We start from the raw sequence: 52,674 nt of genomic DNA, 5'->3' as shown, positions 1-52,674 counted from the left end.
ACACTGAGACTGAACACTGAGACTGAACACTGAGACTGAACACTGAGACTGAACACTGAACACTAAACTTTGTCCCAAATGCCCCTAAAATAGTCGTAAATACCTATATCCCGAAAAAAATAAGAATAGTACATTTGTAATACATTAACTAATAACGATTTAAAAATAAACCACATGAAAACAGCAAAAATTATTTTTTGGGTTACTACTATCATTATCTTCCTTTTCGAAGGCGTTATGCCAGCTTTGACTTCACAAACCGAACTGGCCAAAGAAGGAATTAAACATTTGGGGTATCCTGAGTATTTCGGAAATGCCCTGGTGATTTTCAAAATTCTGGGTGTTCTGATCTTAATAATTCCAAAAGCTCCTAAAAATGTAAAAGAATGGGCTTATGCCGGATTTGGTTTCGATTTTATTTTCGCTTCCATAAGTCATTTTGCTGTTGACGGCGTTAATTTCCAAAGTTTCTTTCCGTTGATCTTCCTGGTGATTTTAGCTCTGTCTTATATCAATTATCATAAAATAGAACGATACAAAAATATCGCTTTGTAAACACTCCTGTTATGATAGAGGTTTTTAAAACAAATGTTCAGGAAGTCGAAGAATCCATACTGATTATTGGGAAACTTCTTGAACATTTCCCAAACAGTGCTATCAATTTCGACCTAGAAGACTGCGACAGAATTCTTCGTGTACAGGCTGCAGTAATTTCAAATCCTAAAATTATAGAAATCGTTAATCTGCACGGGTTTCAATGTGAAGAACTTTTATAATTTACTGAATTACAATTTTTTACCATAAAAAACGTATATTTGAGATACTAACTTTTAACCGTAAAAAATGAATTTACCAGCAGAACATCAGACCGTAATGCCTTATTTAATTCTGAAAGGCGCAGCACAATTCATCGATTTTACAAAAAAGGTGTTTGGAGCTTCAGAAACCCATTCCAAAGCACTTCGTGAAGACGGTACCATCATGCATGCAGAAATTACCCTGAACGGAAGCACTATCATGTTTACCGAAGAAACCTCCGACTGGCCCAAACAAACCGCCAATTTATTTGTTTATGTCCTCAACGCAGATAAAACCTATCTGAAAGCACTGGAAAACGGAGCCGAATCGTTAATGGGATTAAGCGATCAGGATTACGGCAGAACCTGCGGTGTAACAGATCCGTTTGGCAATGTCTGGTGGATTACTTCTGTAAATTAGCTATTCTAAAAAATCAATATTATGGAAACAAATGTGCAAAAAGATATTGTTGAAACCTTTGCAAAACTCCATACAACGTTTTCAAAATTCTCTGACAGCGAAATAAACTCAGTGCCTTATCATGGAAGCTGGACACCCGGACAAATCGTACAGCATATTATACTGGCCTGCTCCGGTTATCCGGAACTGTTTGCCGGAAAAACAGAGAAAACGACAAGAAAACCGGATGAGAAAATAAAGGATATTGAAACTCTTTTTCTGAATTTCAGTATAAAAATGGAAGCTCCCGTTTTTCTTATTCCTGAGAAAAGAGAATACGATAAAAATGTCCTGAATTCAAAACTGGCCAAAATAGAATCTGAATTACTGGACTGTGCTTCAAAATACGATCTCACCCTGACCTGTCTGGATTTTCAGGTACCGGGTTTTGATCCTTTTACGATGTACGAATGGATTGATTTTGCTTTAGTTCATACACAAAGGCATACCCATCAGTTAAATACGGTTTTCCAGTACATCACCAAACTCTAAACCCTAAAATACTATGAAGCCAAAATCTGAAATTGTAATTTATTCAGGTTTAGTAGCGGGAACCCTCGACATTCTTGCCGCTATACTCCTATATTCTGTAATATTAAATAAAACAACAGCCGAAAAAATCCTGCAGTCCATAGCCAGCGGCGTTTTTAAACAACAGGCTTACAGCGGCGGTTCGCAGATGGTTTTCTATGGTCTGCTTCTTCACTATTTTATTGCACTCGCTTTTGCCTATTTTTATTTTAAGATATATCCTCATGTTCCGGTCCTGAAAAAGAACATCATTTTGTCGGCAGTTCTATACGGTCTCTTTGTATGGATCGTCATGAACCTGATTGTACTGCCTATAGTATTTCCGGTACTGCCATCGAAACAATTTGATTTTCCACTGATTCTTTCCATCGTGATTTTAATAGGCTGTATCGGATTACCCATTTCATATATCACTAAAAAATACTATCGAAAACAATAAAACAGTATTCTAAAAAACTAAAATCAAAAAAGCGAAATCAGCCATAACCTGATTTCGCTTTTCTTTTCTAAAATAACGTAAAAAAAATCTAAACTCTTCTTCTTCCGCTTATTAGTGAAATAATGATTAAAAGTACAAGTATGAAGAATAGGGTTTTTGCGACACTGGCGGCTCCGGCGGCAATTCCGCCAAAACCAAAAATTGCGGCTACTATAGCCAAAACTATAAAAATGACTGTCCATCGTAACATAATATTCAATTTTTAAGTTAGAAAATAGGTCTTTTCAAGTCCTTTTAGTTTGTAGTACAAATTTCACAATTCCAAGAAAGAAGTATTAACTCAAAAAAACATGATTTTTAGCACAATAAACTACAAATCAAAATTTTATCCTTCCTCTTTTACAATTCAGCCTTTAACATTATACAATTCCCACACAAACGCTTTTGAGTTAATTTTTTGATCGATTGGATTAAGCGCCCCTTTGTTATCAAAGTAATTTTAACCAGAGATAGCAAAATAATATGGAAGCAATAACTACCCTAAACACTACAGCTGTAAAACTGGGTGTTATTTTAGAGAAAACCGAAAGGCCTTTTGAAGAATTAGGTGTGTTAAACCCTGCCATATATCAGGACGGAAATAACGTTCATATGTTTTACCGGGCGGCCAAAAAAGGAAATTTTTCGACTATTGGATACTGCCGCTTTGAAGGTCCCGTTACGCTCGCTGAACGCCGTACCGAACCCGTTTTTGTACCCGAATATATTTATGAAATCCATGGGGTCGAAGATCCCCGTATCGTTAAAATCGACGATTTGTTTTATATGACCTATGTAACGTACGACGGCATAAATGCCTGCGGGGCACTGGCGGTTTCAAAAGATTTGGTTTCCTTTAAAAAGAAAGGGATTATAACGCCTAAATTTATTTTAAACGAATTTACCAATCTGATCCGTAAACACCTGCAAAAACCGGGTATAGCCAGAATATTAGCCTTTAATACCGAAAGAAGTTATCCTTTGAGCGAAACCATAAAGGAAAACCTTTTTGTCTGGGATAAAAACGTGGTCTTTTTTCCAAAAAAAATCAATGGAAAATTTGTGGCTTTGCACCGATTATTTCCATCGATCCAAATCGTTTCCTTCGAAAACAAAAAAGAACTAACGGCAGACTTCTGGAAAGAATACCTTAAAAACCTGCCTGACCATATTATCATGGAGCCCAAATACGATCATGAAACCAGTCATATCGGCCCGGGTGCTCCGCCTGTTGAAACCAAAGACGGATGGCTGTTTATTTATCATGCCGCCGAAAAACGTGAAAAAGGGCTAGTATACCATGCCTGTGCCGCTTTACTGGATCTCAATGATCCTTCAAAAGTAATAGGGCGTTTAACCAGACCCATTATTACGCCATCTGAATATTATGAAAGACACGGTTATGTCAATTATGTTGTATTTCCAACCGGAACAGCAATTTTTGACGACCAGTTATATATTTATTACGGTGCTGCCGATGATAAGATTGCGGCGGCTTCTCTGAACCTTAACGACTTATTAACCGAATTAAAACAGAATCCCCATGAAGAAGATATCCAATAAATCGAAAATAGTTTTTCTTTCCACCTTTCCGCCAACCCAATGCGGAATCGCAACTTATACTCAGGATACCATACAAGGAATTACCGATGTTTTTGGTAAATCTATCACTTGTGAAATCTGCGAACTGGTCAGTAAACCAAAAGCCAATCCTACACAAGCTTATACTTTAAACACGCAAAACCGGGAAGAATATACTCATACTGCCGAAGAAATCAACAAAGATAAAAACGTAAAATTAGTTCACATACAACACGAATTCGGTTTATTTGGAGGTCAGTACGGGAATCATCTTCTTGATTTTTTAAATACCATAAAAAAGCCGGTAACCTTTACTTTTCACAGCGTTATTCCCAACCCGAATGATGAATTGAGAACCTTTGTAAAACTGCTGCTCAACTACAGCAAGTCGGTTTTTGTTATGACAAGTCAGTCCAAAGAAATTCTGATTCGGGATTATGACATTCCCGAAGACCACATTACAACAGTGCCGCACGGTACCCATACGGTCATTTATGAAACTCCGGAACTGGTAAAAGAAAGATTAAACATTCACAATAAAATTGTCCTGTCTACTTTTGGTCTTTTGGGAGAAGGAAAAAACATCGAAACGGGTTTACAGGCACTTGCAAAAATTGTAGAAAAAGAGCCGGATGTATTGTATTTAATTATTGGCAGTACCCATCCTAATTTAATTAAAGACGGTGTAGATGCTTATCGTGACAAACTGGAAGCTCTTGTTGATGAATTACAGTTACACAACAATGTTCGCTTTATCAATCAGTATTTAGAAACCGAAGAACTTTTAGAATATTTAAAAGCGACCGATATTTATTTGTTTACCTCAAAAGACCCGAATCAGGCGGTAAGCGGCACTTTTGCTTATGCCATGAGCTGTGCCTGTCCGATGGTAGCCTCAAAAATTCCGCACACCAAAGAAGTTTTAACTCCTGACTGCGGTATTCTGGTTGATATAGGAAATGCAGATCAGTTTGCTGAAGCTGCTTTGAAACTAATCTCGGATGAAAATCTAAGACAGGAAATGGCGATTAACGCTCTGGCTAAAATGAGAGCTTCTTCCTGGGAAAATACGGCTATTATTCAAATGAATACTTATAAAAAACTAATCGAAAACCCGTCTGATATAAAATACAGCTACCCTCCTGTTCAGTTACGACACATCAAAAAATTAACTACGGATCTGGGCATTATCCAGTTTAGCAAAATTTCAATTCCGGATCCTGAATCCGGTTATACCTTAGACGACAACGCCCGTGCGCTAATCGCCTTCTGCATGCATTACAAACTCACCAGAGACAAAGACGACCTGCCTTATATTTTAATCTATCTCGATTTTATCGAAAGATGTCAGAAACCAAAAGGAAATTTCATCAACTATGTCGATCAGGAATATCGTGTACATGTAGAACAAAATGCTGAAGTAAACCTTGAAGACTCAAATGCAAGGGCTATCTGGGCACTCGGAACCGTCATTGCCAATGCTGATATACTTCCTGAAAATATTTCGAAAAAAGCAACAAAGTGTTTTTTAAACTCTCTGAAATGGGCCGAAAATATCCAGTCGCCGCGTTCTATAGGTTTTGCCACTAAAGGTTTGTATCTATACCATTGTACCGTGCCTAATTTATACGTAGCAGCCATAATTAATAAACTTAACAGCAAACTGCTGGCTAATTATGAAGATACTGCTTCTGAAGACTGGCAGTGGTTTGAAAATTACCTGACGTATGGTAACGGAATTCTGCCGGAGTCGATGCTGTATGCTTATTTAGTAACCAACAAACCGGTTTATAAAAAAGTGGCACTGGATTCAATGGATTTCTTAATGTCTAAAATGTTTGCTGATAAAGAATTCAGGGTGATTTCAAATCAGGGCTGGTACCATCGTGGTGCTGAACCTCAGCCATACGGAGAACAGCCTATTGATGTAACGTATACCATCCAGACTTTAAATGCCTTTTATAATACCTTTAAAACCCCGGAATATAAAAAGAAAATGAAAACGGCCTTCAGCTGGTTTTTAGGAAAAAACCATTTAAACCAGGTGATGTATAATCCGGTAAGCGGAGGCGGATACGATGGACTTGAAAAAGAAAATGTCAATTTAAATCAGGGAGCAGAATCTACAATCTGCTACTTAACCGCAAGGCTGATTATGGAGAATTTCGCCCTTTCGGAGTCAAAGGTCATTCCCTTGATGAAATCCCGCACCGGAGTGGCCATCAATTTATAAAAAATCCAAATTTTAAATTCCACATCTCCAATCGGAATTTAGAAACTAAAATTTTCATTAAAGGCAATAGACTGACCAAAATTCTATTAAACCCGGAAAATCCCTTTCTTAATGAGAGGGATTTTTTGTTTGTAATAATCTTCCTGATACAGTAATAGCAAAAAATAAATCTTTTTAACTTGCCTATCTACTAATAGGTAGTATATTTGCATAAAAAATTACCGCTATGACCACAAGAGAAGTAATTATAGATAAAGCAGATGAATACATTAGAAACAAAGGCTATAATGCCTTTAGCTTTAAGGATATTTCGAATGACATAGGCATAAAAACAGCCTCTATTCATTATCATTTCCCAACTAAATCTGATCTGGGCGTTGCTGCGATCAAAGAACATATTGCCCGGTATGAAGTTTTAAAAAAACAAACAGAAAATAAGTCCCCTTTAGAAAAACTGGAAGCATTTTTAGCGATCCATGCCCAGATCAAACAGGAAAATAAGGTTTGTATAGTGGGTTCACTGGCAACAGACTTAAATACGCTGGATGATTCCCTTAAAACAGAACTGCAGTTATTTGCCAGTCTGGTTTTACAATGGCTGACCGAAGTACTGATAGAAGGAAAAGAACAAAAACTATTTGATTTTCAGATGGCACCAAGAACAAAAGCCTTAATGATTATCACCAATATTATTGCCATCGTACAGCTTTCGAGGCTTACAGATCCTAATGATTTTGAAATTGTAAAAGAAACTATATTAAACGAATTAAGAACTCATAAATAATGAAAAGAGTCGTAATAACAGGATTAGGAGCGGTAACTCCTATAGGAAACAATGTATCTGAATACTGGAATTCCCTGATTAACGGAGTAAGCGGTGCTGCTCCCATAACAAGATTTGACACCACACAATTCAAAACGAAATTTGCCTGTGAAGTTAAAAACTTTGATCCTCAGTCTATTTTCGAAAAAAATGAAATTAGAAAATACGATCTTTTTACACAATATGCCCTGCATGCGGCCGACGAAGCCGTAAAAAATGCAAATATTGATTTTGATACCTTAAATAAAAACCGAATTGGAGTTATATGGGGATGCGGCGATGGAGGTATTACTACTTTTGAAGAACAAATTGGCGAATACAAACTTGGAAATGGCACCCCAAGATTCAGTCCGTTTTTTATTCCGAAGAGAATTGTCAATATTGCTTCGGGAGTTATATCTATTAAATACGGCCTTCGCGGCATTAACTATACAACAGCAGCAGCCTGTTCTGCCAGTAACACCGCTATTATCGATGCTTTTAATTACATCCGCTGGGGTAAGGCCGATATGATGATCAGCGGCGGTTCTGAGGCCTCAGTTTCAGAATCTTCTATCGGTGGTTTTAATGCTTCAAAAGCACTATCGACATTAAATGATGATTATACCAGAGCTTCACGTCCTTTTGATGTTACAAGAGACGGATTTGTTTTAGGTGAAGGTGCCGGAGTTGTGATCTTAGAAAGCTATGAACATGCCGTAAAACGAAACGCGGTAATTCTTGCCGAAATTGTGGGCGGTGGTTTAGCTGCCGATGCCTATCACTTAACAGGAACGCATCCTGAGGGCGAAGGAGCTGTTTTGGGAATGGAACTGGCTCTTGAAGAAGCCGGGATTACTCCTGATAAAATTGATTATATCAACGCTCACGCTACCTCTACTCCAACCGGAGATTTAAGCGAACTTAAAGCTGTCGAAAAAGTATTTGGAATACAACCTAATGCCAATATAAGCGCTACAAAATCAATGACCGGGCATTTGCTTGGCGGTGCGGGAGCCATTGAGGCCATTGCCTGTATAAAAGCCGTTCAGGAAAACATTGTGCCGCCCACTATCAATACACAAAATGTGGAACAGGATTATGCCGAAAAATTTAATCTGACCCTCGGTAAAGCACAATCCCGTATCGTTAATTATGCCATGAGCAACACCTTTGGTTTTGGCGGACACGTGGCCAGTTCAATTTTTAAAAAATTTACCGAATAAACTTCAGCTAAAAACTATTTCTTTCAAAAATCCCTTTCGCATTCGAAAGGGATTTTTTGTTTTAGAACGGGTTCAACGTTAATTCCCTTTAAATATTGTAAAACCATGAAAATTATATAAGGCTCAAAAAAAGTTCTGTAAAAGATTTTAACAAGTATTGAGGTAACTTTCATCTATCATTGCAAAAGTGGAAAAAACTGTTAAATAATTGATTTTCAAAAGCACTATAACTTAAAACAAAACTATTTTGATTCCCGGTTTAAAAAATACATTCGCACAAATTGGAGATACAGCATTGTTTGCCAAAAGGTTTTTTAAGGAAGTATTTATACCTCCTTATGAGGCAAAAGAGTTTTTGAAACAATGTTATTATATTGGTTATAAATCACTGCCGCTGGTAGCGATAACCGGTTTTATTATGGGATTGGTGCTGACACTGCAGTCCCGTCCGACTCTGGTAAAATTTGGTGCCGAAAGCTGGCTTCCCGGTATGGTTGCCCTTTCGTTAATCAGGGAAATTGCCCCGGTGATTACCGCTCTGATCTGCGCCGGAAAAATTTCGTCGGGAATTGGTGCCGAATTAGGTTCCATGAAAGTAACCGAACAAATTGATGCCATGGAAGTTTCGGCTATCAATCCGTATAACTATCTGGTCGTAACCCGAATTTTAGCCTGTACTTTAATGGTTCCTATTCTCGTGTTTTTTGCAGATGCTATAGGTATTATAGGCGGTTATGTAGGAATTAATATTCATGGCGATGTTAATTTTTACCGTTACCTGACACAGATTGTTCAGTCGCTGGAATTTTTAGATGTGATTCCGGCAACAATCAAAACTTTCTTTTTTGGATATTTTATAGGGATGATAGGATGTTATAAAGGCTTTAATGCTTCAAACGGAACAGAAAGCGTAGGACGTGCCGCCAACTCGGCTGTCGTTACCGCATCCTTAAGTATATTTATTATTGACATGGTGGCTGTACAAATAACCGATTTATTTTTTTAAGATGATTAAGGAAGAAAAAAATAGTAAACCTAAAACCAGAGAAAAAGAGCAGACTCCCATCATAACAATCAAAGATCTGCACAAGACTTTTGGTCATGACAATGCGGTTTTAAAAGGTGTAAACCTTACCGTGAACAAAGGTGAAGACCTGGTGATTCTGGGCCGTTCCGGTTCCGGGAAATCGGTTACGATCAAATGTATTGTAGGGCTGATCGAACCGGATCAGGGCGAGATCAGGGTTTTTGACGAAAATGTACTGAACCTTTCTAAGGAAGAGCTTAATAAAATAAGAGTCCGAATTGGTTTCTTATTTCAAAGCGGTGCTTTATACGATTCGATGTCGGTCAGAGAAAACCTGGCTTTTACCTTAACCGCCCATAAAAGGGATCTAAGCGCAGACGAAGTAGAAAATGAAGTTATGGAAGCACTGGAAAACGTCGGATTAAGTGATGCTATTGATAAAATGCCATCGGAACTGTCGGGCGGGATGCGAAAAAGAATCGGTCTGGCCCGAACTCTAATCTTAAAACCGGAAATTATTCTGTATGATGAACCCACTACCGGGCTGGATACCATTACATCCAGGGAAATCAGTGAATTAATACTGGACATCAAGCACAAACAAAAAACGTCATCTATCATTATCACACACGATATGGCCTGTGCCAAAATGACGGCTGACCGCATTATGGTTCTCAAAGACGGCGTAATTCATGCCGAAGGAACCTATGAAGAACTGGAAAAAGACGAAGACGAATGGGTGCGCTCATTTTTTGAATAAGCAAAATAAAAAGAATAGAAATCATGGAGAAACAGTCTGGATATACCTGGAAATTAGGAATGTTTGTAACAGTAGGTCTGTTACTGTTTATAATCGCCATTTATTTTATTGGAAAACAAAAAAATTTATTTGGCTCCACATTCCATATCACCTCAAGATTTAAAACGGTAAGTGGTTTAGAAGTCGGAAACAACGTTCGTTTCTCAGGAATCAATATCGGTACCGTGGAAGAGATCAGATTAATTAATGATTCTTCGGTAGTAGTAGCGATGGTGATCAAAGATGAGGTACGTGAGTTTATCAAAACCGATGCTCGTGCCAGCATTGGATCTGATGGATTAATGGGCGATAAAGTACTTACGATTTCTCCCGGAATGAAATCTCAGAAATCTATTGAAAATAATGGTGCTATTGCTTCTATAGACGGAATTGAAATGGCCGACCTTATGAAAAGCGTTAAGAAAAGCGTAGACAATATAGGCGTTATTTCAGATGAGCTGGCGATTTTCAGTCATAGTATGAACAACGGGAACGGTGCTTTGGCCAGACTGGTGCGTGACGATAAAATGGCCAATAGTGTTTCCAATACCCTTTCTAATTTAGAAAACGGTACCAAAGGTTTCAGCGAAAATATGGAAGCGGCCAAAAGTAATTTCCTGTTCAGAGGATATTTCAAGAAAAAAGAAAAGGAAAAAGAGAAAAAGCAGGAAGAAATAAAAGAGAAAAAAGAAGAACAGGATAAAGCCGCTAAAGAAAAAGAAGCCAAAGCCAAAGAAGAAAAAGAAAAACAGGAAAAAGCTAAAGAAGAAGCCAAAAAAGAACCTGAAAAAAAATAATCAAAATTAAACGCCATGAAAGCCTCATTTAAAAATATAAGCCTTAAAATCCTAAAATGGAGCGGAATAGTAATAGCAGGTCTCCTGCTGTTACTTTTTTTGATTCCGCTGCTTTTTCCGGGAAAAGTGGCTTCAGAAGTCAAAAAAATTGCCAACGAAAGACTCGATAGCAGACTGGATTTTTCGAAATCCAGGCTTTCGTTTTTTACCCATTTTCCATCCTTAACCGTTTCACTTGATGATCTGTCTATGACCGGTTCTGCGCCTTTTCGAAATGATACGCTTTTAAAGGCAGATCAGGTGGCTTTTGGTATCAACCTGAAAAGACTGATTTTTGACAGCGAAGTTAAAATCAATAAATTATATGTTTCGAATGCCCTAATCAATGTCATGGTTAATGAAAAAGGACAGGCCAATTACAATGTGTACGTAGCTCCCGAAGACCGAAAAGACGAAAAACCAGATCCCAATGCTCCCGAAGAAGGAACCGCCATTAAACTCGAACGAATTGACCTGGAAAACTGCCATGTAAAATACAACGACCGTTCGGCTAAAATTCTCGTCGATGCCAAAGGCTTTAATTATATAGGAAAAGGAAACCTCAGCGATGATATCTTCGACCTTAATACGGATGCCAAAATTGATTCGCTGGATTTTTATTACGACCGAACAGCTTATCTGAGAAAAAAAGCGGTCCGAGCCGATTTAATCACCCGAATCAACACACATGCCCTTTCGTTTATTCTGCAGAAAAACGAACTTCAGATTAACAAACTCCCTTTAAAATTTACAGGCTTATTCACCATTTTAAGAGAAGGATATAAAATCAATATCAAAGCAGCTTCAGAAAACACGACCGTAAAAGATTTATTATCGGTGATGCCGCCGGAATATTTAACCTGGCTGGACAAAACGGAAGTTTCAGGAAAAAGCGATTTAGTACTTTCTTTTAAAGGAGATTATAACGTTTCCAAAAAACAGAAACCCAATCTGGCCTTTAATTTAAAAATTGCGAACGGGGCAGTTACATATCAAAATGCACCGGTTCCGTTAAATGATTTTCAAATGGACCTCAATGCCATCCTGCCTTCACTTGATCCGGAACAATTATTGGTAAACCTGAGAACCCTGCGGTTTAAAGTAGGGGAAAAGGACTATTTTAATGCGTATTTACATAGTAAAGGTTTAAGCGAAATGAACATCAATGCGAGTGTAAAAGGTGCTTTGGATCTCGCTGTCGTTGATGCGGCACTGGGCTTAAATACAATTGATTTAAAAGGAATTTTAAAAACCGATATACAGGCACGAGGGCTTTTCAGTACTTCCAAAAAACTATTTCCCAAAACAATCGGCGGTATTTCGCTGCGAAACGGATGGCTGAAAACAGACTCCTATCCTAACCCGATTACGGATATAACTCTGGTCGCTAATGTCCTGAACAAAGCGGGAACTTATCAGGATCTGATTGTGGCTGCAGCACCGGCTTCGTTTGTATTTGAAGGAAATCCGGTGTATGTAAATGCTGCTTTATCTGACTTTAACGATCTGGCTTACAATGCGAAAATTAAAGGCGAATTAAACGTAGGCCGTATTTATCAGGTATTTTCTCAAAAAGGCCTGGATATAACCGGTTATGCAAAAGCCGATTTATCGCTTAAAGGAAAACAAAGTTATGCCGCAGCAGGCCAATATGATAAACTTGACAATAAGGGAACTATCCTGCTTAAAAATATCAAAGCCACCTCTGAACTTTTTCCGAAATCCTTTTTTATCAAACAAGGAAATTTCCGCTTCCAAAATGAAAAAATGTGGTTTGAAAAATTCAATGCTTCCTACGGAAAATCTGATTTTGATATTAACGGTTATCTCTTAAACACCATTAATTATTTTCTGGAATCTCATGGTACTTTAAGCGGTAATTTCAACCTGAATTCCAAACTAATCAATGTAGATGAATTTATGGCTCTTGAAAAAGGGGATAACAAAGACCGGAAACTGGAAGTCGATTATGCCAAAGAAGACCATCCTAAAATGAGTGGTGTCGTTATGATTCCGCAGAACCTTGATGTATCGCTTAACGCCAATGCAGACAGGGTCGAATACAACGGACTTGTTTTAAATAAACTTTCCGGAAAAGCCGGCATAAAAAAAGAAGGATTTTACTTAAAAAACACTATATTTAATGTAATCGATTGTACAGTAGGGATTGATGCCGCGTATAAAGATGAAAATCCAACCTCAGCAAGGTTTGACGCTCATTTTACAGCGAAAGATTTTAGTGTGCAGCGTGCTTACAAAGAAATTCCAATGTTTCATGATATGGTAACAGCTGCCGAAAAAGCACAGGGAATTATTTCTGTTGACTATACAATTAAAGGGGATCTGAACGGTAATATGGGACCTATTTACGAATCGCTGGAAGGCGGCGGCACGATCAACCTTCGTGATGTCAAAATTAAAGGACTGAAATTGTTTGAAGGATTAAGTTCCAAAACCGGACAAAAGGGCTTAGACGATCCAGATATGAAAGGAATCGAGATTAAATCAAGTATTGACAATAATTTAATTCAGGTGGAGCCTTTTACATTTAGTGTCGCCAGTTTTAAACCTACCATAAAAGGAACAACCAGTTTTGACGGTCTTCTGGATATAAGAGTACGTTTAGGGCTTCCTCCTTTTGGAATTATCGGTTTTCCAATTGTGGTAACCGGAACACACGAAGATCCCAAAATCAAAATATTCAGTAAAACCGGCCAAAAAATAGTGGGTGCCATTTACGACGAAAAAAACAATAAAGTAGTTAAAAAAGAAAAGGTAAACAAAACCAAATCCTGATTAGTTGAAATAACCAGACTAAAAACGAACCCAACATCGTGTTTTCACGAAAACCAGATAAAAAATGAAATTACGTTCTACAGAAACTTTCTGGCCTTTAAAAAATGCCATGAACATTAGTTATCCATCGCTTGATTCTGATATCGATACCGAAATCTTAATCATTGGCGGAGGTATAACAGGAGCCCTGATGGCTTATAAATTAATCACTCAGGGGAAAAAAATAGTGTTAGTTGACCGCAGGGATATCTGTAACGGAAGTACCGCTGCCAGCACTGCACTGCTTCAATATGAAATTGATGTTCCGCTGCACGAACTAATAAAACTCAGAGGTGAAAAATGCGCTCTGGACAGCTATCGAAATGGCAAAAAAGCCATTTTCGATCTTCGAAACATTATTGACACTGTGGAAAGCGACTGTGGATTTGAATTTAAAAAAAGCATTTACTTCACGTCCTACAAAAAAGATGTGCCTTTTTTAAAAAACGAATTTAAAACCCGTAAACAGTTTGGTTTTGACGTAAGCTGGCTTAACAAATATGATCTTGAAAAAATGGGATTAAACGCCATTGCCGCTATCGAATCTAAAACCGCCGCCGTTATGGACCCGTTTAAACTTGCCAGTGATCTGCTGTATTATTGTTACCAGAACGGTATGCAGATTTTTGACAGAACGAATATTACGTCCATTCAGAGCCAGAAAGGAAAATGTACTGCCTTTACTGAAAACAAATCAACTATAACAGCCCAGCACGTTATTCACTGCAGTGGTTATGAAAGCACCGAAACAGTCGGGGAAAAAATTGTGGACCTGAAAAGCACCTATGCCGTTGCTTCTGAAGCGATGATGGAAATACCTTCTGTTTTAAAAAATGCTGTGATTTGGGATACCTCTTCGCCTTATCATTATTATCGTGCCACTCCTGATAATCGCATTATTATGGGCGGCGGCGATGAAGAATTCAGGGATGCCAAAAAAAGAGACAAATTACTGCCTAAAAAGGAAGCTTCGTTACTACGCCAGTTTAGAAGAAGGTTTCCTAAAACTACCTTTAAACTCGATTATTCCTGGGCGGGAACTTTTGGAGAAACCAAAGACGGACTTCCCTATTTTGGAAAACCGGATCCTAAAAAAAATGAACACTACGTTTTAGGTTTCGGAGGAAACGGAATAACGTTCAGCGTCATTGGAATGAACTCGATTGTAGATTCTTTAAGTAATAAAAAAAATCCGGATTTAGAATATTACCGCTTTGGAAGATAATTTAAGAGACTAAGATTCTGAGAGACCAAGACATAAAAGACTTAGAATCTCAGAATCTTAGCGTCTTTTAAAGAACCAATTCCATCTGAATGTTACAGCGTTTATAAGGCGTTTCCAAACCAAATACTTTTTCGAAGCCCAGTTTGTAATATAAATTCACTGCCGGTTTTAAAAGGGTATTGCTTTCCAGATATAGCTTTTTAGCTCCCAGTTCTCTTGCCTTATTTACGACAGCCTGCCCCAGTAACCAGCCTATGTTTTTTCCCTGGGCTTTAGGCGAAACAGCCATTTTGGCCATCTCAAAATCATATCCCGGAACGTTGCTTTTAATAAGGGCACAGACTCCCACAGGCTCATTTTGGTGCAAAGCCACCAGAATTTTTCCGCCTTTATCTAAAATATAAGCTTCGGGATTGTCAAGGGCTTTATAATCGGCTTCTTCCATTTCAAAATAAGTCGAAATCCATTCTACGTTCAGCCCCCTGAAAGCTTCATGATATTCCGGTGTATAATCTACAATCTGTACATCTTTACTTTCACGGATTTTTTTCTGATCGCTTACTCTTTTAAACATCGATTTCTGCTCCAGTAAAAATTCCCATTCTTCCAGTGCCGCCCATAAATTATGTTTCGCTTCTAAAATTAGTCCGTCAATAGCCACGTCAATATCCTGAAGCTGCTGTTTGATTCTCTGCGAAAGTAAATGTCCTTTTGCTGTCAGAACAACATTGTTCTTTCGTTTATCCTCGGTTTTTAAACTCTCCTCTACTATCCCGGCAATTATCATTTCCTGGATAATTTTACTAACCGACGGCTGCGAGTGCCCAATTTCATTTGCAATTTCTGTAATCGTCAATTCCCTGTCTTCGGTAAGTGTATAAAAAACCGGAAACCATTTGGGCACAAAATCTACTCCGTACAATTCATAAATTTTAGAAGCATCGTCTGTAATTACAGCTGTCATTAAACGAAGACGGCTTCCTAATGCCGCCTTACCTACTTTATCAAAAAATTCCATATTATAATTAATTATATAACCAGTTATGTAAATATATAAAAAAATCTTTTCTGCAAAGTTTTTTTTAAGGGCAAACGGACACAGGACAGAGTTTTTTTATTTTTCTACAAAAAAATAAGATTCTAAAATCTACAGTTTTTAAGCTTAACTTAAAATTTGAGAGACATTAGAATCTTATTATTAGAATATATCTTGCTTAATAGCTAACGACATTACTTTTTACAAAGACAACAGTAAAAAACGCTGCCTCTCTGTACTTTTGAACCTTCTTAAGCGGTAATCGCTAAGGGATTTAAATTGAATTTATACTCTTTTGGACTGCAGTTGAATTTTTGCTTAAAGATTTTAGAGAAATAACTTCTGCTGGTAAACCCAATGCAGTACACTATTTCGGAAATGTTTAAATCAGAAGTTCTGATCAGGATTTCGGCTTTCAGGACGCGCATGTGCGTTATATAGTCGTTTACGGTTCTGTTATGGATCATTTTAAATCCTTCCTGGAGTTTGTTTGGAGAAAGACCTGATTTTTTGCTCAGCGATTTTATGGTAAAAGCTTCCTCCGGATTTGCTTTGATAATTTCTGAAAGCTCTTTTATTTCTTCCATTTCTCTTAATGTCAGGCAGTTTGCTTCTTTTGAAAAAGCATTTAAATCATCGGTATGCTGCTGGATTTCCATAGCCAGAATAATTCTTAAAATACCTTCTTTCAACAGGTTTCTGACTACTCCGGTTTGGGTTACGGCATTTAACTGCTCAATTTTTTCTCCAATTTTTAAATTATAAGAACCGGCATAGAAAAATTCTTCTTCGTGGTTTTCCTGAAAAAAAGTTTCTCTTACCATTTGGTTCAGAGAATGTGCCTGCCCGGTTTCTGACTGGGTTCCCACCACTATTAAAGTAAATTTTGTTTTCCTGTCTTTTTCAAAATACAAAACATTATCCTGATTCGATTTTGAAGTAACTATCGCTGTCTGAAAAGTTTTGAGTTTTTTCTCTTCTCCGTTCCATCCAAAACTATGGGAAAAATTTCCTTTAGAACAATATGCAAAATAAATTGGAGAAGAATCCCCATTGATTACATTCAGTTTTAAATCGGCCGAAAAAGTCATATCAAACTGGACGTAGGAAATATGATCATTAAAAGAAGCTCCCATAATGGTCCCTTTTGCCAGACTATTATTTACTTCCAGTGTATATTCATCGACATCAAAAGTTACTTTGCCGCCAAAATCTGCATGCAGTTCCTCAAATATATTTTGAATTTTCTCTGTATGTATAGTAACTATTTTCATCTTGTTTCGATTTAAATTCCGTAATTTTAAATGAGATTCTTAAACCAATACTATTGTATGTAAGAAGCAGATTCAAAGTTCGTTCAATCGCAGACCAAAAATGTTATATAATTTCCTGCAATTGTTTTATAATTACTTCTCAGTAAAAAATTAACTCAAATAAAATATTTCTTAATTCAATAGATGAAAAGCTACTCTTTTGCACCTGTAAGCTCTCCTAATGCCCAAATTCTTATTTTAGGCACTATGCCCGGAACCCGGTCTTTAGAACTAAACCAATACTACGGACACCATCAGAATAATTTCTGGAAATTTATGTTTGCTATTTTTAAAGAAGAATTTTCAAGTGATTATGAAGCCAAGAAAGCACTTTTACTTCAAAACAAAATCGCCCTCTGGGATGTTTTACACTATTGTGAAAGAGCTGGCAGTTTAGACAGTGCCATAAAAAATGAAACCGCAAATGATTTTGAAACTTTTCTGAAGGATCATCCTGAAATCCATACTATTTTATTTAACGGACAAAAGGCTGCGGCGTTTTTTAAAAAATATGTGCATTTGCCAAAATCTTATCATTTGATTACGCTTCCGTCTACAAGCCCCGCCAACGCAGGAAAAACTTTCCAGTCCAAATTAGACGAATGGAAGATTATTAATTCATTGTAAGTAATTAAAATAATCCCACTTTGGGCATTACAAACAGACAAAGCTGCTTACGAAGTAAATTAAAAATTCGGGATTCCGACAGTTGTCGGCGGCAGATAAAATTTAAAATGTTGAAATAATATAACTTTTGAACTTTAAAATATAACACGAAATTTCTCAACCCTCTGTAATTTTACAATCAGGAAATCAAAGCCAGAGTTTAAAAGGATTGATGATGATGATGGAAGGCTTTTTTTTAAGATACAGACAATACTACGACAAACTTGCTGCAAGTTTAGACTATAAAGAGAACATTGGTTATGTTAGTTTATTTTTGAGAAAAAAGCTATTCTAAAATTTTTAGGGTAGCTTTCTTTTTTGGGTTCAACACAAACCTATTTAATTATGAAAATCCAGACTTATTACAATCACATACGATTTTATACACCACACCATTTTATTTATTATCCGTTTTTAACGGTGTTTTTGGTCTTCAGCGTTTATTTTGCTTTTACTACAGAAAATGCTCTTATATGGACATTTATAAGTCTTGTTTTTGTGTTTTTATTTTTCCTTGCTTTTATGCTGCGTCAGCACTATGCCTTAACTTTACAAAACCGCATTGTACGTCTCGAACTCCGTTACCGGTATTTTACATTAACCGGAAAAAGACTTGAGGAATTTGAACACAAACTTACAGACGACCAGATATTCGCTCTCCGATTTGCTCCCGACGATGAAATTCTGCCTTTAGTTGAAGATACTTTAAAGAACAACCTCAGCGGAGATGCCATTAAAAAAGCGATCGTACACTGGCGGGCCGATTATAACAGAGTATAAGTTTTTTTAATTCTAAATCTTAAAATTCCAGGTTCCGGACTCTTTGTTTTTAAATATGAATTTGATATTATGTATTTGATTTTGTTTTTCTGGAATTGAAAAAGGCATAGAACAACAGTAAAACGAACCAGACAGCTGTTACTACTGCAAAAAATATCGGCATTATAGAAGGATGCAGGTAGTTGGGGTTGTAGAAATAGCGGTCTAAAGTCCTGATTTTCTCATTCAGGGCTCTATGGTCAAAATTGTTATCCAGTGCTACTGCGTTTCTCTCCGGATTTTTTACATAATAAAAAACTTCATCTGTTAAATCTTTAGGACGTATGCCGGCTTCTATATTGTATTTTTTAAATATAGTATCCAGTTTTTGAAATTGGTATACAAGTGAATCCTGTGCGTATTTATACAATAAATGATACCGTTTTACGGCTGCATTGTACTGCTGTTTCCTGATCGAATCACCATGAACAGGGCTGTATAGCGTTTTATTTTGCAGAAAAATACAAATTCCGTCATCGTATTCAGGACTTACTTCCTGTCCTTTAAAAATAATTTGGGTACTGTCCTTCATCACCGTTTTTTTGATGATCCGGTCTTTCAGTATATTTTTATCAAGTCCGGCGAAATCCAGCACAGCACCTGCTTTCTCAGAAGCTTTATTTAGTGTTTCCGTTAAAACTGTCACGGTATCAATACTGTAATAAGTAGTTTCGGTATTAAACTGGTCATGATAGATTAAAACCTGTTTGTCTTCCTTAACAACCGGATAAGGTTTGGGATAAAGTATATTTTCGTAATTAAACAGTTTCTCCGAATAGTAAGAGGTCGAACCATACAAAAACGGGTTCAGGACATTCAGCAGGGTCTTATCCTTATTATATTCCTTTTCAGACAATTCACTTCTTAATTTGGCATTCTGTCCAAAACTGAAACTTACAAAAAACGTAAACGTTAAAAACGAAATCAACAGCAGGAATACGCCCGCCTGAATCATTTTTGCAAATGAGTACTGCTGCCGGGCATGATTTTTTAACAAAAAAATCAAAAAGAAAAGCAGAAATAAGCCGCTTATAAAAAAATGTGAAATAGAAACATCATCATAAAATTTAAACCTGTAAAATTCTGAGTAAATATCTATTTTCTTAATTCCTTCAAAGGTAAAGTAACCATACAGAAAATAGGCCAGGTGTATGAAAAACAAAAAAATAAAAGACTTTATAAAATAGTGTTTAAGAGGCTTGTTCATATGCAAAGGGTTATAGATTCAAATATAAAGAAATGATTACAAATTTCAACACTGTTAAACGGCTCAATTTAAAACAAATTTGAAGTATTCACCGATTTCCAACATACCACAAAACACACAAACAACTGTAAATCAAAATAATAAACCTATTAAAAGACAAATTGAACGTTATTTTTTCCTACCTTTAATTGTTAAAATTTCATTAATAAACCTAAAACATCAACCTCATGAAAAAATTAGTTTATTTTTTGATAATTCCTCTTTCCTGGTTTTCAGTTAATGCACAGACTACTGCTGAAGCTCTGCCGGAAAACAATGCAGCCGAAATACAGAACGACTACAGAAAAATGCAGGATTACAGTGCCGAAGACCTTCCGTGGCATGGCAGACGCTTTAAAGTAATGGCAGGTGCTTTTTTTCCTGTAAACAATACGCAGGTCGAAGTAGGCGGCGTTAATGGGAATATAGGTACCGAAATTGATTTTGAAAGGGATTTAGGTTTTCAAAACAATACCACTTCTTTTTTTGGTGCTTTTGAATGGCGTGCTTCACGAAGATCCCGTTTTAATGTGGAATATTTTTATTTAAAAAGAACTTCTGAAAAAACACTTCAAAAAGAAATTGAGTTTAAAGATCATACTTATCCGGTAGACGCTAGGGTTTCTGCTTTTATGAACAATGAAATGATCCGTTTTGCCTATGGGTATGCCATCGTTTCTAAACCTAAATACGAACTGGGTCTGTTAATTGGAGCGCACGTTTTACTGGGCGACGTCGGACTGAAACTGGAGGCTAACACACAGGCGCTGGAATACGGCGATAACTTTGATTTTACAGCACCGCTGCCGGACATTGGAATCTGGGGAGAATTTGTTCTGGGAAGAAAAGTGGGGCTTTATGCCAATATTAATTATTTTGCCATTAAAATCGATAACATCGACGGACGCCTGGTAAGCTATAACCTGTCTGTCTTATATAATGTTTACAAAAATTTCAGCCTGACAGCCGGTTATACCGGTTTAAATTTCAGAGTAGATGTTGACCGTCCAAGAGCCAGCGGTTTCTTTAAATGGGGTTACAACGGACCTACCATAGCCGCTACTTACAGTTTTGGAAATCATGTGAAATTTTATAAACATTAAACAGTATTACGAACAGCTTATTTCAGGATAAACTCAGAAAAGCTTTTCCTAAATTTTCGATACAGTCTGAAGCAATAAACGATTCATAACCTGTATGAGGCACAGCAATATCGGCAGTCAGCCCATGCAGGTAAACACCCAGTTTTGCCGCATATTTGGGTTCATAGCCCTGAGCCAGAAGACTTGCCAGGATTCCGGTTAAAGTGTCTCCGCTTCCTGCTGTTGCCAGCGCAGCATTTCCGGTTGTGTTTTTGTAAACTGAATTTCTGTTAATGATAAATGTTGGCGCCCCTTTCATGACCACAATAACTTTATATTTCTCTGAGAAAGCAATGGTTTTCTGGAATTTTTCGGATTCTGAATTCCATCTGCCTATTAAACGTTCTAATTCTTTTGGATGAGGTGTCAGGATGGTGTCTTCGGGAACTAATTCTAACCATGATAAATTCTGGGAAATAATGTTCAACGCATCGGCATCCAGAACTAAAGGTGCTTTATTTACTCTTAAAAATTCAAATAATGCCTTTTGTGTTCCGAGTTCCTGTCCGATTCCCGGACCAATTCCAATGGCTTGCGGAATTAAAGCTAAATGAATGTTGGTAATGAAATTGGTGTTTTCGTCTGTAACTGTCATGACTTCCGGAATCGAAATCTGAAGAATCTGATAACCGCATTTGGGAATAAAAGCCGTTACGAGTCCGCATCCTGATTTTAGACAGGATTTTGAAGCTAAAACGGCCGCTCCTACTTTTCCGTAACTCCCGGCAATAATCACGGCGTGGCCTTGCGTCCCCTTATGTGCATGCGGATTTACGGGTTTGTAGATTTTTAAAATTTCTTCTTTTGTGATTAAATACGGAGACTTCATTTAGCTTCTTTTAATTATTGTGGTTAATTTTTAAACACATAGTCCCGATCCCGAAGTGTCGGGACGGGATAGTTTTATTCTGCGTATAAAGGCGTTTCAATCGCTTCAATAAACATAGCTGCATATTTTATACTAAAATTACATAAAAAATTGAAATCGTCGATATCTCTCTTTTTAACGGTCACTCCTAGCCCTGATAGTAGCGGCATCCTTTTTGTTTTTTCTTTAAAAACAAAAAGATATAGCGGATAGCAGGAAATAGCTCCTAAATATTGCGAAATTTATAATTTAAGGTATTCGAAATCGATATTTTTTGAATAGATTTGCAAAACAATTTTATAAAACAACACAATGAAAAATACTGCGCTTACGCACATACATGAAGGTTTAGGAGCAAAAATCCTTCCTTTTGCGGGTTATAACATGCCTATTACTTATGAAGGAGTTAATGCTGAACATGAAACGGTTCGTAATGGTGTGGGCGTTTTTGACGTTTCGCACATGGGAGAATTTTTACTGACGGGTCCAAATGCTTTGGCTTTGATTCAAAAAGTGACTTCGAATGATGCTTCGACCTTGACGATTGGAAGAGCGCAATATTCTTGTCTTCCTAATAATGAAGGCGGAATTGTGGATGATTTGATTATTTATAAAATGAAAGAAGAGCAGTATTTACTGGTTGTAAATGCTTCGAATATTGAAAAAGACTGGAACTGGATTTCTTCTCACAATGATTTGGGTGTTGAAATGAAAAACCTTTCTGATGATTATTCTCTTTTGGCAATTCAGGGACCAAAAGCGGTTGAAGCTATGCAGTCTTTGACTTCTGTGGATTTATCTTCAATTGCTTATTACCATTTTGAAGTAGGCAATTTTGCCGGAATTGAGCATGTGATTATTTCGGCTACCGGTTATACGGGTTCCGGAGGATTTGAAATTTACTGTAAAAATGAGGAAGTAGAACAGGTTTGGAACAAAGTTTTTGAGGCCGGAGCTTCTTTTGGAATTAAGCCAATTGGTCTTGCTGCCCGTGATACTCTGCGTCTGGAAATGGGATTCTGTTTATACGGAAACGATATTAACGATACTACTTCTCCACTTGAAGCCGGTTTAGGATGGATCACAAAATTCACTAAAGATTTTACGAATTCTGAAGCGCTTAAAAAACAAAAAGAAGCAGGAGTTACCAGAAAACTGATTGCTTTTGAAATGCAGGAACGTGCGGTGCCAAGACACGATTACGAAATTGTGGATGGTGAAGGAAATGTTATTGGTATTGTGACTTCCGGAACTATGTCGCCTTCTATGAACAAAGGTATTGGTTTAGGATATGTAACTGTAGCAAACAGTGGTGTTGACAGCGATATTTTTATCAGAATCAGAAAAAATGATGTTCCTGCAAAAGTGGTAAAACTGCCTTTTTACAAGAAATAATTTTTTAATTACTATACCTTATTTAAAAATGCACCGCTTTTTGTGGTGCATTTTTTTTTTAGTATACAGAACTATTGCCTTAACATTTAAATTCTTACGATTTAACAGACATATTAATTCAGCCCTATGTAAGATTTTTTAGAAATAATATAAATCCATATCAAAAAATTACTGTAATTTTAAGGTAGAATGCTGATCCTTATTTTTATGAGAAAAATCTTTCCGCTGTTTTTACTGTTTGCCCCTTACCTATTTAGTCAAAATAGCGCTGAGACATGCGATATCCTGAACAAAATAAACAACGTGATTCAAACAGAACATTTACGTCCAAAACCCGTAAATGACAGCTTATCTGTTTTTGTTTTTGATAATTTAATGAACGAATTAGATCCCTCAAGAAATATATTTTTTAAAACCGAGTATGACGAAATGGTTTCAAAATACCGTCTTAGAATTGATGATCTTATTCTTGAAAATGACTGCAGTTTTCTGACCGATATTACCACAAAATATACCAATGCCTTAATCCGTACCAAAACACTTCTTGAAAAAATACAGGCTTCTGCTTTTGATTACACGATAAAAGATACGATACGTTTCTATAAAAAGTCGTTTCCTTTTTACCTTAAAAAAGAAGATCTGGAAAAAGTATGGCGAAAAAAACTGCGTTATCAGATTCTGGACGATATAGCCGAAACAAGTGATAATCTCGATTCTATAAAAGCAAACTTTAATTCGATTGAAGCCAAATCGAAAAACCTCATTTTATCCAATGAAATCTGTCGTTTTGCAACATTGCTCGAAACCAAAACCAGGCAGGACGAAAACCTTTACAATTTCTTTTGCACTTATTTTGATCCGCATACGGCTTATTTCAGCAACGATTCCAAATCCAGTTTCGTAGCTTCCTTATCAAAGGAACATTTGTCACTGGGAATGACCGTTAACCTTAACGAAAAAAATGAAATCATTGTTCATGAAATAGATCCCAACGGCCCGGCTTATCAAACAGGGCAAATCAAGAAAGGCGATCAGATCATTTCGGTTTCTAACCATAAAGAAACACTGCAGGTTTCCTGTGCCTCTTTAGAGTCCATTTCTTCCATGATCTTGTCTGAAGCCAATAAGAGCCTCACACTGACCTTAAAAAGAAATTCAGGAAAAAACTTTGATGTTTATATCGAAAAACAAGTGATGAAAGATGAGGAAAATTCTGTTTTCAGTTTCATTATCGGTAAGGAAAGTAAAATTGGTTATATCAAAATTCCCAGTTTTTATGCAGACCTGGACGGAAACAGCCGAAAAGGCTGTGCGGATGATGTAGCAAGGGAAGTGATTAAACTGGAAAGAGACAGCATAAAAGGTTTAGTAATTGATTTAATAGACAATGGCGGCGGCTCTATGGAAGAAGCCATAAAACTGGCCGGAATGTTTGTCGATTATGGCCCGCTCTCTATTGTTGTTGACCATACTCTGGAAAAATCGGTTATAAATGATCCCTACAAAGGTATGATTTACAAAGGCCCCATCGTTATTCTGGTAAACAGCAATACGGCTTCGGCCAGTGAATTTTTCTCTTCGATCATGCAGGACTATAACCGTGCGCTTCTGCTGGGCAGCAATACATTGGGAAAAGCGACCATGCAGACCATCCTTTCGCTGGACGAAAATAAAAATACCGATTTTTTAAAAATCACCATCAATAAATTTTACAGGGTTACCGGAAAAAGCCATCAGTATATAGGGGTTACGCCTGATGTAGTACTCCCGGAATTTTATGAAGATGTATATCAAAAAGAAAGTGATTTTCCAACTGCCATAAAAAATGACAGTCTTAATACGGCATTAAAATTCAGACCTTATGTCAAACGAAGTTTAATCGACAAACTGGCCAAAAGCAGTACGATCAGACTGGCAGACAATTATTATTTTAATGACATCAGAAGAATCAATCAAAAAATAGATCAGCTGGTAAATACCCCGAAAGCAGAAATTCCGATGACTTTAGATGCTGTTTTTAAACAGAAAAAAATAGTCAATTCGCTCTGGATGGAAATCAACACTTTTAACGATGAAAATAATCCGCTGGATGTTTACAATTCTACCATAAACCAGTTTTTGCTGGGCGTTTATCCTAATGACAAAACGATCAACCAGTACCAGATTGATAATTTAAAAACCAATCCGTACCTGAATGAAGCGGTTACTATCATCGGCGAGTTTAATGCTTCAAAATAAAGTCTGTTGTATTCTAAGTTTGGTTATATCGGGCCCTATTGCAGCTAAACCTGAAAACAAAGCCGAAACAAATCAAAAAAACTTAAATTTTGATTTTGGATAAATAAGGAATTACTTTTATTTTTGCATCACAAAACTAAAAATTAGAAATGGGAAGAGCGTTCGAATTTAGAAAAGGAAGAAAAATGAAACGTTGGTCTGCAATGGCCAAAACATTTACCCGAATTGGTAAAGACATCGTTATGGCTGTTAAAGAAGGCGGACCTAACCCTGATGCCAATTCTAGATTAAGAGCGGTTATACAAAACGCAAAAGCAGCCAACATGCCAAAAGACAATGTTGAGCGTGCCATTAAAAATGCGAGCAATAAAGATACTGCCAACTATAAAGAAATTTTGTTTGAAGGATATGCTCCTCACGGAATTGCTATTTTGATCGAAACGGCATCTGATAATAACAACAGAACGGTTGCCAACATTAGAAGTTACTTTAACAAATGCAACGGAACTATGGGAACTCAGGGTTCTGTTGAATTTATGTTTGACCATACCTGTAATTTCAGAATTGCTAATAATGGTCTTGATGCTGAAGAATTAGAACTGGAATTAATTGATTTTGGTGCCGAAGAAGTTTTTGAAGACGAAGACGGAATCTTAATCTACGCTCCTTTTGGAAGTTTTGGTGCTTTACAGAAAGAGTTAGAAAACAGAGGTCTGGAAATCTTATCTTCAGGCTTTGAGAGAATTCCTCAAATCACAAAAGAGCTAACAGAAGCGCAAATCGCCGATGTTGAAAAACTAATCGAAAAAATTGAAGAAGATGATGACGTTATGAACGTGTATCATACGATGAAAGAAGAATAATTTCTTTCGTTTCATACTATTAAGGAAGCTCCGATTTTTCGGGGCTTTTTTATTTTTGCCCTGTTTTAATTCTTCTAAAAAAAAAGCTCCCTATACTAAAAAGTCTAAATACATTTAATAAGTTTACATTTCTGATCAAAAAATTACAACCCGGCCAATGAGAAGTAATATCGACTATAACATTATACTTGTTTTATTTCCTTTCTCCTTTTCATTCCGGGATTGTTACCTTTTACAGCGGAAAGAACAGTCCATATAAAGATAGGATGTACGACTGCACCAGCTGTAAACGAAATACAGGATCAGCCTTATACTGTTAAAAACAAAACTCAAAAAATAAAAATACTACATACAAAATGAGTCCTCTTAATGCAGAAGATGCCCGTACTGCCAAATTATTATATGAAATGCCCTATACTGTTTTATATGATGAGACAGATCATTTCCTGAAAAAAATACAGGCAGAAAACCCTCTTTTTAAAGTTCCTGAAAACACCATCTTAATTGGTGTAACAGGTTGTTATCAGGACATTCCCTTACCACATACTTATAATTTTATTTTTAGTTCTGATAATATTGAAGATCATACAGATACTGTGGCCATAATTAAAAAAGTATATGCTTTGGGAATTAAAGAAATGGATGGAATACCTTCAAAATGGAGTGTTACAGCTCTGATTGAATTTCCTGAGGGTATTCCTTCTGTTTTGAGTACTAAAAAGGCAAAAAGCGCCCTGTATTTATGTTCGAGGATTTTTTGGGAAGAACTTGTAAAAATAACCATTTAAACGGAAACAGAATTACATTTAAAGATTATAGTAAACAACTAATTAAGTATAAAAAAAAGCAGTTATAAATGAAAGCAATAGAACAGTTTTACTGTATTCAAACCGAAATATCAGGCAGTGGATCTGAAACTATAAAAGCAGAAGGAATTGTTTCTGCCGGACAGGAATTCATGCGGCCGCATATAGAATTTCTAAATGAAGACGGAGAACGCACAGCTTCTGTCAAAAAAGTAAGTTACAGAAAACGTCTCATTGCCAATCCATATACAGGAACTAATGAATATTTTACGAAAGACGAATTGTTTTTTCTGTCTGAAACCTACACATTTGACCTAATAGAAGATCCGCAGTATAAAGGATACTTCAGCAGCGTTTTAAAGAAACACCCGCTTTATAAAAGCGCCGGAGATATTATTTTAATCGAAACAGAAAAAGAACAGTATCTTATCATTGAATTTTATCGCTGGCAATATGAATTTCAACCCCGAGGAGCCGGAGAAGACAGTTTAGGAGAAGATATTACTTATATTCACGGAATATGGCAGTCGCCTTTACTGACAGATGAAATACGGGCAAAAATAAAAGGCAGTATCTAACAGAACTATAAATCTGAATAGCAAAAACAAAAAATGATTAAATACAAGTTTTACAAAAATGAAATTGGAACACCTCAATTTTCTGTAAAAGAACCTTTAGAAGGATTAAACGAACTGGGATCATGTAGTTTTGAATATTTAGAAGAAATTGTGAAAGCAATTGAAAAGGTTATGCCGGGCATTTTACAGGAATACGAATTTGGATACGAAGTCTACTCGATTGAATGTAAAAAAGAAATATCGCGGATTACAGATACTTACAATAACAATAAATGTATTGCCGAAATCCCTACCCTGGAAGTATATTATCTAATGAAAGACTGGAGAAATTATCTCAGCAGCAGTCCAGTGCCAACAGATGACAGTGCCTTTATAAATGAGACCATTCCATTTGACTATATTTTCTTTGACGGCTTACAAACCCATCAGGTGGTTAAGCCTTACGACAACTGGTTAAGTTCTTCAGATTATGCAGTCTGGAGTAATTCTTATGTAGAGATACGCAGCAAAAGAATTCATCTTATAAAGGAAAATGTAAAAACACTATCCACTTTTAAGGACTTTGAAAAAACTGAACTGGAAGTAATTGCTTCAAAGCATGATTTAAAGATAAAAGAAGAAAATAATATATATTATGCCTGTACCGATCATCATAATTACGGGCAGTTTTACATTTCCGAAAACGACCAAATCATTGTGATTTACAGTATTGAAGGAGGACGGATGCCGGAAAGTATTTTTATTTACGACGTTTTAGAAAAAGAGGTAAAAATTTAATTTTATCAAGTTTAAAATCATGAAACTCTATGCACCAAATAAATTAAGAGGAATCTGGAATTTTGAAAATCCTAAATATGGTTATGATTATGAGGCAGCTCCATACCCGGAGATTCTATCCGATTTAAAAAAACTGCTGACCCTTCTTTTAGAATCCAAAATACTGATTCCAAAATATCTGGAAGGCAAAAATGAAATTTTAGAATATACGACTGTTGATGAACTGACTGCCTTAATTGAAAAAGATAATTATTTACACCACTGTTTCGAATTTGGAATCAGCGGAGATACCATTATCTATACAGAACAGGGAGAAGAAATTCACTCTGGGATATTCTCGTTCTCTTTTAGGACCTTCCAGCAGCATCTCACACTCTCAACAAGCTCGGATGTCTGGCTTCCTATGGCTTTTGATGAAAACAGTTACTCTTTTATCTGGAATTTAGAACGGCATAATTTAAACTATCACAGATTACCTGCTGTCTTACAAAAGATACATCAAGTTTCTGATTGGGAGAATGAAAATCTGCTGACAAAAGAAGTTCATGAAAGAGGAAGTCTTCAGATTGATTTCGATATTTTTCTTTCTCCTGAAATCATCACAAGAGAATATCAGGAAGATCCAAACCCTAATTTTGATCTTACAGAGTATCTTGCTAAAATGGAATGAAACACACTCTGCCGTTTTTAAAGTAAACCGCTGAAATTTCACAACTCATCAATATTAAAAAAAGGATGAAATTAAAATGCAATTGACGAAAACTACACCAAATACAACACTATGCACGAAATAACTGCGCAAAAAATGCACAACTTTTTGTATAATAAAGAAAATGGCTTTTTAATACAATATCATTTCAATAAAGGTATTGACCCCATTTTATTAGATGAATTCTATGAAATTCTGGAAACATTAAAAAAAGACTGGATGACTAAAGATAATATACCTAAAGATCTTGTCTTTTATTTAGTATCGATAGTACCTCTTTTATACAGGGATTTAGAAATTTACAGAAACGACGAATTAAGGTTTTATCAATATGATGAATTGATTTATGCTATAGACGCGGCACTGGCAATGTGTTTTAATCCCGATATTGATGACCCGTATTTTAATACTCCTCTTAAAGAATTGGGACTTTAAAAATTTAGTAAAAAAAAACAAAATTGCTGTACAGTTATAGTTATATATAAAAATAAGAGGGTATTGGTCTTTTGAACTTAAAATAAAAATCAGGATAAGAATATGCTTTTGTCAAAAAAAATACCAGCGATATGTTTCGGGAAAAGCTTTTGATTTTTAAATACATTGTAAACGAACCGATGCCCGATAAAAAATTACAATCTAATAAATGGGAAGATTATTTTAAGGAACTCCCCCAAAACATCAAAAAAGATGAAGTTTAATACTAACTCAAAAAATTGCATTTTCTCTTTTCGGGATGCTGAATTGTTATTCTTAATTCATAATAAACAAAAACTGCATATAAATGATTATGCTCATGTATTGTATTCAAATATTATTGAGTCGTTATTAATGATCAATGAACGTAAAACAATTGAGTTTGTTGAACGATTAAGTAACGAAGATGACTTTGAACTTATATCAAATCATTTTGGCAGTTTGAGCGGTGTTTTTCAAAGCAGTGATTTTATAAACAGAATTGAAAATGCCGCTGAAAAATATACAAACAGCAACTATTATAAGTGGATACTGGACAACATAACTGAAGCAAAAAATGCTCTTGACAATAACGAAAGCCCCACTGCATGAGACCTGAGTTGTTAATTATTGAATAATAAATCTGTTGATTGAAGTTTTAAACCTGAAATCATTTATAGGGTATAATTTGCATTGATTGTTTTTTTTTATATTTTTAAAAAATATCCGAATTGAATTAAACTAATATATTAAACTTTAACAAATGCAGACCTCAAAAATCACCCGATACGCCATAATACTATTGGTAGTTTTATTTATCGTAATCAGCGTAATCAGCTAAAAATCAAAAGCCTTCTGAGATCCAGAGGGCTTTACTCTTTTGTTTCTATTTCCTTATTTAATTGAACTTTAATGAAAAAACGCCTGCAGCCCGAAGATTTACCCGAAGTTCTGGATGAAGAAACCATACAAACTTTAGTTGAAATGTATGAAGAATTTCCTAAAAAGGATTTTAGCTGGGCTATAATTTCTGAGGTGCTATTAGAAAGAGAACAGCTGACTATTATACTGGATATTGCTGAAGGAAATCAGACCAAACAAGCAGAATATTTAAAAAGCCTGTTAACTGACGAAGAAAAGCTTATCAATGAGCAAAAAAAGCAGGCTTTTCTTAAAAAGCAGGAAGAAGATCCTCATCTTTTCTGCGGCAACATGGGAGAGCCGGATACGCCCGAAGAATTCAAATCAAGATTTGGAGTCTGGCCGGACGGAACTAATGGAAAAGAATTCAGACCCAAAAAATAAAATATGACAACTTTAAAGTACAAAATCAAACCTGTTATTTATTTTGAAAATAAAGAACTCTGGATTTTTAACAATGAGATTTTAGACATGCCGCTTTCAATGATCGAAGATGGCATTATAAGCTGTAAACAAGTAATGAACGGAGAATATGCGGAGCTTTCGTGGGGACTGGAGGTATCTGAATTATTCCTTAATAAAGAAATCAGTACTTTAGAATATCACGGAAAGTTTGTGACTGAGATTCCAACAGCAGAAATCTGTGAAATGCTTGAAAAATACCGGGCTAAATTAAAAGAGTACAATACTGAAGAAAGCTTCCCACAGAATACATAAGATGGTAACGGTCTGTATTCCAAAAACAAAATTCATGATTAAAAACTGGAAAATAGGTAATGAAACCGGAATTAGCTTACCGATTGAGATACTACAGCCCCATCTTCTTTATTTTGATAAAACAGGTAAAAAGATCTGAGAAGATTTTTTACAAGGACAAATTCGAATGTTAATATAAAATTTAATTTTGATGGAAATAGTCAAAGACCAACATCAATTGATATTTAGAACCTGAATTATTAACAAGATATAAAAACCCATAAAATATTGAGGCGTGGTAACAAATTATATTGAAATAATAGAAAATTTAAAAGGTAAAAATTGGCAGAAAATTAATATCATCTTTAATATTGATAAAGGGTCTATCAGATATGGTAAAATTGAATACATTGATGAGAATGATTTAACAAATTCTTTTTGGATATCATTTGATGAAATTGATGATTTGATTAATTCAATATTTAATAGATATGACAGTAACATAGATAACCTTAACACTAGATTTAATAAATATCAGATTGAAATTTATGCTGATGGTGAGGTTACAGAGAAAGAATGGTGGGATTCTGAAAAAGAAAAAAAAGATTTATTAGATAGTGCAGATGTTTTTTATCAATGGGTAAATGAACGTATGATGTCTATGATATTCGAATATGAAAAAGATAATAATCTTGTTCCTATTCAATATGATTCAGACGGTGATCTGGAATATTTAAGTTCGTGGGACAGTGGTGTATTTACTTTTCATATTGATAAAATTAATACTTTAGAGTATAAGGTAGTTCTCATAAAAGATGGTAAAGAAAGAACGCTTGATCTTCCTTTGAGAGATTATTTTGTAGAAGAAATATTAGATCACTATAAAGTAACTAATAATGACCTTTCTGATGAATGGAAACCTTGGAATACAATGATATTAAAATCTCTTCACTATGATATTCCTTATGATATGAGAGATGAGTTTGTTAGTTACATTCTTGAATAGTTCTTTTAGTCCCAGTATTTTATGCAAACCTCAAAAATCACAAGATACGCCATAATAGCACTAGTAGTTCTATTCATAGTAATAAACGCATTAAACTAAAAACAAAGCCTTCTGAGATCCAGAGGACTTTACTCTTTTGTTTATATTTCCTTATTTAATTGAACTTTAATGAAAAAACGTCTAAAGCCTGAAAATTTACCCGAAGTTCTGGATGAAGAAACCATACAGATTTTAGTTGAAATGTATGAAGAATTTCCTAAAGAGGATTTTAGCTGGGCTATAATTTATGATGTGTTATTAGAAAGAGGTCAGCTTCGTATTATATTTGATATTGCCGAAAGAAACCAAACCAAACAAGCAGCGTATTTAAAAAGTCTGTTAACTGACGAAGAAAAACTTGTTAATGAACAAAAAAAACAGGCTTTTCTTAAAAAACTGGAAGAAGATCCTCATCTTTTCTATGGTAATATGGGACAGCCGGATACGCCCGAAGAATTCAAATCAAGATTTGGAGTCTGGCCGGACGGAACTAATGGAAAAGAATTCAGACCCAAAAAATAAATTAAGAGTCCGTGCACCCCCTCTACTCCAAAAACAAAATTCATGATTAAAAACTGGAAAATAGGTAATGAAACCGGAATTAGCTTACCGGTTGAAATACTGCAGCCCCATCTTTTTTATTTTGATAAAATAGATAAAAAGATCAGGGAAGATTTTTTAAAAGGACAAAAACAAAATATTTCCTGGGAATACAACAATAAAAAGATAACTATTTCTGATGATAACGGAAGTGTCGAAGGTTTTCCGCTTTCCAGTCTGCAATATGTGATTGCCATTTTTAAAGACAGTACAGCATATCCTTATCCCAATAATGCCGTAATTTTTAATCTGGACGGCACTTTAGAAAAAATTCTAAAATTACCCGCTTTTAGATCGGACCAGATAACAGAATTATTAAGAGAAGAAAAAGAGTCCAATCCGCCAGCTGTCAGTTCTTCTGAAAGTAAAAGAATAGGTTTTAACCGTTATTCCAGATATAACCCGAAAAACCATATCGAATTAGATATTATCGACCTTGATTATGGTTTACATCATACTGAATCGCAGATATTAGATCCGGATACGCTGGAATTCACCGACTTTTTAAAATCCCGTTTCGAAAGAGAATATTACTGGAACCCAAAATATAAACCTCAGTGATACATCGTCCAAAAAGAGTTTTACTATACCATCAATATTCGGCGCAGACCAGCCTGAAACAGTAAAATAGCATTTCTGATAAGGCATTACCATAACATCATTTTTATGACAGACAACGCAGAAGAATTAAAAACCGCACTCATACAAGCCGGATGGTACGAAGGAAGAACTATTAAAAGTGAAATAGAAAACAGTCTTCTTTATCAAATACTCCCACCTAAAATTCAGGATTTTTTTTCTCAATTGGGTAATCTAAGCCTCCATGTGGAAAATAAATTACAAACCATGACTATTAATACGTATCATTTTAATGATCAAAAAGTCGCAGCCTTTTGGAATGCCAATAGTTATAAAATAAATGACAAAATTGATCTCACAGATGAGAAATATTTAAATTACTATTACTCTGTATTAATTGGTACTCAGTTATATCCGGTTGCAGAATTAGTTGAACATTGTAATGTAATGATGGATGAAAACGGCAATTTTTACATTATTAATTCACTTCCGGAACTGATTTGGGTTTCGGATACCATTTTTGATGCGCTTACTAAAATACTACTGGGTTCATTGGACATAGCAATCTTTAACGAACATACTATGAAATGGATGCCTCCGGCCGGAAAGGAATTAAAAACCATTCTTCCTGTTAATCCGCTGTTTAAAGACAATCCCTGGGGATAAAAAATTTACGGGTTATTTTTTCGCAACGCCATTGATTACTTTTATCAAATAAGTTCCTTCCGGTAAATCACCGATATTAGAAGCATTAATTCCCATTACCTGTTTACCCTGCGAGAAAACCTCTATACTCTTTACTGCTTTACCGTTATCATTTGAAACCGCTGCTGCAGGAGCTGTTGTTTTGGCAGGAAGTATTACTTTTTTGGCTGTATTAGAAACTGGTGCCGTCTCAGGTGCAGCAGCAGGAGTTGGTTTTGAAGTCTTATAAGCTTCCAGAACCTGTTCATCCGTCATAGCAACTGTATATATCTTAAGATCATCAATATCTGCGTTAATACTGGCTGCTGCATTTTGTTTCCCAATATTTAAAATATAACCTTTTGTAGCACGCGAAATTCCCTCTTCTGATTTTAACAGTTCTCCGTTACGGTACAATTTAGAGACATTCCCATCATACGTTATACAGTACATATACCAGATTTCTTTGGCAAGAGGTGTCGAAACCGTAATATTACTGGCATCTCCCCAGCCCACAAAACTAAGCTCAGAATTGCCTGAAACCACAGGCTGCTGTGACAAACCAAAATACTGCGTATTTACAGCCGTACCGTATCCCAAAACATAATGGGGTATATTGACAGCATTAAATTTTACCCAGACTGATATTGTTCTGGGTTTATTACCCTGCGGCAATTCTCCTACTACGGCCTGATATCCTTTATTGGTGAGCCGTAAAGCTGCTCTTGGAGTCCCCATTCTGTCATTTACAAAAACAGGGCTTCCTAAAAAAGAAATAGTATTGTCGATACTGTTTAAACTCTCATTAAAATTAAACTCCTGAACAGGATTTTGTCCGTTAACACTCAGAAAACTTACAAAGAATAATGCGATTACTATTTTTTTCATAGGGGTGATACTGTTTCTAATGTGTTACCGAAAGAGGATTATAATCCTGTATTTCAGTCTTATACTTTATTAATTGTATTTTTATATTTTTTGTTAAAACTATAAATTAAACTCAACCCAAACAAACAATTCCTACATAAAAATAAATAATTCTCACAAATTTAATTTAAAATCCTTTTCCTGCAAACCCCGTAAAACAAAAAAGCCTTCCGGTTGTTTCAAAAGGCTTTTTCAGATACTCTAAAACAAAAATTAACTAACAATTAAAAAAATGAAACACTAATTCTATTTTGAAATAATTATCCCAACCTGAAAATTCGGTATCCGTAACCACAGCTTTTACTCCCAGGTTCATTATTAAACATTTCAGCAGTTCCGGTTTAAATTCTGAAGAGATCAAATTTATGTATCTTACAAAAGCAATGCATGAAGGACTTTTCTATAACAGATATATTCAGGCACTAAATCAATTAGCACTACTAATCTATATTAATATGTTTTCTGGCGAAATTTTATTCGGCAACTAACCTAAAAAATCGTCGAAATAATCAAATCTTATGTTTTCTCGCAGTAAATTAAAACCAATTATAAATTCGCCTATTTTCTTAAAATTATAAAATTACTTCAATACGCGCCTTGTATTCCTACGTATAAATACGTTATCCGTAACAAAACAAGGAAGAGAAAAGTTTTAGGTATAAAAAAACTCCATCTGCTGCTGCGGATGGAGTTTCTATATTAAAATGTGATTGTTTTATTTTACGAATTCAATTTTCTGAGCTTCTTCTTCATTAACACTGTCAAAAAACCCTTGTTCGTTCATCCAGTCATCACTGAATACTTTACTCATATAACGCGATCCGTGATCCGGGAATATCGCTATAATATTGCTGTCTTTTGTAAACTCACCTTCTTCTGCATACTGTTTAATGGCCTGCATTACTGCTCCTGAAGTATACCCTACGAATAAGCCTTCCTTACGGGTTATTTCCCTTGCAGAGTGGGCACTTTCTTCATCGGTTACTTTCATGAATTTATCGATAATATCAAAATCCGTGGCCGACGGGATTAAATTTTTCCCTAAACCTTCTATACGGTACGGGTAAATCTCTTTGCTGTCGAATTCTCTTGTTTCGTGGTATTTTTTCAATACGGACCCAAAAGCATCCACGCCTAAAATCCTGATATTCGGATTTTTTTCTTTTAAGAATTTAGCTGTTCCGGAAATAGTTCCTCCGGTTCCGCTGCAGGCAATAAGATGTGTGATTTTTCCTTTGGTTTGTTCCCAGATTTCGGGACCTGTAGTGTTGTAGTGGGCATCAATATTCAGCTGGTTGAAGTACTGATTGATATAAACTGAACCTTTTGTTTCTTCGTGCAAACGTTTGGCTACGTTGTAATAGGATCTTTCGTCATCTGCAGAAACATGGGCCGGACAGACATAGACTTTGGCGCCTAAACTTCTCAGCATGTCAATTTTGTCTTTGGATGATTTTGAGCTTACGGCCAAAATACAGTTATATCCTTTAATAATACTTACCATTGCAAGACTGAAACCTGTGTTACCTGATGTGGTCTCGATAATGGTATCGCCTGGTGAAAGTATTCCTTTTCTTTCGGCTTCTTCAATAATATATAACGCTATTCTATCTTTTGAGGAATGACCTGGATTAAAAGCTTCTACCTTTGCGTAGAAATTTCCTTCTAACTCTTCGGTGATTTTATTTAGCTTAATAAGGGGGGTGTTACCTATTAACTCTAAAACATTATTATAAGCGTTTATTTCTTCTTTCATAAAAAAATAGTTAATCAAAGGCATTTTTAAAATACCCCGATAGGTTGCAAATTTAACAAAAAATTTCTAATTAGCTTTTAATTTTTTCTAAATCTAATAAAAAACTAAATTCTTTTGCTAAGTCTTTTAAAGCCTCAAAACGACCTGAAGCCCCGCCATGACCGGCATCCATATTAGTATCCAAAAACAGCTGCTTGCTATTTGTTTTTAGTTCCCTCAATTTAGCCACCCATTTTGCCGGCTCCCAGTATTGTACCTGAGAATCATGCAGTCCTGTAGATACATACATATTAGGATATTCCTGAGCTTTTACATTGTCATAAGGTGAATACGACAACATATAATCGTAATACTTTTTATTGTTTGGGTTTCCCCATTCGTCATATTCTCCGGTTGTCAGCGGAATGCTGTCATCGAGCATTGTTGTAATAACATCTACAAAAGGCACCTGGGCAATCACTCCGTTATACAACTCAGGAGCTTCATTTACTACTACTCCCATTAAAAGACCGCCAGCAGATCCGCCTTCAGCATAAAGATGTTCAGCCGAAGTATATTTCTCGTCTATTACAAATTTAGAGCAATCGATGAAATCTGTAAAGGTATTTTTCTTTTTTAACAGTTTTCCGTCTTCATACCATTGCCTTCCTAAATCTTCTCCTCCTCTGATATGGGCAATAGCATAAACAAAACCACGGTCTAACAAAGAAAGACGCGTCGAAGAAAAGTACGTATCCATCGTTACTCCGTAAGAACCATAAGCATATAACAACAACGGATTTTTACCATTTTTTTGAAGTCCTTTTCTGTAAATCATCGAAATCGGGACTTTTACACCATCTCTGGCTGTGGCCCATACCCGTTCTTCTACATAATTTTCCTTATCAAATTTCCCGCCTAAAACCTGCTGTTCTTTTAAGATTTCCTTGGTTTGGGTTTTCATATTAAAATCAATAACAGATGAAGGTGTTGCCAGCGACTGATAACTGTAACGCAGTATATCTGTATCAAAATCCACATTTGTTGTAGTATAAGCATTATAGGTTTCGCTTCCAAATGGCAGGTAATAATCCGGTTCTCCATTCCATGGAATAATCCTGATATGATTCAGACCATTTGAACGTTCCTCTACCACTAAAAAGTTTTTGAATATCTCAATATCTTCCAGCAAAACATCATCTCTGTGTGAAATAAGATCCACCCAGTTTTTTTTACCTGTTTTGTTTTCAGGCGTTTTCATTAATTTGAAATTGGTCGCTTTATCTTTATTCGTTAAAATATAAAAAGAATCTTCGTAGTGCGAAATACTGTATTCTAAACCCCGGACACGAGGCTGGAATACTTCAAACTCCCCGTCCGGGTTGTCTGACTTCAGAATTCTGTATTCAGTTGTAAGCGTACTTCCTGAACTGATTACAATATATTTTTTAGATTTTTCTTTACTTACCGAAACATTAAAAGTATCATCGGTTTCATTATACACCAAAACATCTTTTTGGGAATCGGTATTTATTTTGTGCCTGAAGATTTTATCAGCTCTTAACGTTACCTCATCCTGTCGGGTATAAAAAATAGTTTTATTATCATTGGCCCAGACTGATCCTCCGGTAGCATTCTCGATTCTGTCTGCTAAAATTTCCCCGGTTTCCAGATTTTTAATCTGAATGGTGTAGATTCTTCTTCCCACTATATCTACTCCAAAGCTCGCGAATTTATTGTCAGGGCTTATACTTAAACCTCCCAGTTTAAAATACGCATGTCCTTCTGCCAGTTCGTTACAGTTAAACAAAATTTCTTCAGCCGCCGAAAGACTTCCTTTTTTTCTGGCAAAAATGGGGTAATTCTGACCTGTTTCAAAACGGGTAATATAGTAATAACCGTTATAAAAGTAAGGCACAGAAGAATCATCTTCTTTAATCCTGCCTTTCATTTCTTCATACAAAGATTCCTGAAAATCCTTGGTATGTGCTGTTACTTTTTGGTAGTATTCGTTTTCCTTATTCAGATAATCAATTACCTCGGGATTCTCTCTGTCGTTCAGCCAGAAATAATTATCTATACGGGTTTCTTTATGTTTTTTAAGTGTTTTTGGAATCTCTTTAGCCTTTGGGGCAGTTATATCGTTTTGCATTGATTGGGCATTTATTTTTAAAAACAAAGAAGCAAAAGTAGTACAAACACAACAGAACAGAATTAAATTTTTCATAAAATATTCTATTGATTTAATACAGCAATATACTAATTTTGTCTGAAATAATTTAAAAATCAATAAAAAATGGATTTAATGGGAATGATGGGCAAACTAAAAGAAACCCAGCAAAAAATTGAAGATACCAAAAAGCGCCTTGATACTGTTTTAATTGACGAACAAAGTGCTGACGGATTAATAAAAATTACAGTTACCGCAAATAGAAAAGTAAAATCGATCTCTATTGATGATTCTTTACTTGAAGACAAAGAACAGCTTGAAGATTATTTAATTGTAACCTTAAACAAGGCCATTGAAAAAGCAACAAGTGTAAACGAAAGAGAACTGGATGCTGTAGCCAGAATGGACATGCCGTCTATTCCGGGAATGGATAATTTGTTTAAATAAAGATTCTAAGATGCTGAGATACTAAGGTTCTAAGTTTTTTTTTCAAAACAAAAGAAAGACGCACAGTTGTGCGTCTTTCTTTTGTAATCTCAGCGCCTTAGAACCTTAGTACCTCAGCATCTTATCAATCCTAAATCTTCGAAAACATCTCCAGTACATACGTATGCATTACTTCCTTATAATCCAGATGGGTTACAATGCGGAGTTTATTATGTCCTAAAGAGCTTATCAGTATATTTTTTTGTTTTAATTTCTCAATCAAAAGCTGGTCACTGTAACCTTCTGCGAGTGAAAAAATCAGGATATTTGTTTCAACAGGTTCTACAGCCGAAATCCATGATTTGGTACTTAAAATAGCTCCTATTTCTTTGGCTCTCCGGTGATCTTCTGCAAGTCTTTCTATATTATGTGCTAAAGCATACAATCCCGCAGCGGCCAGATAGCCCACCTGACGCATTCCTCCACCTAATATCTTTCTGATTCTCAACGCTCTATGAATATCAGCTTTGCTTCCAAGCAGAACAGAACCTATAGGAGCTCCTAATCCTTTTGACAAACAAACTGAAATGGTATCGAAAATAGCCCCAAATTCTTTGGGATTCTGTCTTTTAGCTACCAAAGCATTCCAGATTCTGGCTCCATCCAGATGAAACTTCAGATTATTGGCATCGCAGACTTTTTTTATTTCTCTTAAATCTTCTAATTCATAACAGGCTCCACCCCCTTTATTGGTTGTATTTTCTACACAAACCAGACTTGTTAAGGGACTGTGATAAAATTCAGGATCATTAATTGCCGCTGCTACCTGCGCTGCCGTAATCATACCTCTGTGACCATCAATTAAGCAGCAGGAAACCCCGCTGTTAAAAGAAACTCCGCCGCCTTCGTAATGAAAAACATGAGCATATTTATCCGCAATTAACTGCTCACCCGGCTGGGTATGAAGTTTTATAGCCGTTTGGTTTGCCATAGTCCCAGATGGAAAAAAAAGCCCAGCTTCCATACCAAAAAATTCAGCCACTCTGGTCTCCAATTCGATAACTGTAGGATCCTGTTTGTATACATCGTCGCCAACCTGAGCGTTAAACATATACTGAAGCATCTCATAGGAAGGCTTGGTAATGGTATCGCTAATTAAATTTATTTCCATATAAAACTATATATTTTGGAATGCAAAATTACGTATAACTGTCAGTTATTAATCCTAAGTTTTAATAAATTTTAACTTGTAGATTACACAGAACCAAATTAACGTAATATTTGTAAAAAACATATAAATCCGGCATTAATAATTTGAAAATTGCTTTCTTATTTTAGAAACAATAGTATTTGCCGAAAAAACTGCTCCTTCCATATAACCGGGAAAATGTGCTGCAGTTTCAGAACCAGCAACATAAAGCCTGTTTTGAAAATGCACTTCAGAAAAAACCGGATGCCCGTTATTTTGGTGCGGATATACAAAAACAGCCTCCTGTTGCGGGGCTTTAACCAAACGGTCCCCGGGCCATATTTTTTCTTCAAAACTGAGATAATCCAATGCTTCTGCTCCATATATTTTTTCCAGCTGATCCAGCACTTTTTGCTTTCTTTGTTCTTTAGAAAACTGAGTGTAACTGCCATTTACAAAACCGCACAAGGCAAATTTGATATTCTCAGAATCGGAATGATCGTAAAACTCATTTATGGGACCTACATTACTAAACAAGGTCCCCGACCAGTTTTTATTGCGCCAAAACGGGGTTTTATAAATCACTGCAATTTTTACAGCATCCTGCATCCAGGTGTGTGTCTTTTGGGCTGTTTTAACAATCTTGTCAGAAAGTAATGGCTGGAACGCGACGGTATTCACCAATAAAGCCGGAGGTATTGCAGTGATGACTATATCGCTTTCAAAAGCGCAGTTTTGTGTTGTAATACTGACTGTATTCTTTGTAAAATCGAGTTCTTTTACCTGCTGGTTCAAAAGTATTTCAGCAGAATCAAAATAAGATGCAATTTTATCTATCAAAGCTAAGGTTCCTCCTCCTATCCGGTAACTTGGACTGTCATCGGGGATTGCAACAGGTTGTGGCGGAGCCATTGAAAATGCCTCAAAATAAGCTGTTCCTTTCATATATTGTTCAAAATAAGGCAAATCAAGTTCTTTTATTAACTCCAAAAGATGTATATGTTGTTCCCCAAACCAGGTCGCTCCCATTTCAACCGGGGTTTCAGCTGCGCTTATAATCGTTGAAATCCTGCCTCCTATGCGATTACCCGCCTCAAGAATCTGAACCTCAAATCCAAGCTTTTTTAATCGATACCCCGTCAGAAGCCCTGATAATCCTGCTCCTGCGATTGTTATTTTCTGTTTCATTTAATGTAGTAATATAAAACGAAAAAAGAGTTCTTCACTATTTTGAAAAACTCTCTGATCTCTAAATTATAATTTCGTTAATTTCTTCCGGCCATTACACCACCGTCAATATCCCAGATGGCTCCCGTAACCCACGAAGCTTCATCTGAAAGTAAATAACAAATTGTTTTGGCAATATCTTCCGGTCTTCCAACACGGCCGATGGGGTGAAAACCATTAAATCCCTGAAGAGTCTCTTCAATTTTACCCTCTTCAATAAACGATCCGTAAATAGGCGTTACCACTACAGCCGGAGAAACAGCATTAACACGAATGTTATAATCTGCCAGTTCCATAGCCAAATGCTGAGTCAGACTATGCAAACCTGCTTTTGCCATTGAATACGCTGAAGAAGGCGTGGCTTTTATAGCCTGTTTTGCCCACATTGAGCCAATATTTACAATAGATCCTCCTCCATTGGTCTTCATAATCGCTGCAGCCGATTGTGTAATAAAGAAGAAGCTTTTATTGAAATTGTGGTATATATCAAAATCCTGTTTAGTATGTTCTAAAAATGATTTTGGACTAAAATATCCCGCCGCATTGACCAGATATTTCAAATTAGGAGCTATCGTTTGCAGGGAATCTGAAAATTGATTTACCTGATTTTCATCAAACAAATCAACGCCAACTGTTTGCAGGTTTCCTAAACCTGCCAGTTCCTTTTTGACTGTTTCAAGGTTTTTATCCGGTCTTCCTGTTATAATTACTTCAATATTCTGCTGTAACAATAGGACTGCAGCTGCTTTTCCCATTCCGGTAGTGCCGCCTACAATTAATGCTTGTGATTTCATCTTTTTTTGCTTGTTTAAATTAACAAGACAAAATTCTTTCTATCAGCTGATTCAAAATGGCAAAATCGGGACAACAAATGGTATTTTACGGAAGCAGGGAAGCCTGAAATTCTTTTGGGGTAATTCCGGCTGCTTTTTTAAAGTATTTTGTAAAATAAGTCGGCTGCTCAAACCCTAAATCATACGCAATTTCCTGAATCGAAAATTTGCCGTTGGCCAGTCTTCTTTTGGCCTCCAGTATTTTAATCGAAATAATAATATTCGCCGGTGTATTGCCCAAATACTGCTTGGCTACACTCGTCAGCTTTTTATTAGTAGTATGAAGTTTATCACTATAATAATCAATATTTAAAAAAGAATCTTTGGTCTTATAAACTTCTTTTTTAAATAAGTAGGCGAGTCTGAAGTCCGCATTCAGATTAAAATCTATAGCCGTTTCTTTGCTTTTTAATCGTTCGATAAGAAAAAGCAGACTGGAAAAAATAGTATACACTTCTTCTTTCATAAAAAGATCACCGGCTTTCAGTTCTCCGGCTATAATCTCCGTCAGAACAGAAAACCGTTTTGTTTCTGCTTCGGAAAGGGATAAATAAGGTTTTCCTATTTCATTAAAAACAGCTAATGAAAAACGTTCAAGGAATTCAGGATTAAACTGAGAAATAAAATAATCATTGAAATGAAAAAGAAAACCTTCATTTAAAGAATCAGTGCAGAAGTAATGAATCTGATTGGTATTAATAAAAAAGATGGTATTTTCCGGATGATCAATGATTTCATAATCTACATAATGCCTTCCTGCACTTTTAAACCAGATAACCTGATAAAAACTGTGCCGATGCGGTATTGCAGCATGTTCCAGATTTTTAAGCAGATACGGTCGGGCATCATTTACTTCGAAATGCAGTTTTGAAAAATCATTTTTATGAAGGTCGTACCGGCTTATGTTCTCCATCTCTTTTTCTTGATTTACCTTTTTCGTTGTTTTGAGACTGTTAAATTTATTGCTGTATTCTAAAAACTATGTGCTATTTTTGTACAACAAAATTAAGCATTAGTTTTTGACTTAAATTAATGCAATAACAACAAAAAACATATAAAACAAGTTATTAATTTATGACAACAGCCGAACAAGTAAAAGGTATTGTGGAGCGCCTTGGTGCGTTGAGGAGGTATCTTTGACGTTGATGCCAAGCTAATCGAAATTGCCAACGAAGAAGAAAAAACTTTTGCACCGGATTTCTGGAACAATCCTAAAGAAGCCGAACTTATTGTAAAAAATCTTCGAAACAAGAAAAAATGGATTGAAGATTATGATAAAGCTGCTGCGCTGACAGACGAATTACAGCTGGCTTATGATTTTTACAAAGAAGGTGAACTTTCTGTAGATGAACTGGATGAACAGTACGATACTACACAGTCGCATATTGAAAACATCGAATTCAAAAACATGCTTTCTGATGAAGCAGACAGTTTAAGTGCCGTAGTTCAGATTACAGCCGGAGCCGGAGGAACAGAAAGCTGTGACTGGGCAGGAATGCTGATGAGAATGTACATGATGTGGGGAGAAAGTTATGGCTACAAAATAAAAGAACTGAACTTTCAGGAAGGTGATGTTGCCGGAATCAAAACCGTAACTTTAGAGTTTGAAGGAGATTATTCTTTTGGTTATTTAAAAGGTGAAAACGGCGTTCACCGTCTGGTACGAATTTCCCCTTTTGACAGTAATGCCAAACGTCATACTTCGTTCGTATCTGTTTATGTTTATCCGTTGGTTGATGACAGCATCGAAATCGACATTAATCCGGCTGATATTGAGATTACCACTTCTCGTTCAAGTGGTGCCGGAGGACAAAACGTAAATAAGGTAGAAACCAAAGTACAGCTGGTTCACAAACCTACCGGAATTCAGATTCAGTGTTCCGAAACAAGATCTCAGCAGGATAACAGACAGCGGGCCATGCAGATGCTTCGTTCTCAGTTATACGAAATTGAGCTAAAGAAACAGCAGGCACAGCGTGCTGATATCGAAGCCAATAAAATGAAAATCGAATGGGGTTCGCAGATCCGTAATTACGTTATGCAGCCTTATAAATTAGTAAAAGACGTTCGTACAGGCTACGAAACCAGCGATGTTGACGGCGTAATGAACGGAAATATAGATCCTTTCCTAAAAGCCTATCTGATGATGATGGGACAGAAAGAGGAAGAGTAAGTTTTCAGTCGCAGTCTCTGTTTTCAAAAAAACGGGACTAAACTGAGACTGAAAACTGAGACTATAAACTAAAAAAAACAGCTATGATAAAATGGGCAGATGTAATTCATTTTACAAACAAAGGAAATCCGGCTCCTGAAAAGAGAGTGGAAAAAACGGAGGAAGAATGGAAACAGATTCTGACTCCGGAAGAATTTCAGGTAACTCGTTTAAAAGGCACAGAAAGATCTTTCAGTTCTGAAATGTGCAGTTTGTTTGATCCTGGAATTTATGAATGTAAATGCTGCGGAACAGTTCTTTTTGACGCAAGTGAAAAATTCGAATCAGGAACCGGCTGGCCATCTTTTACACAGCCAATCAAAGAAAATGCTATCGGGTATCATGCCGACAGATCATACGGAATGGTTCGTGTGGAAGTGGTATGCAATGTATGCGATGCGCATTTGGGGCATATTTTCCCTGACGGACCTCCGCCGAGCGGTTTGCGTTATTGCATTAATGCCGTTTCTTTATCAAAAGTCAAAGAATAAATAGAATAAGCGATTCCTTTAAAAAGAATCGCTTTTTTTATTCCCTCTAAAAAAGTCTGCGCCATAAAACAAATACAAACAGCCGTTTAACAATTGGGGATTATTATTTTTAAAGATTAAAATTTCAGATTATTCTTCTAAAAACAGAACCGACACAATTTACCTTGTTGAAAAAATTTAAACAAATTAGTAATTAAAATGTTAATTTTGTAATATTTACCACTACATTTTAAATACTCAATAAAAAAACTTAAAAAAAACATTAGGTAATTAAAATCGAATTTATTTTATTTGACAAAAATTCACACTAAGTCGATTAAAAATTATCAATGAAATCCTATTCCATTCAAGAAATTAACGAAGTTATTAATGGCGTAATTTACGGTACAACTTCACAAAGTATTACGGCAACAGAACAGTTAGAAAAAGCAGGCATTTCTGAAATTTCTTTTATAGGTAATAAAAAATACGAAAAATACTGGTCGACATCTAATGCTTCAATTGCTGTTGTCAATGAAGATATTTCGATTGAACCCGGCGAGAATCGTGCTTTTATTAAAGTAAAAAATGCCGATTTGGCTATGTCACAGATTCTGGCCCTTTTTGCCCCTCCTCCTCCAATATTTCATAGCAATATACACAAAACGGCTGCGATAGACGAGACCGCTATAATTGGTGAAGGTGTAAAAATTGGTGCTGGCTGCTATATTGGACCAAAAGTTGAGATTGGTGCCCACACCGTCATTTATCCTAATGTGACTATTTTAGATGAATGTACCATTGGAACAAATACCATTATTTGGTCCGGAACAGTTATTCGCGAACGCTGCCATATTGGAAACGACTGTATCATCCATCCAAATGCGACCATCGGGGCAGATGGTTTTGGATTTCGTCCTTGTACTGAAAAAGGATTGGTCAAGATTCCGCAAATTGGAAATGTAATCATTGGAAACGGAGTTGAAATTGGAGCAAATTCATGCGTTGACCGCGGAAAATTCAGTTCTACCATTTTGGGTGATGGCTGTAAAATTGATAATTTAGTTCAAATTGGACATAACAGCAAACTTGGAAAATTTTGTATTATGGCCGGAAACAGTGGCTTAGCAGGTTCTGTAACTTTAGGAAATGGCGTTATTATTGGCGGAAGCGCTTCTATAAAAGATCATACTACAATTGGAGACGGAGCTGTAATTGGTGCCGGATCTGGTGTTACCGGAGATGTTCCGGCAGGAAAAACAATGCTGGGCTATCCTGCTGTTGAAGCTCGTGATGCCTTAAAACAATGGGCAATGTTAAAACGAATGGTTTGTGCCCCTAAAAAGTAATCTTATTTATTTTTACATAAAAAAACATCCGCTAAACCGGATGTTTTTTGTTTTATAAAGCTTCACATTCAAAGCCAATTACTTTCATTAAAAAAACTACTTTTTCGATTATATCATCTTTACATTCAAACCGCAGAATATTATCGCGGTCTTCAAGATCAAAATTCCACTTCGAATTTGGAAACAACCGGTTTAATTTTGGTGTCACTTTTTTTACTTTTGAAATACTGTCAACATTTGTTTTAAATACTAAAACCATACTTATTGATTTTTAATTTTACTCAAAATTTTAGAATCAATATAAAATGTTCCAAACGGAACAACACAGGCTAAAAGCACTTTCCATGTGGTAGTCACAAATTTCCAGTTCTGCTCCACTCCTACACTTATGGTGTTAAAAATAAAAAGCAAAAATAAAGCACCGTGAATGGTTCCGACAGGTCTTGTCAAAAACGGCATTTCAAAAATATATTTCATTGGCATTGCTATAAAAAGCAAAATCAAAAGCGACGTTCCTTCTAAGAATCCAATAATTCGCAATCTGCCGATGTTTGTCTGTAATAAATTTTTCATGATTATCTAAAATAAGGTCTGTTGGCAAGAGGTGAAAATGGCCACGGAATGGCTATAAAAATGATAAATAAAGCAATTAAAAACCAGATAAGCATCGTTTTGAATTTTTCTTCATCAGTTTTTCTACGTTTGGAAAGAGCTGAACCAATCGTAATGATGATAATCGCAATTAACATCAAAACAATATGGATAATTCCAAAAAATGAAGCATCCGGATTCTGAACCCCATCTTTAAAATTTCTCCAGAAAAATTTCACAATCGGACTCTGCAAATACACTAATATTCCAAAAAGAAGCTGAATATGAGCGATAGTAGCTGTCCAGTGCCGGAATAAATTTGCTTTTTTAGTAAATGGAAGTTTTTGCGAATAACCTTTGTAAGCTATGTAAATTGAAGATAACAAGCTTACCAATACGAGCCATCTTATAAAGGAATGGCCTTCTAAAAGAGTTTGATACATTGTTTTTTGATTTAGACAATGCAAATATATTTAAAAACATACTAAGTAGTATGTTTTTAAAAAATAATTTTATTTCAAACTATTCAAATAGCCCCTAAACTCCTTTAAATAAACCACATAAGCAGTATTATCATTTTGAAGTTTCCCGAAGTTTCTTACTCCCCAGTAGCCCGACAAGATGAAAAATGCCACTTGTTCGCCCACGACATCTTTACGAATTAAACCCGATTTCTTTCCTTTTTCAATTGAATTTATAATCGTTTCTTTCCACAAATTCACTAATTCAGATAAAGCTTCGCTAAACCTGTCATTCCAGGGAGTCATTTCCTGAGTAAGATTCCCTACAGGACATCCGTATTTTACCTGCAGGAAAGGATCTTCAAGAAGCAGATACGAGATCATATTGTAAAAATCCTCAATTGGGTTTTGTGATGCCTCAGTGGGTTTTATAAAATGTTCCTGCATAGTAGGTTTTAGAATTTCTTCTATAATAGCAATGCCCATTTCGTCTTTAGTTTTAAAATGATAATAAAAAGCTCCTTTGGTAACTTGTGTAGTTGCTATTATTTCATCTATGCTTGTAGTTTGATATCCTTTGGTATATATCAATTCAAATGCTTTTTGAAGAATAGTGAGACGGGTGTTTGCTGCTTTTGACATAAAAAATACTAGTTAGTATGAAAAGCAAATTTACAGAAAAATAACGGGTATAATTTATTCAGACACATAGAAACATAGTTATACTGCTGCTTAAGAAGACATTTCACTTATAGTAATCCACATAGCTCTCTGTGTGCTAAATCTTGTCAAAGCTGTATAACCGTTTACACAAAGCTATATGTTAGAAACCAGTTTCTTTCTAATTCCTTTTTTTTAATTATTACATTGTACGTTTCTATGTGTTTAAATAAAACAGAATAATATAAACTTCTCTTAATTCATAAAGCAATCGCTTTATTTCAATTGATTTTGTAAATTAGCCAACACTATTTTGTAAAATCAATACTATATCATGGATTTAAACTTCAATAAAAACGAAGATCACAATAAACTGCTCCTTTCTGAATTAAAACAAAAGTTCGCCAAAGTAAAATTAGGCGGAGGCGAAAAACGTATTGAAAAACTGCATGCCGAAGGCAAAATGACAGCTCGTGAAAGAATCGCTTATTTATTGGACGAAAATTCTAAAAGTATTGAAATCGGAGGTTTTGCAGGTGAAGGAATGTATCCGGAACACGGAGGCTGTCCGTCCGGAGGTGTTGTGGTTAAAATTGGATATATTAAAGGTAAACAATGCATCGTTGTGGCTAATGATGCTACTGTAAAAGCAGGCGCCTGGTTCCCGATTACGGGAAAGAAAAACCTGCGTGCACAGGAAATTGCAATCGAAAACAGACTTCCTATTATTTATTTAGTAGACAGTGCCGGCGTTTATCTGCCAATGCAGGATGAAATTTTTCCGGATAAAGAACATTTCGGACGAATCTTTAGAAACAATGCCCAAATGAGCAGTATGGGAATTACTCAGATTGCAGCCGTTATGGGAAGCTGCGTTGCCGGAGGTGCCTATCTGCCAATTATGAGTGACGAAGCCTTGATTGTAGACAAAACAGGAAGTATTTTTCTGGCCGGAAGTTATCTGGTAAAAGCAGCAATTGGTGAAACAATCGACAATGAAACTTTAGGAGGCGCTACGACACACTGTGAAATATCAGGCGTAACCGATTATAAAGCAAAAGATGATAAAGATGCTTTGGATAAAATCAAAAATATAGTAGACAAAATTGGTGATTTTGATAAAGCCGGCTACAGCCGAATCAAAGCAGAAAAACCAGCTTTAGAACCCAACGATATTTACGGAATTCTTCCAAAAGCAAGAACCGAACAATATGATATGATGGAAATCATAAAACGTCTGGTTGATAATTCAGAATTTGAAGCTTACAAAGAGGGATACGGACAATCGCTGATAACAGGTTATGCCCGAATTGACGGCTGGGCGGTTGGAATTGTAGCCAATCAAAGAAAAGTAGTAAAAACCAAAAAAGGCGAAATGCAGTTTGGCGGTGTAATTTATTCGGACAGTGCTGATAAAGCAACCCGATTTATTGCCAATTGTAATCAGAAAAAAATTCCTTTAGTATTTTTACAGGACGTTACCGGATTTATGGTCGGTTCAAAATCAGAACATGGCGGCATTATTAAAGATGGTGCCAAAATGGTAAACGCCGTAAGTAATTCGGTTGTGCCTAAATTTACAGTAATCGTAGGAAACTCTTATGGTGCAGGAAACTACGCTATGTGCGGAAAAGCCTATGACCCAAGATTAATTTTTGCCTGGCCGAGTGCGGAACTTGCTGTTATGGGCGGAACTCAGGCTGCAAAAGTTCTGGCACAAATAGAAGCTTCTTCACTTAAAGCAAAAGGCGAAATGGTAGATGAAGCAAAAGAAACAGAACTTTTTAATAAAATAAAAGCCCGTTACGACGAGCAGACTTCTCCTTATTATGCTGCTTCGAGATTATGGACAGATGCTATTATTGATCCCCTAGATACCAGAACCTGGATTTCCATGGGAATCGAAGCTGCCAACCACGCCCCTGTTCAAAAACCGTTTAATTTAGGGGTAATTCAGGTATAAACTTTTTAGAAATTCACAAAACTGGCTAAACAAATAGCAAAAACCTCATTTCAAGATACTTAAATTAAATATTCCATTAAAAATCAGTAACTTTATACGTAATTTTTAATCACGTAGTATCATGGAAAATGTCAAAAGCTTAAATAAGTGGGCCAATGCGCATACTTATTTACCAGTAGATTTAGTACGTATTATATTGGGTGTTTTTTTATTTATGAAAGGAATTTCATTTGTAACCAATGTCCAGTATTTACATGATTTAATTTCTCCTATTGATCGTTTTGGCGGCGGAATGTTCCTTTTGCATTACATTGCTCCCGCGCATATGATTGGAGGTATAATGATTGTATTCGGGCTGCTGACCCGCTGGGCGATCGCAGCTCAATTACCCATACTATTTGGCGCCGTCCTGGTAAATATATTGGGACGCATGCATTCCGAAAGCTTAATTTTAGCCTGCGTAGTGCTTTTACTATGTATATTCTTCCTGTTTTACGGAGGAGGAAAACACTCTGCCGATTACTATTTCAAAATGCAGCAATAAGATTAGTTTTGTCCTCAGCTGATCCAAAGCTGAGGATAAAAATAAAAGTAATTTTAAGAAGTAATTAGCACTTTAAAATTTCGTTTATTGTGTTTTATGAACTAAATTCGCCCCCATGAATTGGATTCGTAAAACAGTCATTTTTGCATCACTTTTGATCATAGGTTTCTTTGCCGCTCAGGCAGGCCAATTTCCTGTACAGCAAACTGAAAGCCAAAAAACGGATACCAATTTCTGTAAAGATACTACAGACTCTTCGGCATTTATTCAGCCTCAGGGCAGTTATCAGCTGGCAGCCAATATTAAGACAAATGCTTCCGGAATTGCCAGATGGTTTGATGCTCTGTTTACGGTTTTACCTCAGCATGAAACCTCTGCGTCTTTTTTTAATTTCACCAATACCTTTTCTACCCAGAGCAAAAAAATCTCTTTACTGCTCTACGCCTTCCATTTTTTCTGGTAATTAAAACAATAATTCTATCTGAAAGAGTATTCTCTATTCAGGAATTTAAACGGTTTTCGGCCTGAAAACGGTTTAGTGTTTTATAGTATTTACCAAAACTTTTAAAGTATAAAAAATGGAAACAAGTGTAACCATAATAGGTCTCGTGATTGCCATCATCGTAGCCATTCCAATCTATTTTTCAGCACGATCGAGCGCTGCCAGTAAATCAAGAATTTTAAACATCAAAAAGAAATTCAATCCGAATAACCCGCATGAGTTTGATTTAACCGAATCTCAAAGCAATAAAACCCTGACGATTGACCATAAAAACAGAAAATTCATTCTGATGAATTTTAATCCCAATCAGCAGGAATCTACTTATGTTGATCTGAAAAGCGTATCGTCCTGTAAACTGGTTTTAACCACAGAAGGCAGTTCAGATACGATCGTGAAGATTGATTTTGAATTCCAGGACAAAGAAACTTCTAAAAAAATCACAATTCCATTCTATGATTTTGACGATGACCGTATCAAACAAATCAGTGTCTATCAGGATCATATGTTTGCGAAAAAATGGCTTAAAATCATACAGGATTCTATTTAGTGTTAGTTATTTAATTCAGCAAAAAGAGGCTCTTTATGAGTCTCTTTTTTTATTCCTACATGATATTTGTCATTTTATAGCCGGGGCCGAACTTGTAATTTTGATGAAAACTAAATCCGTCTTTATGAAAATTTCACTAACCCAAAAGTACAATGTACCGGGACCAAGATACACCAGCTATCCTACCGTACCTTATTGGAATGAAGCCGAATTTACAATCGATGAATGGAAATCCTCTTTTCAAAAAGCATTTTCAGAAAGCAACTCGCAAAACGGAATAAGTTTATATATCCATTTACCTTTTTGCGAAAGTATGTGTACTTTTTGCGGCTGCAACAAGCGTATTACAAAAAATCATTCCGTTGAAGAAAAATACATAAATGCCCTTTTAAAAGAATGGCGTTTATACTGCTGTTTGCTTCCTGAAAAACCTCTTATCAAAGAAATCCATTTAGGAGGCGGTACCCCGACCTTTTTCTCTTCAGGCAATTTAGAGAATCTTATCAATGGTATTTTCAGCTTTGCCAATAAAGCCGAAAATCATGAGTTTAGCTTTGAAGGCCATCCAAACAACACCACTTATGAGCAGCTCAAAAAATTATAT

At 36.0% G+C, this 52,674-nt stretch carries 58 protein-coding genes (1 of these 58 running past the window's edge); 41 read left to right on the top strand and 17 right to left on the bottom strand.

What is annotated here, in order from left to right; translation table 11 throughout:
- Positions 1-174: 174 nt before the first annotated feature.
- The 5 genes from ACODST_RS06710 to ACODST_RS06690 all read left to right on the top strand — a co-directional run bounded on the left by ACODST_RS06710 (position 175) and on the right by ACODST_RS06690 (position 2,227).
- Positions 175-555, top strand: a complete 381-nt coding sequence (locus tag ACODST_RS06710) for a DoxX family protein (RefSeq protein ID WP_488931348.1) — start codon at positions 175-177, stop codon at positions 553-555.
- A gap of 11 nt (positions 556-566) precedes the next feature.
- Positions 567-776 (top strand): hypothetical protein, encoded by a 210-nt coding sequence (locus ACODST_RS06705; RefSeq protein WP_488931347.1) that lies wholly within the window; start codon positions 567-569, stop codon positions 774-776.
- Between the two features lie 67 nt (positions 777-843).
- Positions 844-1,218 carry a VOC family protein gene (locus tag ACODST_RS06700; RefSeq protein ID WP_488931346.1) on the top strand — a complete coding sequence of 125 codons (375 nt, stop codon included), beginning with the start codon at positions 844-846 and terminating at the stop codon, positions 1,216-1,218.
- Positions 1,219-1,239: 21 nt separating this feature from the next.
- Entirely contained in the window at positions 1,240-1,749 is a 510-nt protein-coding gene (locus tag ACODST_RS06695) for a DinB family protein (RefSeq protein WP_488931345.1), read from the top strand.
- A gap of 13 nt (positions 1,750-1,762) precedes the next feature.
- Positions 1,763-2,227: a DUF1440 domain-containing protein gene (locus ACODST_RS06690; RefSeq protein WP_488931344.1), complete on the top strand. Its 465-nt coding sequence runs from the start codon at positions 1,763-1,765 to the stop codon at positions 2,225-2,227.
- A gap of 88 nt (positions 2,228-2,315) precedes the next feature.
- Here the strand turns inward: ACODST_RS06690 and ACODST_RS06685 are convergent, their stop codons facing one another.
- Complete coding sequence (locus ACODST_RS06685; protein WP_488931343.1) at positions 2,316-2,477, bottom strand: DUF1328 family protein; 162 nt, start codon at positions 2,475-2,477, stop codon at positions 2,316-2,318.
- A gap of 272 nt (positions 2,478-2,749) precedes the next feature.
- Between ACODST_RS06685 and ACODST_RS06680 the strand changes: the two genes are divergently transcribed.
- From ACODST_RS06680 to ACODST_RS06640, 9 genes are all read left to right on the top strand, one after another.
- Positions 2,750-3,829 carry a glycoside hydrolase family 130 protein gene (locus tag ACODST_RS06680; RefSeq protein ID WP_488931342.1) on the top strand — a complete coding sequence of 360 codons (1,080 nt, stop codon included), beginning with the start codon at positions 2,750-2,752 and terminating at the stop codon, positions 3,827-3,829.
- A complete protein-coding gene (locus tag ACODST_RS06675; protein ID WP_488931341.1) occupies positions 3,810-6,080 on the top strand; it encodes a glycosyltransferase in 2,271 nt (756 codons plus the stop codon). The genes ACODST_RS06680 and ACODST_RS06675 overlap by 20 nt, the downstream gene beginning before the upstream one ends.
- A gap of 226 nt (positions 6,081-6,306) precedes the next feature.
- Positions 6,307-6,864, top strand: coding sequence for a TetR/AcrR family transcriptional regulator (locus tag ACODST_RS06670; protein WP_488931340.1), 558 nt, complete (start codon positions 6,307-6,309; stop codon positions 6,862-6,864).
- Positions 6,864-8,108, top strand: coding sequence for a beta-ketoacyl-ACP synthase II (gene fabF / locus ACODST_RS06665; protein WP_488931339.1), 1,245 nt, complete (start codon positions 6,864-6,866; stop codon positions 8,106-8,108). The genes ACODST_RS06670 and fabF overlap by 1 nt, the downstream gene beginning before the upstream one ends.
- Before the next feature lie 247 nt (positions 8,109-8,355).
- Entirely contained in the window at positions 8,356-9,114 is a 759-nt protein-coding gene (locus ACODST_RS06660) for an MlaE family ABC transporter permease (protein WP_488931338.1), read from the top strand.
- 1 nt (position 9,115) lies between these two features.
- Positions 9,116-9,895, top strand: a complete 780-nt coding sequence (locus ACODST_RS06655; RefSeq protein WP_488931337.1) for an ABC transporter ATP-binding protein — start codon at positions 9,116-9,118, stop codon at positions 9,893-9,895.
- A gap of 23 nt (positions 9,896-9,918) precedes the next feature.
- Positions 9,919-10,731: an MlaD family protein gene (locus ACODST_RS06650; protein ID WP_488931336.1), complete on the top strand. Its 813-nt coding sequence runs from the start codon at positions 9,919-9,921 to the stop codon at positions 10,729-10,731.
- Between the two features lie 15 nt (positions 10,732-10,746).
- Positions 10,747-13,566: an AsmA family protein gene (locus ACODST_RS06645; RefSeq protein WP_488931335.1), complete on the top strand. Its 2,820-nt coding sequence runs from the start codon at positions 10,747-10,749 to the stop codon at positions 13,564-13,566.
- A 64-nt stretch (positions 13,567-13,630) separates the two neighbouring features.
- Positions 13,631-14,830, top strand: a complete 1,200-nt coding sequence (locus tag ACODST_RS06640; RefSeq protein WP_488931334.1) for an NAD(P)/FAD-dependent oxidoreductase — start codon at positions 13,631-13,633, stop codon at positions 14,828-14,830.
- Between the two features lie 67 nt (positions 14,831-14,897).
- Here the strand turns inward: ACODST_RS06640 and ACODST_RS06635 are convergent, their stop codons facing one another.
- Both ACODST_RS06635 and ACODST_RS06630 read right to left on the bottom strand, forming a co-directional pair.
- Entirely contained in the window at positions 14,898-15,848 is a 951-nt protein-coding gene (locus tag ACODST_RS06635) for a bifunctional helix-turn-helix transcriptional regulator/GNAT family N-acetyltransferase (protein WP_488931333.1), read from the bottom strand.
- Positions 15,849-16,117: 269 nt separating this feature from the next.
- Entirely contained in the window at positions 16,118-17,140 is a 1,023-nt protein-coding gene (locus ACODST_RS06630) for a helix-turn-helix domain-containing protein (protein ID WP_488931332.1), read from the bottom strand.
- A 183-nt stretch (positions 17,141-17,323) separates the two neighbouring features.
- On the opposite strand from ACODST_RS06630, the gene ACODST_RS06625 reads away from it, so the two are divergent.
- Both ACODST_RS06625 and ACODST_RS06620 read left to right on the top strand, forming a co-directional pair.
- Positions 17,324-17,806 (top strand): DNA-deoxyinosine glycosylase, encoded by a 483-nt coding sequence (locus ACODST_RS06625; protein ID WP_488931331.1) that lies wholly within the window; start codon positions 17,324-17,326, stop codon positions 17,804-17,806.
- A 384-nt stretch (positions 17,807-18,190) separates the two neighbouring features.
- The gene (locus ACODST_RS06620) at positions 18,191-18,625 is read left to right on the top strand and encodes a DUF6526 family protein (RefSeq protein ID WP_488931330.1); all 435 of its coding nucleotides are present in this window, start codon (positions 18,191-18,193) and stop codon (positions 18,623-18,625) included.
- 67 nt (positions 18,626-18,692) lie between these two features.
- Here the strand turns inward: ACODST_RS06620 and ACODST_RS06615 are convergent, their stop codons facing one another.
- Entirely contained in the window at positions 18,693-19,619 is a 927-nt protein-coding gene (locus ACODST_RS06615) for a hypothetical protein (protein ID WP_488931329.1), read from the bottom strand.
- A gap of 479 nt (positions 19,620-20,098) precedes the next feature.
- Between ACODST_RS06615 and ACODST_RS06610 the strand changes: the two genes are divergently transcribed.
- Complete coding sequence (locus ACODST_RS06610) at positions 20,099-21,013, top strand: hypothetical protein (RefSeq protein ID WP_488931328.1); 915 nt, start codon at positions 20,099-20,101, stop codon at positions 21,011-21,013.
- Between the two features lie 22 nt (positions 21,014-21,035).
- Here ACODST_RS06610 and ACODST_RS06605 read toward each other — a convergent pair whose 3' ends face one another.
- Positions 21,036-21,881 carry an NAD(P)H-hydrate dehydratase gene (locus ACODST_RS06605; RefSeq protein ID WP_488931327.1) on the bottom strand — a complete coding sequence of 282 codons (846 nt, stop codon included), beginning with the start codon at positions 21,879-21,881 and terminating at the stop codon, positions 21,036-21,038.
- 74 nt (positions 21,882-21,955) lie between these two features.
- Complete coding sequence (locus ACODST_RS06600; RefSeq protein WP_488931326.1) at positions 21,956-22,090, bottom strand: hypothetical protein; 135 nt, start codon at positions 22,088-22,090, stop codon at positions 21,956-21,958.
- 142 nt (positions 22,091-22,232) lie between these two features.
- Between ACODST_RS06600 and gcvT the strand changes: the two genes are divergently transcribed.
- The 15 genes from gcvT (at position 22,233) to ACODST_RS06525 (ending at position 34,246) form a co-directional block, all read left to right on the top strand.
- A complete protein-coding gene (gene gcvT, locus ACODST_RS06595) occupies positions 22,233-23,315 on the top strand; it encodes a glycine cleavage system aminomethyltransferase GcvT (protein WP_488931325.1) in 1,083 nt (360 codons plus the stop codon).
- Between the two features lie 303 nt (positions 23,316-23,618).
- Positions 23,619-25,553 carry a S41 family peptidase gene (locus ACODST_RS06590; RefSeq protein WP_488931324.1) on the top strand — a complete coding sequence of 645 codons (1,935 nt, stop codon included), beginning with the start codon at positions 23,619-23,621 and terminating at the stop codon, positions 25,551-25,553.
- A gap of 149 nt (positions 25,554-25,702) precedes the next feature.
- Positions 25,703-26,416, top strand: a complete 714-nt coding sequence (locus ACODST_RS06585) for a YebC/PmpR family DNA-binding transcriptional regulator (RefSeq protein ID WP_026729302.1) — start codon at positions 25,703-25,705, stop codon at positions 26,414-26,416.
- A 356-nt stretch (positions 26,417-26,772) separates the two neighbouring features.
- Positions 26,773-27,204 (top strand): hypothetical protein, encoded by a 432-nt coding sequence (locus ACODST_RS06580; protein ID WP_488931323.1) that lies wholly within the window; start codon positions 26,773-26,775, stop codon positions 27,202-27,204.
- Between the two features lie 68 nt (positions 27,205-27,272).
- Complete coding sequence (locus ACODST_RS06575; RefSeq protein WP_488931322.1) at positions 27,273-27,800, top strand: hypothetical protein; 528 nt, start codon at positions 27,273-27,275, stop codon at positions 27,798-27,800.
- A gap of 33 nt (positions 27,801-27,833) precedes the next feature.
- A complete protein-coding gene (locus ACODST_RS06570; protein WP_488931321.1) occupies positions 27,834-28,577 on the top strand; it encodes a hypothetical protein in 744 nt (247 codons plus the stop codon).
- A gap of 19 nt (positions 28,578-28,596) precedes the next feature.
- The gene (locus ACODST_RS06565; protein WP_488931320.1) at positions 28,597-29,247 is read left to right on the top strand and encodes a hypothetical protein; all 651 of its coding nucleotides are present in this window, start codon (positions 28,597-28,599) and stop codon (positions 29,245-29,247) included.
- Between the two features lie 111 nt (positions 29,248-29,358).
- On the top strand, positions 29,359-29,721 hold the full coding sequence (locus ACODST_RS06560) for a hypothetical protein (RefSeq protein WP_488931319.1): 363 nt from the start codon (positions 29,359-29,361) through the stop codon (positions 29,719-29,721).
- 252 nt (positions 29,722-29,973) lie between these two features.
- Positions 29,974-30,351 carry a hypothetical protein gene (locus tag ACODST_RS06555; RefSeq protein ID WP_488931318.1) on the top strand — a complete coding sequence of 126 codons (378 nt, stop codon included), beginning with the start codon at positions 29,974-29,976 and terminating at the stop codon, positions 30,349-30,351.
- A gap of 300 nt (positions 30,352-30,651) precedes the next feature.
- Positions 30,652-31,044 carry a hypothetical protein gene (locus tag ACODST_RS06550; protein ID WP_488931317.1) on the top strand — a complete coding sequence of 131 codons (393 nt, stop codon included), beginning with the start codon at positions 30,652-30,654 and terminating at the stop codon, positions 31,042-31,044.
- A gap of 3 nt (positions 31,045-31,047) precedes the next feature.
- A complete protein-coding gene (locus ACODST_RS06545; RefSeq protein ID WP_488931316.1) occupies positions 31,048-31,377 on the top strand; it encodes a hypothetical protein in 330 nt (109 codons plus the stop codon).
- A gap of 274 nt (positions 31,378-31,651) precedes the next feature.
- Positions 31,652-32,362: a hypothetical protein gene (locus tag ACODST_RS06540; protein ID WP_488931315.1), complete on the top strand. Its 711-nt coding sequence runs from the start codon at positions 31,652-31,654 to the stop codon at positions 32,360-32,362.
- Positions 32,363-32,530: 168 nt separating this feature from the next.
- Complete coding sequence (locus ACODST_RS06535; protein WP_488931314.1) at positions 32,531-32,923, top strand: hypothetical protein; 393 nt, start codon at positions 32,531-32,533, stop codon at positions 32,921-32,923.
- Between the two features lie 42 nt (positions 32,924-32,965).
- Complete coding sequence (locus ACODST_RS06530; protein WP_488931313.1) at positions 32,966-33,562, top strand: hypothetical protein; 597 nt, start codon at positions 32,966-32,968, stop codon at positions 33,560-33,562.
- A gap of 105 nt (positions 33,563-33,667) precedes the next feature.
- Positions 33,668-34,246, top strand: coding sequence for an SUKH-3 domain-containing protein (locus ACODST_RS06525; RefSeq protein ID WP_488931312.1), 579 nt, complete (start codon positions 33,668-33,670; stop codon positions 34,244-34,246).
- Between the two features lie 12 nt (positions 34,247-34,258).
- Here ACODST_RS06525 and ACODST_RS06520 read toward each other — a convergent pair whose 3' ends face one another.
- From ACODST_RS06520 to ACODST_RS06510, 3 genes are all read right to left on the bottom strand, one after another.
- The gene (locus tag ACODST_RS06520) at positions 34,259-35,152 is read right to left on the bottom strand and encodes a LamG domain-containing protein (protein ID WP_488931311.1); all 894 of its coding nucleotides are present in this window, start codon (positions 35,150-35,152) and stop codon (positions 34,259-34,261) included.
- A 754-nt stretch (positions 35,153-35,906) separates the two neighbouring features.
- Complete coding sequence (capA, locus tag ACODST_RS06515) at positions 35,907-36,947, bottom strand: cysteate synthase (protein ID WP_488931310.1); 1,041 nt, start codon at positions 36,945-36,947, stop codon at positions 35,907-35,909.
- A gap of 70 nt (positions 36,948-37,017) precedes the next feature.
- A complete protein-coding gene (locus ACODST_RS06510; protein ID WP_488931309.1) occupies positions 37,018-39,078 on the bottom strand; it encodes a S9 family peptidase in 2,061 nt (686 codons plus the stop codon).
- A gap of 144 nt (positions 39,079-39,222) precedes the next feature.
- Between ACODST_RS06510 and ACODST_RS06505 the strand changes: the two genes are divergently transcribed.
- Complete coding sequence (locus ACODST_RS06505) at positions 39,223-39,543, top strand: YbaB/EbfC family nucleoid-associated protein (RefSeq protein WP_488931308.1); 321 nt, start codon at positions 39,223-39,225, stop codon at positions 39,541-39,543.
- 130 nt (positions 39,544-39,673) lie between these two features.
- On the opposite strand, the gene ACODST_RS06500 is transcribed toward ACODST_RS06505, so the two are convergent.
- From ACODST_RS06500 to ACODST_RS06485, 4 genes are all read right to left on the bottom strand, one after another.
- Entirely contained in the window at positions 39,674-40,693 is a 1,020-nt protein-coding gene (locus tag ACODST_RS06500; RefSeq protein WP_488931307.1) for a threonine aldolase family protein, read from the bottom strand.
- A 135-nt stretch (positions 40,694-40,828) separates the two neighbouring features.
- Complete coding sequence (locus ACODST_RS06495; protein WP_488931306.1) at positions 40,829-41,899, bottom strand: flavin monoamine oxidase family protein; 1,071 nt, start codon at positions 41,897-41,899, stop codon at positions 40,829-40,831.
- A gap of 77 nt (positions 41,900-41,976) precedes the next feature.
- A complete protein-coding gene (locus ACODST_RS06490) occupies positions 41,977-42,732 on the bottom strand; it encodes an SDR family NAD(P)-dependent oxidoreductase (RefSeq protein ID WP_488931305.1) in 756 nt (251 codons plus the stop codon).
- Positions 42,733-42,817: 85 nt separating this feature from the next.
- A complete protein-coding gene (locus ACODST_RS06485) occupies positions 42,818-43,684 on the bottom strand; it encodes a helix-turn-helix domain-containing protein (RefSeq protein WP_488931304.1) in 867 nt (288 codons plus the stop codon).
- Between the two features lie 161 nt (positions 43,685-43,845).
- Between ACODST_RS06485 and prfB the strand changes: the two genes are divergently transcribed.
- The 3 genes from prfB (at position 43,846) to lpxD (ending at position 46,802) form a co-directional block, all read left to right on the top strand.
- Positions 43,846-44,944, top strand: a protein-coding gene (gene prfB / locus ACODST_RS06480; protein ID WP_488931303.1) for a peptide chain release factor 2 whose coding sequence is annotated in 2 segments (ribosomal slippage) — positions 43,846-43,908 and positions 43,910-44,944 — 1,098 coding nt in all. Because the reading frame shifts where the segments join, the coding sequence is not laid out codon by codon here.
- Positions 44,945-45,027: 83 nt separating this feature from the next.
- Positions 45,028-45,474, top strand: a complete 447-nt coding sequence (msrB, locus tag ACODST_RS06475; RefSeq protein ID WP_488931302.1) for a peptide-methionine (R)-S-oxide reductase MsrB — start codon at positions 45,028-45,030, stop codon at positions 45,472-45,474.
- Between the two features lie 329 nt (positions 45,475-45,803).
- Entirely contained in the window at positions 45,804-46,802 is a 999-nt protein-coding gene (lpxD, locus tag ACODST_RS06470; RefSeq protein ID WP_488931301.1) for a UDP-3-O-(3-hydroxymyristoyl)glucosamine N-acyltransferase, read from the top strand.
- A gap of 52 nt (positions 46,803-46,854) precedes the next feature.
- Here the strand turns inward: lpxD and ACODST_RS06465 are convergent, their stop codons facing one another.
- The 4 genes from ACODST_RS06465 to ACODST_RS06450 form a co-directional block, all read right to left on the bottom strand.
- Positions 46,855-47,061: a hypothetical protein gene (locus tag ACODST_RS06465; RefSeq protein WP_488931300.1), complete on the bottom strand. Its 207-nt coding sequence runs from the start codon at positions 47,059-47,061 to the stop codon at positions 46,855-46,857.
- 2 nt (positions 47,062-47,063) lie between these two features.
- Positions 47,064-47,375, bottom strand: a complete 312-nt coding sequence (locus tag ACODST_RS06460; RefSeq protein ID WP_488931299.1) for a DUF3817 domain-containing protein — start codon at positions 47,373-47,375, stop codon at positions 47,064-47,066.
- Between the two features lie 2 nt (positions 47,376-47,377).
- A complete protein-coding gene (locus ACODST_RS06455; RefSeq protein WP_488931298.1) occupies positions 47,378-47,836 on the bottom strand; it encodes a hypothetical protein in 459 nt (152 codons plus the stop codon).
- 69 nt (positions 47,837-47,905) lie between these two features.
- Positions 47,906-48,496 carry a TetR/AcrR family transcriptional regulator gene (locus tag ACODST_RS06450; RefSeq protein WP_488931297.1) on the bottom strand — a complete coding sequence of 197 codons (591 nt, stop codon included), beginning with the start codon at positions 48,494-48,496 and terminating at the stop codon, positions 47,906-47,908.
- A gap of 352 nt (positions 48,497-48,848) precedes the next feature.
- Here ACODST_RS06450 and ACODST_RS06445 point away from each other — a divergent pair, with 352 nt between their 5' ends.
- The 5 genes from ACODST_RS06445 to hemN all read left to right on the top strand — a co-directional run.
- Entirely contained in the window at positions 48,849-50,477 is a 1,629-nt protein-coding gene (locus ACODST_RS06445; protein WP_488931296.1) for an acyl-CoA carboxylase subunit beta, read from the top strand.
- A gap of 121 nt (positions 50,478-50,598) precedes the next feature.
- The gene (locus ACODST_RS06440) at positions 50,599-51,021 is read left to right on the top strand and encodes a DoxX family protein (RefSeq protein WP_488931295.1); all 423 of its coding nucleotides are present in this window, start codon (positions 50,599-50,601) and stop codon (positions 51,019-51,021) included.
- A gap of 115 nt (positions 51,022-51,136) precedes the next feature.
- Entirely contained in the window at positions 51,137-51,484 is a 348-nt protein-coding gene (locus ACODST_RS06435) for a hypothetical protein (protein WP_488931294.1), read from the top strand.
- 115 nt (positions 51,485-51,599) lie between these two features.
- Positions 51,600-52,070: a hypothetical protein gene (locus ACODST_RS06430; protein ID WP_488931293.1), complete on the top strand. Its 471-nt coding sequence runs from the start codon at positions 51,600-51,602 to the stop codon at positions 52,068-52,070.
- A gap of 124 nt (positions 52,071-52,194) precedes the next feature.
- Positions 52,195-52,674: the beginning of an oxygen-independent coproporphyrinogen III oxidase gene (gene hemN, locus ACODST_RS06425; RefSeq protein ID WP_488931292.1), read on the top strand. 885 nt of this gene lie beyond the right edge of the window; only the first 480 of its 1,365 coding nucleotides appear in the window; its start codon is at positions 52,195-52,197; its stop codon lies off the right edge, out of view.

The organism is Flavobacterium sp. FG19, assembly GCF_057809475.1.
The sequence above is the reverse complement of the archived record's forward strand: the minus strand, read 5'-3'. Positions and strand labels throughout refer to the sequence as shown.

What these genes read in the sequence shown, in the direction of transcription:
- ACODST_RS06710 (WP_488931348.1), top strand. Translation starts at nt 175, where the DNA reads ATGAAAACAGCAAAAATTATTTTTTGGGTTACTACTATCATTATCTTC.
- ACODST_RS06705 (WP_488931347.1), top strand. Translation starts at nt 567, where the DNA reads ATGATAGAGGTTTTTAAAACAAATGTTCAGGAAGTCGAAGAATCCATA.
- ACODST_RS06700 (WP_488931346.1), top strand. Translation starts at nt 844, where the DNA reads ATGAATTTACCAGCAGAACATCAGACCGTAATGCCTTATTTAATTCTG.
- ACODST_RS06695 (WP_488931345.1), top strand. Translation starts at nt 1,240, where the DNA reads ATGGAAACAAATGTGCAAAAAGATATTGTTGAAACCTTTGCAAAACTC.
- ACODST_RS06690 (WP_488931344.1), top strand. Translation starts at nt 1,763, where the DNA reads ATGAAGCCAAAATCTGAAATTGTAATTTATTCAGGTTTAGTAGCGGGA.
- ACODST_RS06685 (WP_488931343.1), bottom strand. Translation starts at nt 2,477, where the DNA reads ATGTTACGATGGACAGTCATTTTTATAGTTTTGGCTATAGTAGCCGCA.
- ACODST_RS06680 (WP_488931342.1), top strand. Translation starts at nt 2,750, where the DNA reads ATGGAAGCAATAACTACCCTAAACACTACAGCTGTAAAACTGGGTGTT.
- ACODST_RS06675 (WP_488931341.1), top strand. Translation starts at nt 3,810, where the DNA reads ATGAAGAAGATATCCAATAAATCGAAAATAGTTTTTCTTTCCACCTTT.
- ACODST_RS06670 (WP_488931340.1), top strand. Translation starts at nt 6,307, where the DNA reads ATGACCACAAGAGAAGTAATTATAGATAAAGCAGATGAATACATTAGA.
- fabF (WP_488931339.1), top strand. Translation starts at nt 6,864, where the DNA reads ATGAAAAGAGTCGTAATAACAGGATTAGGAGCGGTAACTCCTATAGGA.
- ACODST_RS06655 (WP_488931337.1), top strand. Translation starts at nt 9,116, where the DNA reads ATGATTAAGGAAGAAAAAAATAGTAAACCTAAAACCAGAGAAAAAGAG.
- ACODST_RS06650 (WP_488931336.1), top strand. Translation starts at nt 9,919, where the DNA reads ATGGAGAAACAGTCTGGATATACCTGGAAATTAGGAATGTTTGTAACA.
- ACODST_RS06645 (WP_488931335.1), top strand. Translation starts at nt 10,747, where the DNA reads ATGAAAGCCTCATTTAAAAATATAAGCCTTAAAATCCTAAAATGGAGC.
- ACODST_RS06640 (WP_488931334.1), top strand. Translation starts at nt 13,631, where the DNA reads ATGAAATTACGTTCTACAGAAACTTTCTGGCCTTTAAAAAATGCCATG.
- ACODST_RS06635 (WP_488931333.1), bottom strand. Translation starts at nt 15,848, where the DNA reads ATGGAATTTTTTGATAAAGTAGGTAAGGCGGCATTAGGAAGCCGTCTT.
- ACODST_RS06630 (WP_488931332.1), bottom strand. Translation starts at nt 17,140, where the DNA reads ATGAAAATAGTTACTATACATACAGAGAAAATTCAAAATATATTTGAG.
- ACODST_RS06625 (WP_488931331.1), top strand. Translation starts at nt 17,324, where the DNA reads ATGAAAAGCTACTCTTTTGCACCTGTAAGCTCTCCTAATGCCCAAATT.
- ACODST_RS06620 (WP_488931330.1), top strand. Translation starts at nt 18,191, where the DNA reads ATGAAAATCCAGACTTATTACAATCACATACGATTTTATACACCACAC.
- ACODST_RS06615 (WP_488931329.1), bottom strand. Translation starts at nt 19,619, where the DNA reads ATGATTCAGGCGGGCGTATTCCTGCTGTTGATTTCGTTTTTAACGTTT.
- ACODST_RS06610 (WP_488931328.1), top strand. Translation starts at nt 20,099, where the DNA reads ATGAAAAAATTAGTTTATTTTTTGATAATTCCTCTTTCCTGGTTTTCA.
- ACODST_RS06605 (WP_488931327.1), bottom strand. Translation starts at nt 21,881, where the DNA reads ATGAAGTCTCCGTATTTAATCACAAAAGAAGAAATTTTAAAAATCTAC.
- ACODST_RS06600 (WP_488931326.1), bottom strand. Translation starts at nt 22,090, where the DNA reads ATGCCGCTACTATCAGGGCTAGGAGTGACCGTTAAAAAGAGAGATATC.
- gcvT (WP_488931325.1), top strand. Translation starts at nt 22,233, where the DNA reads ATGAAAAATACTGCGCTTACGCACATACATGAAGGTTTAGGAGCAAAA.
- ACODST_RS06585 (WP_026729302.1), top strand. Translation starts at nt 25,703, where the DNA reads ATGGGAAGAGCGTTCGAATTTAGAAAAGGAAGAAAAATGAAACGTTGG.
- ACODST_RS06580 (WP_488931323.1), top strand. Translation starts at nt 26,773, where the DNA reads ATGAGTCCTCTTAATGCAGAAGATGCCCGTACTGCCAAATTATTATAT.
- ACODST_RS06575 (WP_488931322.1), top strand. Translation starts at nt 27,273, where the DNA reads ATGAAAGCAATAGAACAGTTTTACTGTATTCAAACCGAAATATCAGGC.
- ACODST_RS06570 (WP_488931321.1), top strand. Translation starts at nt 27,834, where the DNA reads ATGATTAAATACAAGTTTTACAAAAATGAAATTGGAACACCTCAATTT.
- ACODST_RS06565 (WP_488931320.1), top strand. Translation starts at nt 28,597, where the DNA reads ATGAAACTCTATGCACCAAATAAATTAAGAGGAATCTGGAATTTTGAA.
- ACODST_RS06560 (WP_488931319.1), top strand. Translation starts at nt 29,359, where the DNA reads ATGCACGAAATAACTGCGCAAAAAATGCACAACTTTTTGTATAATAAA.
- ACODST_RS06555 (WP_488931318.1), top strand. Translation starts at nt 29,974, where the DNA reads ATGAAGTTTAATACTAACTCAAAAAATTGCATTTTCTCTTTTCGGGAT.
- ACODST_RS06550 (WP_488931317.1), top strand. Translation starts at nt 30,652, where the DNA reads ATGAAAAAACGCCTGCAGCCCGAAGATTTACCCGAAGTTCTGGATGAA.
- ACODST_RS06545 (WP_488931316.1), top strand. Translation starts at nt 31,048, where the DNA reads ATGACAACTTTAAAGTACAAAATCAAACCTGTTATTTATTTTGAAAAT.
- ACODST_RS06535 (WP_488931314.1), top strand. Translation starts at nt 32,531, where the DNA reads ATGAAAAAACGTCTAAAGCCTGAAAATTTACCCGAAGTTCTGGATGAA.
- ACODST_RS06530 (WP_488931313.1), top strand. Translation starts at nt 32,966, where the DNA reads ATGATTAAAAACTGGAAAATAGGTAATGAAACCGGAATTAGCTTACCG.
- ACODST_RS06525 (WP_488931312.1), top strand. Translation starts at nt 33,668, where the DNA reads ATGACAGACAACGCAGAAGAATTAAAAACCGCACTCATACAAGCCGGA.
- ACODST_RS06520 (WP_488931311.1), bottom strand. Translation starts at nt 35,152, where the DNA reads ATGAAAAAAATAGTAATCGCATTATTCTTTGTAAGTTTTCTGAGTGTT.
- capA (WP_488931310.1), bottom strand. Translation starts at nt 36,947, where the DNA reads ATGAAAGAAGAAATAAACGCTTATAATAATGTTTTAGAGTTAATAGGT.
- ACODST_RS06510 (WP_488931309.1), bottom strand. Translation starts at nt 39,078, where the DNA reads ATGCAAAACGATATAACTGCCCCAAAGGCTAAAGAGATTCCAAAAACA.
- ACODST_RS06505 (WP_488931308.1), top strand. Translation starts at nt 39,223, where the DNA reads ATGGATTTAATGGGAATGATGGGCAAACTAAAAGAAACCCAGCAAAAA.
- ACODST_RS06500 (WP_488931307.1), bottom strand. Translation starts at nt 40,693, where the DNA reads ATGGAAATAAATTTAATTAGCGATACCATTACCAAGCCTTCCTATGAG.
- ACODST_RS06495 (WP_488931306.1), bottom strand. Translation starts at nt 41,899, where the DNA reads ATGAAACAGAAAATAACAATCGCAGGAGCAGGATTATCAGGGCTTCTG.
- ACODST_RS06490 (WP_488931305.1), bottom strand. Translation starts at nt 42,732, where the DNA reads ATGAAATCACAAGCATTAATTGTAGGCGGCACTACCGGAATGGGAAAA.
- ACODST_RS06485 (WP_488931304.1), bottom strand. Translation starts at nt 43,684, where the DNA reads ATGGAGAACATAAGCCGGTACGACCTTCATAAAAATGATTTTTCAAAA.
- msrB (WP_488931302.1), top strand. Translation starts at nt 45,028, where the DNA reads ATGATAAAATGGGCAGATGTAATTCATTTTACAAACAAAGGAAATCCG.
- lpxD (WP_488931301.1), top strand. Translation starts at nt 45,804, where the DNA reads ATGAAATCCTATTCCATTCAAGAAATTAACGAAGTTATTAATGGCGTA.
- ACODST_RS06465 (WP_488931300.1), bottom strand. Translation starts at nt 47,061, where the DNA reads ATGGTTTTAGTATTTAAAACAAATGTTGACAGTATTTCAAAAGTAAAA.
- ACODST_RS06460 (WP_488931299.1), bottom strand. Translation starts at nt 47,375, where the DNA reads ATGAAAAATTTATTACAGACAAACATCGGCAGATTGCGAATTATTGGA.
- ACODST_RS06455 (WP_488931298.1), bottom strand. Translation starts at nt 47,836, where the DNA reads ATGTATCAAACTCTTTTAGAAGGCCATTCCTTTATAAGATGGCTCGTA.
- ACODST_RS06450 (WP_488931297.1), bottom strand. Translation starts at nt 48,496, where the DNA reads ATGTCAAAAGCAGCAAACACCCGTCTCACTATTCTTCAAAAAGCATTT.
- ACODST_RS06445 (WP_488931296.1), top strand. Translation starts at nt 48,849, where the DNA reads ATGGATTTAAACTTCAATAAAAACGAAGATCACAATAAACTGCTCCTT.
- ACODST_RS06440 (WP_488931295.1), top strand. Translation starts at nt 50,599, where the DNA reads ATGGAAAATGTCAAAAGCTTAAATAAGTGGGCCAATGCGCATACTTAT.
- ACODST_RS06435 (WP_488931294.1), top strand. Translation starts at nt 51,137, where the DNA reads ATGAATTGGATTCGTAAAACAGTCATTTTTGCATCACTTTTGATCATA.
- ACODST_RS06430 (WP_488931293.1), top strand. Translation starts at nt 51,600, where the DNA reads ATGGAAACAAGTGTAACCATAATAGGTCTCGTGATTGCCATCATCGTA.